Origin of the sequence: Collimonas sp. OK307 (assembly GCF_900113705.1) — a bacterium.
In the GTDB taxonomy this organism is placed as follows: domain Bacteria; phylum Pseudomonadota; class Gammaproteobacteria; order Burkholderiales; family Burkholderiaceae_D; genus Collimonas.
In genome coordinates this window covers 1-55050 of record NZ_FOQI01000024.1, presented here as the reverse complement: position 1 = coordinate 55050, position 55050 = coordinate 1, and the positions used below count along the sequence as shown (strand labels likewise).

The window sequence follows — 55050 nt, the reverse complement described above, 5'->3', positions numbered from 1 at the left end:
ACCATGGTTGCTGGACCAGATGCTGAGCAAGTTGGCCAATGCTGCGGGTAAGGCTGATAAGGCTTAGTTGTTTTTCCGCCATGTAGGGTTGGTCATGCCGGGGATAAATCGCCTATAGATTATTTGGCAAGCCAAGCAACCCTTGGCGGGACTTGTATAATGTAAGTCTGCCAAATAAGTTTGCCACCATGACCAACACCACGCATTTCGGTTACAAAACCGTCTCCGAGGACGACAAAGTCCACAAAGTTGCCGAAGTTTTCCACTCGGTCGCTCCCAAATACGATGTCATGAACGATTTGATGTCGGCTGGTCTGCATCGGGTCTGGAAAATTTTCACCATTGCCCAGGCGGCGATCCGTCCCGGCTTCAAAGTGCTGGATATTGCCGGCGGCACCGGCGATCTGGCCAAGGCTTTTGCCAAGCGCGCGGGACCTACCGGCGAAGTCTGGCTGACCGATATCAACGAGTCCATGCTGCGCGTTGGCCGCGACCGCCTCTTGAATACCGGCCTGTCCACCCCCACCTTACTCTGCGATGCCGAGAAGTTGCCGTTTCCGGATAACTATTTCGACCGGGTATCGGTGGCGTTCGGTTTGCGCAACATGACGCACAAGGATGCAGCGCTGGCAGAAATGCGGCGCGTATTGAAGCCGGGCGGCAAGTTGCTGGTGTTGGAGTTCTCGAAAGTCTGGGAACCGTTGAAAAAACCTTACGACGTCTACTCGTTCTCCGTATTACCGTGGCTGGGCAAGAAAATTGCCAATGATTCTGAAAGCTACCGTTACCTGGCCGAGTCGATCCGCATGCATCCCGATCAGGACACCCTGAAGCAGATGATGACGGATGCCGGTCTGGCGCGAGTTGAGTATTTCAATTTAACTGCCGGTGTGGCGGCATTGCACACTGGCATAAAACTGTAGGAGCTCGCATGAAGAGATTTTTACTAGTGTTGCTGATGGTTGCAAGCACTTTGGCGTTGACAATATCGGATGCCGATGCGCGTCGCCTGGGTGGCGGCGGTTCGTTCGGCAAGCAGTCGTCCGGAATTTCCCGCCAGGCGCCAAGCCAGCCGACGCAGAATTTCGGCAATACCAATCAGGCCAAGCCGGCAGCACCTGCCGCTACGCCGCAATCGATCCCGCCTAAACCAGCCAGCCCCTGGAAGGGCATTCTGGGCGGCGCATTGCTGGGTCTGGGCCTGGGCGCGTTGATGTCGCACTTTGGCATGGGCGGCGCATTCGGTTCTTTCCTGATAATGGCTTTGCTGGCGGTTGCGGTAATTTTTGTTGTGCGACTGGTAATGCGGAGAGCCGGCAATACACCAGCGCCTGCCGCGTATTCTGGCGCAAGCTCCGGTGCAAATTCACCTGCCGCCAGTTTCGACAGCAACTCTTCCGGCTTCACACCTGAAATCGGCTCGCGCATCAATTCCGGCCCATCATTCCAGCCTTCAGCATTGCAGGCGGATTCGGCCGCGACTGCGGCTGCGGCCGGCCACGGCGAGCCTTGGGGCATCCCTGCCGATTTCGATGTGCCGGGCTTCGTGCGCAGCGCCAAGACTTATTTCATTCGCCTGCAAGCCGCCTGGGACAAGGCAGATATCAACGACATCCGTGAATTCACCACGCCGGAAATGTTCGGCGAACTACGCCTGCAATTGCAAGAGCGCGGCGCCTCGCCCAACAATACCGATGTGGTGCAGCTGGATGGCGAGTTGATGGGTATCGAAACCGTCGGTAGCGACTATCTGGCTAGCGTCAAATTCACCGGCTTGATCAAGGAAGTGCCGGAAGCATCGGCGGAACCGTTCACCGAAGTCTGGAACCTGTCCAAGCCGCAATCGGGGCAGGGCGGCTGGGTTTTGGCGGGGATTCAGCAAATCAATGCATAAATGCTAAGGCTGTAAGCAGGCTTTAAGCCTGACAAACTGATAAACTTGGGACCGCCCGTGAATAGTCACGGGCGGTTTTGCTTTCTGACGATGACTCCTCCAATCAATTTCACGCCGATCACCGCCGCCATCAATCATTTGCTGGCGCAAGAACCGTGGGCGCAGCGCATCCTGGCCTCGCACGCGGACAAAGTCGCCTGTTTCGATGGCGGCGCGGTCAAACTGAGCTGGCAGGTCAGCGCCGACGGCCTGCTGCAAGCGCCGCCGCCGGACGCGGCCGTGAACGTCACGATCCGTGTCAACCTGGCTGATCTGCCGCTGATTGCGCAGAACCGGGAACGTGCATTTTCCTACGTGAAGATCGATGGCGATGCCGATTTTGCCAACGCCATTTCGCAAGTCAGCCAAGGTTTGCGCTGGGATGCAGAACATGACCTGAGCAAACTGGTCGGCGATATCGCCGCCGTGCGCATCGTGGCCGGTGGCAATGCGCTGGTTGCCGGCGCCATGGCTACCCATAAGAAGCTGGCAGAAAACGTCGCCGAATATTTTCTGGAAGAACAACCAATGCTGGTGCGGCCACAGGCGGTATCCGATTTTACGAATGATGTCACCAGGTTGCGCGACGATATCGAGCGACTAGCCAAACGCATCAACAAACTGAAGACTCCATGATTCTGAAACTTCTGCGACTGTTAAAGATTGCCCGTGTTGCTGTGCGTTACGGTCTGGACGATATCGCGATGTCAGGTTTCGATACGCCACGCATCTCCAAGCTGATCGATACCCTGATTTTCTGGCGCGACATTTCGGCACCGCGGGGTGAACGTTTGCGCATGGCACTGGAAGAGTTGGGGCCGATTTTCGTCAAGTTCGGACAAGTGCTGTCGACTCGGCGCGATTTGGTGCCGGGTGACATGGTCGACGAGTTGGCGCGCCTGCAGGATCGGGTGCCGCCGTTTAGCTCGGACCTGGCGATTGCGCAGATCGAAAAATCGTTGAAGGCCCATCCGGATGAATTGTTCGCCAGCTTCGAACGTGTGCCGGTGGCCTCGGCTTCGATTGCGCAGGTACACTTTGCAACGCTGAAAAACGGCAAGGAAGTCGCGGTCAAGGTGCTGCGTCCCGGCATGAAGAAGTCTATCGACGAAGACGTGGAGCTGATGCATCTTGCCGCCGGTCTGGTCGAAAAATTGTGGGCCGACGGCCGCCGCCTGAAGGCGCGCGAGGTGGTCGGAGAATTTGATAAGTACCTGCATGACGAGCTGGACCTGATGCGCGAGGCCGCTAACGGCAGCCAGCTGCGCCGGAATTTTGCCGACTCCGATTTGTTGGTAGTGCCGGAAATGTATTGGGACTATTGCTCATCGTCGGTGATCGTGATGGAGCGCATGCACGGCATTCCGATTTCGCAACTGGATCGCCTGCGCGATGCCGGTGTCGATCTCGGCAAGCTATCGCGTGACGGTGTCGAGATTTTTTTCACCCAGGTATTTCGCGACGGTTTTTTCCATGCCGACATGCATCCCGGAAATATTCTGGTGTCGGTTGCGCCGGCCACCTTCGGCCGTTACATCGCACTTGATTTCGGCATCGTCGGTACGCTCAACGATTTCGACAAAGATTACCTGTCGCAAAACTTCCTGGCTTTTTTCCAGCGCGATTACAAACGCGTGGCGGAAGCCCATATCGAATCCGGCTGGGCACCGAAGGAAACCCGGGTTGATGAACTGGAGTCAGCGGTGCGCGCCTGTTGCGAACCTATCTTCGACCGGCCGTTGAAGGATATCTCCTTCGGCCAGGTGCTGTTGCGGCTGTTCCAGACTTCGCGCCGCTTTAATGTCGAGGTGCAGCCGCAACTGGTGCTGCTGCAAAAAACCTTGCTCAACGTTGAAGGCCTGGGTCGCCAGCTTGATCCCGAGCTCGATCTATGGAAAACCGCAAAGCCGCATCTGGAACGCTGGATGAGCGAGCAAATGGGCTGGCGTGGCCTGATCCAGCAGTTGAAGATCGAAATGCCACGCTACAGCAAGCTGTTGCCGCAACTGCCGCGCCTGGCGCATCAGGCGCTGACGCAGGTGGTGGAGCCGAAGACCGAGCAAAACAATGAACTGATGTGGCGGCTGATTGCAGAACAGCGCCACACCAATCATCTGCTTGGCGTGCTGGTGTATGCCGGCGGTGGCCTGGCGGCAGGTGTGCTGTTGACACTGCTGTATTTCCGTTTCGGACACATGATTTGGTGGTGAGCATGACTAAATCCGACCCTAAGCCCGACGCCATCCCCAAGTTTGCCCATCGCGATCCCTCCCATCCGGATTTCTGGAGCGAGCGTTTCAAGCAGGATTTCATTCCTTGGGATAACGGCGGCGTGCCGCAGGCGCTGCAGCAATACCTGGCCCGCAGCAAGCCGGTAGCGACTCTGATCCCCGGTTGCGGTAGCGGCTATGAAGTCGCATTGCTGTCGGAAGCCGGCTGGGACGTGATCGCAATCGATTTTTCCGACGCTGCCGTGAGCGCAGCGCGCACGGTGCTGGGAAAATGGTCGGAACGCGTGTTGCAAGCCGATTTTTTTACCTATCAGCCGCCGCAACCGCTGGGGCTGATCTACGAACGCGCTTTCCTGTGCGCTTTGCCGCCGGCTAAACGCACCGCTATTGTCAGCCGCTGGGTCGAATTGTTGCCGGCAGGCGGCACTCTGGCTGGCTTCTTCTTTTTCGACGAGAATCCCAAAGGCCCGCCGTTTGGCATCAGCCGGACTGAACTGGAACGCTTATTGCGTGCCGATTTCGAGCTGGTCGATGAGCGTGAAGTGAGCGATTCCATCGCCGTGTTTGTTGGAAAAGAACGCTGGATGGAGTGGCGACGGCGCGCGTGACCGTGATAACCGGAGTACAAGACTGCGCAGCACGGAAATAAGCATGTACGCGCTGTAAGTTAACGCGTGGGCACAATGTGCCCACCCTACGAGGTTCGCCGGTAGAGGCCAGAGTCAGCTGGCTTTTTTCACATAAATTGCAGTCACCTTGCTACAATTAGCGGTTTTTTGCCCTCTGGACCTGAAGACATATGGCGCTGCTCGAAATCCGTAATGTCAGTCGTCGTTTTGGCGACTTTGCCGCAGTCGACAATATCAGCCTGTCGATTGAAGCCGGCGAATTCTTTACTTTGCTAGGCCCTTCGGGCTGCGGTAAAACCACTTTGCTACGCATGATTGCCGGTTTCGACCTGCCGGATTCCGGCCAGATCCTGCTGGATGGCGTCGACCTGGTGGGCAGTCCGCCGGAGCATCGGCCGGTGTGTACCGTATTCCAGAACTATGCGCTGTTTCCGCACATGACGGTCTCGGCCAATATCGCATTTCCCCTGAAAATGGCCAAAGTGCCGGCCGACCAGATCCGCACCCGCGTCGAAGAGGCGCTGGAAGACGTGCGCCTGACCGGTTTCGCCGCGCGTTTCCCGCATGAATTGTCAGGCGGGCAACGGCAGCGGGTTGCGGTCGCCCGGGCGCTGGTGTCGCGCCCCAAGCTGCTGTTGCTGGATGAGCCATTGTCAGCGCTGGACGCCAAATTACGCGAGCAGATGCAGATCGAGTTGATCAATTTGCAAAAAGAAGTCGACATCACTTTCGTCTATGTCACCCACGATCAAGGCGAAGCGCTGGCGCTGTCGCACCGGATCGCGGTCATGAACCGCGGCAATGTCGAGCAGCTGGACGAGCCTTCACGCATCTATAGTTATCCGCGCACCCGTTTTGTGGCCGACTTCATCGGCACCTGTAATTTGCTGGACGGCGCGATTGCCAGTGTCGACGGCGCTTCCATGAAGCTTGACGTACCCGGCCTCGGCCTGGTCAAGAGCGCGGTTCCGCCAGAGGCCGCGGTCGGCCGTAAAGGCACCTTGGCTTTGCGACCGGAAAAAATCCACATCAGCGCCGAGATCGGCACCGACACCGCCGAAAACCACTTCAAGGGTTTCGTCAAAGAGTTGTTGTATCTGGGCGACGTCACCGTCTACATCGTACAGACCGAGGGCGGCACCACGATCGAGGCCTTGCTGGCGAACTCGGCGGCCGGCCGCGCCAAATTCTTTGAAGTCGGCGATACGGTGGATATCGCCTGGCAATTCGATGCGGGGCATTTCCTGTATGAGTAAGGTTGCCAACGAGGCAGCGAAGAAGCTGTCTGACGCCGCAGCGAAACGCAGTCGCATGGCGCGCTGGCTGATCAGCGGCCCGCCGCTGTTCTATCTGCTGCTGTTCTTTGCCATCCCCAGCCTGATCATGGTGTTCGCGTCGATCCGTTATGCCGGCGACTACGGCGGCCTGGCGCCGGTCTTCGACGAGGCCGGCAAGCTGAACCTGACGCTGGAGAATTTTCAACGCTTTACTTCCGATTTCATCTACACGGCGATCTTCCTGAAGTCGCTGATGTACGCAGTGATCACCACTTTCTGCTGCCTGCTGATGGCTTATCCGCTGGCATTGCTGATTGCGCGCAGTCCCAAGAAATACCGCGACTTGCTGATCCTGCTGGTGATCCTGCCGTTCTGGAGCAACTTCCTGATCCGCGTCTATGCCTGGATGATTATCCTCGGCCCGCAATCCGGCCTGACCCAGGCCGTCAACTATGTGTTGGGACTAGCCGGGATCGAGCCGGTGCGCCTCTTGTTTACGGCGTTCTCGGTGATCGTCGGCCTGGTCTATGTGCACCTGCCGTTCATGGTCTTGCCGCTGTACGCCAATCTGGAAAAGCACGATCCGGCCCTGGTCGACGCGGCACAGGATCTGGGAGCTTCGGCCTGGCAGCGTTTCTGGCGCATCACTTTCCCGCTATCCTTACCCGGCGTCTACGCCGGTGCGGCACTGGTCTTCATCCCGGCGCTGGGGATTTTTGCGGTGTCTGACATCCTGGGTGGTACCGGTAGCGACATGATAGGTAACGTAATCAAACAGCAATTCCTCGAAACCCGCGACTGGCCGTTCGGCAGCGTGTTGTCCATCGTCCTCACGGTGGCGGCCCTGGTCGCCGCCGGCATTGCGGTGCTGGTAGCCAAACCGAGGAGAACCGCATGACTAAAGTAATCCGACGTCCGCTGGGTTTGTGGCTGGTAGCGCTGGCCGTGTACGCTTTCCTGTACGTGCCGTTGATCATCGTCGTGGTGTACTCCTTCAACGACTCGCAACTCAATGCCGAGTGGGTCGGCTTCACGCTGGATTGGTATCGCAAGCTGTTTCATAACGACGAGATGCTGAAAGCCGCCGGTAATTCCTTGATGATCGCGCTGGTCGCCAGCGCCGCGTCTACATTGCTGGGCACCATGGCTGGTTTTGCCATGCATCGCTACAAGCTGAAATTGCTGCCTTTGCTGGTGCTGACACCGATTGCGATCCCGGAAATCCTGGTCGGCGTGTCGCTGCTGATTTTCTTTGTGATGCTCAATATCACCTTGGGACTGGTCTCGATCGCCCTGGCACATATCGCGTTCTGCATAGGTTTTGTGGCGATTGTGGTGCGCTCGCGCCTGTCTGGCATGGATGAAAGCCTGACCGAAGCGGCGCGCGATTGCGGCGCGACGCCGATGCAGGCGTTCCGCCTGGTCACGCTGCCGCTGATCATGCCGGGCGTGGTAGCGGGGGCTCTGATGGCGTTCACCTTATCGATCGACGATTTCGTGATTACCTTCTTTACCGCCGGCGCCAACGCCTCGACTTTGCCGCTGCAGATCTATTCCATGATCAAGATTGCCGTCACGCCGGAAGTAAATGCAGTCTCTACCTTATTGATGGGTCTGACCCTGCTGCTTATAATCATCGCTTCCAAGCTGGCGCCAAACGCCATCCGTTCCTCGTAATTTCGTCCGCCTATCAGGATTGCCATGAAAAAACTGCTCACCGTCGCGACTCTCTTGTTTGCCAGCATCTCGGCCCAGGCTGCCGATGAATTACGCTTGTATAACTGGAATAATTACATTGCGCCGGAAACCGTGCAGCGTTTCGAAGCCTTCTGCAAATGCAAGGTGGTGCAGACATATTATGGTGATAACGAAGAAATGCTGGCCAAACTGGCCGCCGGCGCCAAGGGTTACGACATCATCGTGCCGACCGGCAATGCGCTGGATGCATTGATCAAGCAACAAGCCCTGCTGCCGCTCGACAAAAGCCAGTTGCCGAACCTGAAAAACGTCAATCCGGCTTACCTGAACACCGATTTCGACAAGGGTAACAAGTATTCCGTACCTTATGCTTACACCGTGACGCTGATGGGTTACAACGATCAAAAGATGAAGGAACTGGGAATTCCGGTCGATAGCTGGGCGGCGATTTTCGATCCCAAGATCCTGGTCAAGATCAAAGGCAAGGTAACCGTGCTGGATTCCGCCAATGAACTGATGGCGGCGGCCCTCAAATACCTGGGCTATTCCGCCAACGATACCGACGAGGCGCACTGGCAGCAAGCCAAGGATGTGATCCTCAAGGCTAAACCCTACTGGGCGGCGTTCAACGGCAGCAGTTATATCAAGGAATTAACGGTCGGCAATATCTGGCTGGCGCACGGTTATTCGAATGATATCTTCCAGGCCGATGTCGATGCCCAGAAAGCCGGCCGCAAATTCCATATCCGCCACGCCATGCCGAAAGAGGGCGCGGTACTGGCGCTGGATAGCATGGTGATCCACAAAGCGGCGCCGCGGCCAGACCTGGCGCTCAAGTTCATCAATTTCATGCTGGATGGCAAGAATGCCGCCGAGCTCAGCAATCTGATCGGTTCCGGCAATCCGAACGCCGATGCCGCCAGGTACATCAAGCCTGAAATCGCCAACAACCCGGCGATTTTCCCGGACAAGGCAGGTTTCTCCAAGCTGGAGATGCTGAAAGACTTGAACAGCAAGCAACGACGCGCCATCAACCGCATCTGGACTGAGATCCGCGCACGTTAATTCGACGACACTGTTTGTCTGATATAAAAATGACAATGGTGACGCCAATTCATGGCGCCACCGCCACAAGCCCGCACTAAGCCCGTATATACTCGAAAAAACCTTTATAATTCAGGGTTTTGTAAGATATTTGCGGAGTTTCACCATGCCGATTTATGCGTATCGCTGCGAAGCCTGTGGTTTTGCCAAAGATGTACTGCAAAAGATGTCCGATGAGCCGCTGACGGTCTGCCCGACGTGCAGCAAAGCCGAGTTCAAGAAGCAAGTGACTGCAGCTGGTTTCCAGCTCAAAGGCACTGGCTGGTACGTGACCGATTTCCGTGGTGGCGCAGGTGCGACAGTGCCGCCGGTAAGCGCGGCTGAGCCGGCAGCGGCCGGTAGCACACCTGCAGCAACAGCTACAGCCGCTCCGGCCGCTGCAGTGGCGCCGGCAGCAACGCCATCAGCAGCAGCTAGCAGCACGCCAGCTGCCGCGACGTAAGGTCGTTCAGGGTCACCGAAGTAATTTCAGCAAGTTGAAAACCAGGCGCGCGTACATGGTACGCGTTGTCCCACAAAGAAAGCCATGCGTAAATATTTCATCACCGGTCTACTGGTTTTAGTCCCCCTGGCTATCACGCTATGGGTGCTGAATCTGATCATTGGCACGATGGATCAGTCGCTGCTGCTGCTGCCGGAACAATGGCGGCCGAAAGCGCTGCTGGGGCATGATATTCCCGGGCTCGGTACGATCCTGACCTTGCTGGTGATTTTCCTGACCGGCCTGGCGACACGCAATTTCATCGGCCGCCAGATTGTGTCGGTGTGGGAAGCGGTGCTGACGCGCATTCCGGTAGTCAGCTCGATCTATTCCAGCGTCAAGCAAGTGTCGGATACCTTGTTTTCATCGTCCGGCAATGCCTTCCGCAAAGCCTTGCTGGTGCAATACCCGCGCGAAGGATCGTGGACGATTGCTTTCCTGACCGGGATTCCGGGCGGTGACGTAAAAAACCATCTGGCCGGCGATTATGTCAGCGTGTATGTGCCGACTACGCCGAATCCGACTTCCGGATTCTTCCTGATGCTGCCGCGCGCAGACACCATTGAACTCGACATGAGCGTGGATGAAGCCTTGAAGTACATTGTTTCAATGGGTGTGGTCGCGCCTGAGCAGCAGCCCGACAGGAAGCTGGTCGTCGACTCGCCGCCAGGCAGTGGCCCGGCCTGAGCCACATTTATATCTAATTAATATCTACAACATCTGAACTGCGAAAAACTGAATATGTCCATGCGAACCCAATACTGCGGCCTCACCACTGAGGTACTTCTCGGCCAAACCGTCAGCCTGTGCGGCTGGGTGCACCGTCGTCGCGATCATGGCGGCGTCATTTTCATCGACCTGCGCGACCGCGAAGGCCTGGTGCAGGTGGTGTGCGATCCGGACCGTGCCGAAGTATTCAAGAACGCGGAAGCAGTGCGTAACGAGTTTTGCCTGCGTATCACTGGCGTGGTGCGCTTGCGCCCTGACGGCACCGGCAACAGCAACCTGAAATCCGGCAAGATCGAAGTACTGGCACATGAACTGGAAGTGCTGAACCCGTCGGTCACGCCGCCGTTCCAGCTGGACGACGAAAACCTGTCCGAAACCACTCGCCTGACGCACCGCGTGCTGGACCTGCGCCGTCCGCAAATGCAAAACAACCTGCGCCTGCGTTACAAGGTGACGATGGAGGTGCGCAAGTTCCTCGATGCTAACGGCTTCATCGATATCGAAACACCGATGCTGACCAAGTCGACCCCGGAAGGCGCCCGTGATTACCTGGTGCCTTCGCGCGTCAACGCCGGCCAGTTCTTTGCGCTGCCGCAGTCGCCGCAATTGTTCAAGCAGTTGCTGATGGTGGCCAACTTCGACCGTTACTACCAGATCGTCAAATGCTTCCGCGACGAAGATCTGCGCGCCGACCGTCAACCTGAATTCACCCAGATCGACTGCGAAACTTCCTTCATGTCGGAACAGGAAATCCGCGACATGTTCGAAGGCATGATCCGCCTGGTGTTCAAGAACGCGCTGGATATCGACTTGCCTAACCCGTTCCCGGTGATGGATTTCGCTACGGCGATGGCACTGTACGGTTCGGACAAGCCGGACATGCGCGTGAAGCTTGCCTTCACCGATCTGACCGCAGTGATGAAAGATGTCGATTTCAAGGTGTTTTCCGGTGCGGCGAATATGGAAAACGGTCGTGTGGTTGGCCTGCGCGTGCCAGGCGGCGCCGCCATGCCGCGTTCCGAGATCGATGCCTACACCCAGTTCGTGGCGATCTACGGCGCCAAGGGGCTGGCTTACATCAAGGTCAATGAAAAAGCCAAGGGCCGCGACGGTTTGCAATCGCCTATCGTCAAGAACCTGCACGACGCAGCGCTGGCGCAGATCCTCGAACAAACCGGTGCGGAAGACGGCGACCTGATTTTCTTCGGCGCCGACAAGGCCAAGGTAGTCAACGACGCCATCGGCGCGTTGCGCGTGAAGATCGGCCACAGCGATTTCGGCAAGAAAGTCGGTTTGTTCGACGATACATGGCGCCCATTGTGGGTGGTTGATTTCCCGATGTTCGAATACGATGAAGACGGCGATCGCTGGAACGCCTTGCACCATCCGTTCACTTCGCCGAAAGACGGCCACGAAGATTTCATCGAAACCGATCCGGGCAAGGCTATCGCCAAGGCCTACGATATGGTCTTGAACGGCTGGGAACTGGGTGGCGGTTCGATCCGTATCCACCGTGCCGATGTGCAGAGCAAGGTGTTCCGCGCCTTGAAGATCGATGCCGAAGAAGCACAACTCAAATTCGGCTTCCTGCTCGACGCTTTGCAATACGGTGCGCCACCGCATGGCGGCCTGGCGTTCGGTCTGGATCGTATCGTGACCATGATGTGCGGCGCCGAATCGATTCGCGACGTCATCGCCTTCCCGAAAACCCAGCGCGCGCAATGTCTGTTGACGCATGCGCCATCGGCTGTGGACGAAAAGCAATTGAAAGAATTACATATCCGTTTGCGCGCACCTGAAGCCAAAGTGGTTTAATTTTCAGGTAAAAGCAACATAAAAAAAGCGCGGATTTCCGCGCTTTTTTTATGTCCGGCCAAAACCGGTTTATAGTGGTGTTTTCTGAAATGAAGCAGGGTGGGCAAGTTGTTTTTTTCACCCTGCACGCAATATTAAAAGAAGCGCATGTATAAAATTCCCGAATCGGTTTTGGTTGTTATTTATACAGAAGATCTTCAGGTCTTGTTGATGGAACGGGCCGATAAGCTGGATTACTGGCAATCGGTAACCGGCTCCAAGGATTTTCCGGAAGAAGCTCTGGACGCGACGGCAATGCGTGAAGTGCAGGAAGAAACCGGCATCGTGGTGGCCGCCGAAGCAGGCGCAGTGCCGGTGTCGAATCTGCACGACTGGGGTGTTGCCAACGTGTATGAGATTTATCCGGTCTGGCGCCATCGCTATGCGCCTGGAGTGACAAAAAATACTGAGCATGTGTTTGGCTTGCTGGTGCCGAACGGTATTCCGATTACCCTCGCGCCGCGCGAACATTTGCAGTACAAGTGGCTACCGTATCGCGCAGCGGCTGACGCGTGTTTTTCACCATCGAACGCCGAAGCGATCCTGCAGCTGCCGCGCCAGATCTGCAAGTAGTTTGCATCACCGAAGAGATCCATGAAACTGCGCATTGCAACCTACAACATCCATAAAGGCGTGTCCTCGCTGGGCAGCCGGCCGCGCGTGCATGCATTGAAACAGGCGCTGGCGCAGATGGAAGCCGATGTGTTTTTCCTGCAGGAGGTGCAGGGCCGGCATGATCTGATGGCGGCACGCCATGCGGCGCACTGGCCGGATCAGGCCCAGCATGATTTCCTCGCCGGTGATTCGCATCACGCCGCCTACGGCATGAACGCCGTGTACGATCATGGCCATCATGGCAATGCCTTGTTGAGTCGTTTTGAGATCGGCTCGCAAAGCAACCAGGATGTATCGGATCATGCCTATGAAGCACGGGGCATTTTGCATTGCGTGCTGAAAACCGAAGTCCAGGATATTCACTGCTATGTGGTGCACCTGGGATTGTTCGGCGGCGGCAGGCGTCGTCAGACTGCCGCCTTGATCGAAGCGGTGCGTAGCTCATCGCCGCCGGGCGCGCCGCTGATTATTGCCGGCGATTTCAACGACTGGGGCAATCGCCTGAGTGAATTGCTGAGAGCGCGGCTTGATGTCGCCGAAATATTCGATGAGCGGATCGCCACCGGTAGCCTGATACAAGGCGTCGGTTCCTATTTGCAGCAACTGGTGGGGCGCACGCCAAAATTGAAGCCGGCCCGTACTTTTCCGGCGGCTTTTCCCTGGTTGCGTCTGGACCGGATTTATTTGCGTGGCTTTACGGTAGAATCAGCTGAAGTCCTGCATGGCGCGGAATGGGCAAAATTGTCGGATCACGCACCTATCGTGGCGACGCTCAAGCTGCGATAATCGTGGCAATGCCAGCTTCAACCATGACCTCAGAAAGACAGGCCGGATGTCGTCACCCCCTTTGTTCTTTTCTTTATCTCTCCCTTTATTCGTTATATGCGCGCGGTAATTTTTAGCGCAGATAACCACATCACGCTGTTGCACAACGGCGCTGCTTTTTTTCCTGCGCTGATTGCCGCCATCGATGCCGCTCGCGTCGAAATCTACCTGGAAACCTATATCTTCGCCGCCGATGAAACAGCGCTGCTGGTGCAGCAGGCGCTAACGAATGCGGCACGGCGCGGTGTCGCAGTCCGGGTGATTGCCGATTGGCTGGGCACTGGCCGCAGGCGTTCCATGTCGCTGCAGCAGGAATTCCTGACCAGCGGCGTGATGTACCGCGCCTTCAATCCCTGGTTTCGGCGTGGCGTGGCGCGGATGCATCGCAAGATGTGCGTGGTGGACCGGCAGATCAGTTTTATCGGCGGCTTGAATATCATCGACGATATGGTTTCCGACGATGACCAGCGCGCGCCATTGCCCGCGCCGCGCTGGGATTTTGCGGTGAGTATCAGCGGCTCGCTAGTGCAGGTGATCCATGATGAGCTGGAGGCGCAATGGATGCGTCTGGGCGAGATGAAGTTGTTGGCGCGCCTCAAGCAATTCAAGCGAACCCGCGTCATCACCAACGGCGCGGCGCATGGGCCGGCGGCAGCAGGACTGGTGTTGCGCGACAATCTGCGCAATCGCCGCACTATCCAGCGCGCTTATTTGCAGGCACTGGGGCATGCCCGGCAAAGCGCCTTGCTGACTAGCCCGTATTTTGCCCCGAGCCGGAAATTACGACGCGGCCTGGAAGCAGCGGCACGACGCGGCGTCGACGTCACCTTGTTGCTGGGAGTCGGCCAATTCCGTTTGCAGGATGCAGTCAGCCATTCCTATTATCCCAAGCTGCTGAAGGCTGGCGTCAAGATTGTCGAGTACCGCAAAACCGCCTTGCATGCAAAAGTAGCGGTGATCGATGACGACTGGGCCACCGTCGGCTCCAGTAATTTTGATGGCTTGAGCCTGTTTGTAAATCAAGAGGCAAACGTGGTGATCCGGGATGCCGATTTTTCGCGCGCCTTGCGGCAACAGATTGAAAGTGGGATCGCCGATGGCACGCCGATGGCGGCCAGTGCATTCGCCAATCAGTCCTGGCGGGCACGGGCCTGGCATGGCACGGCTTTCTTCCTGTATCGCTCCCTGATGCGGATTATCACCATCGGCAATAGCGAGCGATGACAGATGACTGAAGGCGATGGGCGATGGGCGATTGTCGATTACCGCATCGTCTTCTCTCTATCCGCACCAGCCGTTATATCTGAACCCAGGCGCCCTTGAACACGATAGGACCGGTAGGGCCGTCAGGATTCGGCGATCCGCCTTTCGGTTCCAGTGTCACGGCCAGCAACGGAATCGTTTGCGGCGTGGCGTTGGCCGGCAACGCCAGGGTGACGCTGCCATCTGCTGCCAGCAAGCCTAGCGAGCGTGGCGGCCCGTCTTTCGGCACCGCCCACAATTCAAGGCTCTTGTCGGCGGCAATCACCTGCGGCGTCACCAGCTTGACCACCAACTTGCCGCCTGGCGCATCGCCGGTAACGACTGCGATCGGCTGCGCCTGGTCGTTGCTCAACATGGCGATATAGGAGGTGGCAGGCGCTGCCGGTACCGGCAGTTCTTGCCGGGACAATAGCAGCGAGGTCAATATGATGGCGGCGGTGGTCGAGACCAGGCCCAGGCCACGCCAGAAACTCAGGTCTTCGCGCAACTCGAACCAGATCGATTGCTTGCGCTGAGGCTTGCCATGCAAGCCGAGCTTGGCTTCGATGGCGGGCCAGACCGCGGCAGACGGTTGGGCAACCGGCGCCAGTTCAGCCATCGGGTGCAGGCGATCTTGCCATTCGGCGACGGCCAAGCGTAGCTCGACGTGATGGCGCAGCAAGCTTTCAAAGCGACGGCGCGCGCCGCCCTGCAGCGTACCGAGTACATATTCAGACGCCAGTTTATCCACCAGAACGGGATTGCGCTCGATATCCATCAGGCGCTCCCGAGTTTGCCAAGGCAGGTTTTCAGGCGCTCCAGTCCGCGCCGGATCCAGGTCTTTACGGTGCCGATCGGCAACTGCATTTGCGCCGCGACTTCGCTATGCGAAAGATCGTGATAAAACGACAGGGCGATGGCCTGCCGATGCATGGCATCCAGGCGGGCCATGCATGTCGCCAGCGCCTTTGCATCATCGGTCAGTTGCAGCGCTTCCAACGGTGTCGGGCCGGCGCTTTCCATTGCGTTCATGACTTCCTTGTCGAATGTGTCTGCGTCGATCTCGACGGTGCTGTCCGTGCGCCGTAAAAAATCGAATGCCTTGTTGCGTACGATGGTGGTCATCCAGGTCATTGGCGCCGCCAGGCTGGCCTGGTAGCTGTCGGCGTTGTTCCAGATGTTGACGAAGCTTTCCTGCAGAACTTCTTCCGACCACTCGCGCTTAACTAGTATACGCAGCGCGAAGCCGAACAGTTTCGGTGAGGTCGCGTCGTAGAGCGCGCGGAAGGCGGCAGCGTCCTTGCGCACGACTGCAGCAAGCCAGATTTTCAGTTGTTCCGGTTGCAAGTCTGTAGAAGGCAATTCGGCTTCCTTTTTAGGCGCCTCGGGCACCGCCGGCGGATAGGGACTACGTTGTTACTGAACCAAGTTGGTGATTCCACAGATTAACGCATGGTAACTGCCGCTGCAACAGCCTGGCATCGTCTGCATCGGCGTTGCTCAAATAAAAAGCCCGCTATGACGAGCGGGCTTTCGAGGAAACGGCCGGCTGCTGTTATTTCTTCAGCGAGTCGCGGATTTCACGCAGCAGCACAATATTTTCCGGATCGGCAGCTGGCGGCGGTGGAGTTGCATTTCGCAGCTTGTTGATGATGCGGACCATCTGGAAAATCACGAACGCCAGGATGACAAAGTTCAGTGCGATCGTGATGAAATTGCCGTATGCCAACACAGCGCCGGCTTTTTTCGCTTCCGCCAGCGTCAGCCCTGCTACCTGGCCATTCAAGGGGAAGTAGTAATTGGCAAAATCAAGACCGCCAAAAATCTTGCCGACGACCGGCATGATGATGTCCTGCACCAAAGAATCGACAATTTTGCCGAATGCGCCGCCGATAATCACACCGACCGCTAAATCCATCACGTTGCCTTTGAGTGCAAAGGTCTTGAATTCTTCCATCATGCTCATAGCGCTAATTCTCCAAATCAATGTTGATAGTCGGGAAGATACTGCGATCACGTGTCGATTAAAAGGATAAATTTGTCAAATCTTGTTATTTTTCGCCTTTTTTGAAACTTGCTGCAGTGCAAGAGCGTGTGTATTAAGGAAATTGTGCCAGATTTAGCGGCAGTTTCAGCGGATTTAGTTGATTTTGTGCATCGCTGCATGTATTTCCTTTAAAACAGGCTTTAGCTTCGATATAATCTAGGGTTGCTAGAAGTTCCGTGCAAGTTTCGTATTTTGACTGATTGGGGTTGGTATGAGTATCGAAAAGCAGGTCGATTCCGGTCGACGTGGTTTGCTCGTGGCTACATGTGCGGCGGGGGGCGTGGCTGGTTTAGCTACGGCAGGGGCCTTTGTGTCCACCTTCCAGCCGTCCGAGCGCGCAAAAGCCGCAGGAGCACCAGTAGAAGTGGATATTTCCGGCATCAAGCCGGGCGAAATGCAAGTCTTCGAATGGCGCGGTAAGCCAGTCTGGATCATGAAGCGCACGCCGGAACAAATGAAGGGGCTGGAACATACCGCCTCTGAAGTTGCCGACCCCGAGTCACTCAAGCCCTACACCATGGACTTGCCTGACTATTGCAAGAACAAGGCGAATAATCGCGGCCGCGCAGGCCACGAAGAAACCTTGGTGCTGGTTGGCATCTGCCCGCATCTGGGTTGCTCGCCATCGTCAAAATTCGCCCCTGGCGCACAGGCTTCATTGCCGGATGACTGGCAAGGCGGTTTCCTCTGTCCTTGCCACGGTTCGACATTCGACCTGGCAGGCCGTGTTTTCAAAAACAAGCCGGCGCCAAACAATCTCGACGTGCCACGCTATATGTACCTGTCCGATACCAAGATCGTCATTGGTAAAGACGAGAAAGGTGAGGCTTAATCATGGCATTCCACGAAAAACAGTTGCCGGCCGATGCTCCCATCGCCGACAAGGCCTTGAACTGGGTTGATGCGCGTTTTCCGCTGACATCCACCTGGAAAGCCCACCTGTCCGAGTACTACGCACCGAAGAACTTCAACTTCTGGTACGCCTTCGGTTCGCTGGCGCTGTTGGTGCTGGTGATACAGATTGTCACCGGGATTTTCCTGGTCATGCATTACAAGCCTGATGCTGCCCTGGCGTTTGCCTCGGTCGAATACATCATGCGCGATGTGCCTTGGGGCTGGCTGGTGCGCTACATGCACTCGACCGGTGCTTCGGCCTTCTTCATCGTGGTCTACCTGCACATGGTGCGCGGCCTGCTGTACGGCTCGTACCGCAAACCGCGTGAACTGGTATGGCTGTTCGGCGTCGGCATTTTCCTGTGCCTGATGGGCGAAGCGTTCATGGGCTATCTGCTGCCATGGGGCCAGATGTCGTATTGGGGCGCGCAGGTTATCGTCAACCTGTTCGGTGCGATTCCTTTCATCGGCCCTGATCTGTCGCTGTGGATTCGCGGCGACTACGTGGTCTCCGATGCAACCCTGAACCGCTTCTTCTCGTTCCACGTGATCGCGATTCCGCTGGTCCTGATCGGCCTGGTGGTAGCGCACATCATCGCCTTGCACGAAGTCGGCTCCAACAATCCTGACGGCATTGAAATCAAGGACAACCTTGATTCCAAAGGCGTACCGCTGGATGGCGTACCGTTCCACCCTTACTACTCGGTGCATGACGTGATGGCAGTTGCCGTGTTCCTGATCGTGTTCAGCGCCGTGGTGTTCTTCGGTCCTGAAATGGGCGGCTACTTCCTCGAGTACAACAACTTCGTCCCGGCCGATTCGCTGAAGACTCCACCGCATATCGCTCCGGTCTGGTATTTCACGCCTTACTATTCGATCTTGCGCGCGGTTACTTCGGACTTCATCGTCTACCTGCAAGCCGGTGTTGCTGCCTTTGTTGCGCTGCTGTGGCTCAAGTCCAGCCTGAGCGGCATGATCAAGGTCGCTGCCACGGTCATCGGCCTGGCCATCATCGGCGCCATGTTTGTATTCGACGCCAAGTTCTTCGGCGTCGTGCTGATGGGCGTTTCGGTCATGATCCTGGCTGGTCTGCCTTGGCTGGATCACTCCAAGGTCAAGTCGATCCGTTATCGTCCGAGCTGGCACAAATATATCTACATCCTGTTTGCGATTACCTTCGTGGTGCTCGGCTACCTTGGCGTGCAACCGCCATCGGCAATCGGCGGCTACGTGTCGAAGGTCTGCACCTTTATCTACTTCGGCTTCTTCCTGTTGATGCCATGGTGGAGCGCCGCAGGTACATTCAAGCCGGTGCCGGACCGTGTTGTATATCATCCGCACTAAGCACCCGCACAAAGCCTGAGGATAAGAGACATGACATTGCTAAAAAGATTGATAGCGACCCTGGTGCTGCTTCCCGCGCTTGCGTTTGCCGAAGAGGGTGGCTACCCGCTGGATACCGCGCCAGAGCAGGGCAACAACCTGTCGGCGCTGCAAAGCGGCGCCAAGCTGTTTGTGAACTACTGCCTGAACTGCCACTCCGCTTCGTCCATGCGTTACAACCGCTTGCGCGATATCGGCCTGACTGAAGACCAGATCAAGAACAACTTGTTGTTCACCACCGATAAAGTGGGTGGCCTGATGACTATCGCCATGTCGCCGAAAGACGGCAAAGAGTGGTTCGGAGCGACACCGCCGGACCTGTCCGTGATTGCCCGCGCCAAGGCATCCGGCGCCGGTAGTGGTCCGGACTGGTTGTACACCTATCTGCGTACTTTCTACAAAGATGACAGCCGTCCAAGCGGCTGGAACAACATGGTCTTCCCTAACGTCGGCATGCCGCACGTATTGTGGGAACTTGAAGGGATTCGTACTGCCAAATACGAAGACGTGAAAGATCCGCACGAAGAGGGCAAGACCGAACACAAGTTTGTCGGTTTCGAGCAAGTCAAGCCGGGCAAGATGAACAAGGTCCAATACGATGTTGCCGTTGCCGACCTGGTGTCCTATCTTGCATGGATGGGCGAGCCTGCTCAGAATACCCGCAAGCGCCTCGGCGTCTGGGTTCTGCTGTTCCTCGGCATGTTCTTCGTTCTGGCATGGCGTCTCAACGCGTCATACTGGAAAGACGTCAAGTAATTTTCATACCCGCGATTTTGCGGGTATGCGTTTTGGGGTGAGCCGTATCGGGTCTCACCCTTTTGTTTCTAAGGAACTATAAAAATGATGGTTCTCTATTCGGGTACAACCTGCCCATTTTCACAACGCTGCCGCCTCGTTCTGTTCGAGAAGGGCATGGACTTTGAAATTCGCGATGTCGACTTGTTCAACAAGCCGGAAGACATCTCGACCATGAATCCTTATGGTCAAGTGCCGATCCTGGTCGAGCGCGACCTGATTCTGTACGAATCCAATATCATCAACGAATACATCGACGAACGTTTCCCGCATCCGCAACTGATGCCGGCCGATCCGCTGATGCGCGCCCGTGCGCGGCTGATGCTGTTCAACTTTGAGAAAGAATTGTTCATCCACGTGCACACGCTGGAAAACGAGAAAGCCAAAGCCGCAGAAAAGAGCCACGAAAAGGCACGCAATGAAATCCGCGATCGCCTGACTACCCTGGCGCCTTTGTTCCTCAAGAACAAATACATGCTGGGCGACGAGTTCTCGATGCTGGACGTGGCCATCGCGCCATTGCTGTGGCGCCTGGATCACTACGGTATCGAGCTGTCGAAGACGGCTGCGCCGCTGATGAAGTATGCTGAGCGTATATTCTCGCGCCCGGCTTACATCGAAGCGCTGACGCCGTCCGAAAAGGTCATGCGTCGTTAAGATCGTGTAGATAACCGGTGTGCTCCCGCCTTGGCTTAGGCGGTGCGCGCCGGTCCATGCTTAAATTTTGTACCTTTTGTACCATTGCTTCCCATGTCAGAAACCTCTACCAAACCGTATTTGTTGCGTGCCATTTATGAATGGTGCACCGACAATGGCTACACCCCGTATCTGGCGGCCAGGGTAGATGCGCACACGCGGGTGCCGATGCAATTCGTGAAGAATGGCGAAATCGTATTGAACGTCAGTTTCGAAGCCACCAGCGGTTTGAAAATGGACAACGAATTCGTTAATTTCAATGCACGTTTTGGCGGTGTCTCGCGCGAAATTTCCGTGCCGGTAGAAAACGTCATCGCGATTTATGCGCGTGAAAACGGCCAGGGCATGGCATTCGAAGCATCGGCTCCGGCTGCTGAGTCGGATATCGAGGTAACCGCCGAGCAAGAGCCCGACACCGAGCAAACTGCCACGATTACACCGATTTTGTCCTCAGTACCATCATCAACCGCCGATGCAAAACAGGGTTTGTCCGATACGGATCCAGAAAAAGATCCGGAACCACCAAAAAAAGGCGGAAGACCTACCCTAACTCGAATTAAATAGGTATAATTGCGGACTTCGCAGTTTAGCTGGCTTAGCTCATCTGGTAGAGCACCTGACTTGTAATCAGGGGGTGGCGGGTTCAAGTCCTGCAGCCAGCACCAATATCTAAAAGGCCCACCGAACGGTGGGCCTTTTCTTTTTTGTTCCGCAAACCCATTTTTTGCGGAACAAGTTCTAAAGCGTATATGCAACCAATGACAACCGCGCTGCTTTTGATCGCGCCCGCCAAGATCCGCCCTTGGCTGGCCTCTCAGGCTCTACATTGGCGCAAGCGCCATCCAGAAAGCCCGACGCGGACTTCTTTCAAGCAAATCTAAGTGATATATTCATCAATGCGCTCGCGCATAAGAATGCTAATCAGCAGCCGGTTTGTTATCAAAGTAAATTGTGCGATAAAACTTAAACTATCATGCAAACAAGAAACGAAACAGGAAGCGCCATCTATGCCAAAAATATCGGTAGTTATACCAACCTTCAACGCCGGCCTTCACATTCAGGCGACGTTGAGTTCAATTCTCGCGCAAGAAGATGCCGATTTCGAGGTGTTGATACTAGATGATGCAAGTACCGATAACACCCTTGATTTGATTCGGGATATTGGGGACAAACGAGTCAAAATTTATCGTCATGAAAATAATCAGGGTCGCATAGTCAATGCCAATCGCGCTTTCAGCTTAGCTAGCGGTGAGTATGTCGCACGTCTCGATCACGACGATATTGCGGATCCGAGACGCTTGTTCCAGCAGGCAAGGTTTCTTGACGAGCATCCTCAAATCACTGTTGTAGGTAGTCAGATCCAACATTTCGGACTCCAGCAGGGAAACAGCGACTTTCCGCTTGAAGATGGGCGTATCAAGGCGCGCTTCGTCAGTGGCGATGCCTACCTTGCCAATCCCAGTGTCATGTTTCGCCATGATTTCATACAAAGGAATGTGCTCAGGTATGACCCGAACCTTTATATAACGGACGATCTGGGCTTTTGGTTCGATTGCCTGCTACTCGGGGCGCGATTTGCCAATTTGCCGAATGCATTGACTTCATACCGCATTCATGAGGGCATGACATCAATGAACCTGGATGCTGACCTTTTGTATCGAGGTAAAGAACGACTGTATGCACGCCTGTTACCCGCTTTCTTCCCAAGGTTAAGCGGGCATGACATCCGTAATCTGATGCCGCTGTATAAGTACAAAGTCGATGCCCCTCTCGAACCGGAATCGCTACGCGCTTTACATCGATCTGTGGCAGTTGCCTTGCGCGAAGTTAATCTAGGCTGGGGATTAGATATTGAAGAAACCAAAGCTTGCCTTGTATCGTTACTGAACCGACTGCGTGCTGAATGGGTGCAGGCAGACCATTTGGATGCCAAGGATATAGCAGCCCTCGACCGTGAGTTTTATCTGGCGTTGCAGTGACGCGTCTGAATCGTTCGTTCAAAATATTTTCGATCGTTTCTGATTTGGATGGCGCGTGACGTCGCCAAACTCGCGGATATTGGGCATTGAAAACGGTTCCGCAAATAAAAATCGCACCGCACAAACAGTGGCTCACCGGTCATTAATACCACCGCATTTGCGGAACTAAAATCTTAATAAATGCTTGATTTCCATTACTTATGCTGGAGACTTGTAATCAGGGGGTGGCGGGTTCAAGTCCTGCAGCCAGCACCAATATTTAAAAGGCCCACCGTTCGGTGGGCCTTTTCTTTTTTGTTCCGCAATCACATTTTTTGCGGAACAAGTTCTAAAGCGCATACGCACCCAATAACAGCTTCCAACCCAAACCGGCCTGTCGAGCTTCGCAAAAGCGGACTCTCAACTGCGTTGAACATCTGGCCTCGGTGTAGTTAGATTCGATTACACTTGATCTTTGGACGGAGGTCGCGCGCCGCTATCAATTCTGCATGTTGATTAGCCGACGTTTGGTCCGGTGAGCAAGAAATCGATAACGATCTGCGGAAGAGTAACGATCGTCTTCGAGTTGAAATAGAACTTGTTGAACGTCGCCATGTCTGGTATTCCCTGCTTTTGATTATTGGTAATCAAATACACCGTAGCAGAACTTCCTTTGGCCAATATGGCACCTGTAGTCAGTGTGGGACCGTGAGGAATGTTGTTTATCAGATAGTCACTAACGACGACGCCGTTCCACGATACGAATAAATTGTTATACGTAGTCGGATCGGGAATCCACTGAAGTTGGCCATTTTTGACCAGATAAATCGCACCGCCGTTGCTGGCGATGACACGTTCACCATCGTACTGCGCCCAGTTGACCTCCAAAGCGTCTTTCACCTGGTTTTCCGAAGCGATTACTCGCGATTCGCCGGAATGAATCGGAGACAAATTTGACGTCATGATAGTTTCCTTTGGTGTAGTGGTTAAGTCAGTGCCTTGGCGCTCAAGTAAGTGCCATGTCCGACCAAGTCAGTGTAGGTCGCTGAAAATTAGTTGCAACCTATCAACTTTGACAGTATCTCAGTTGGAGTTTTTACAAATAATTCAGTTTCCTTGTGGAAATTTCATGAGGGCACCCAAAGCGGATGTTGATTGTATTGAGCGTCATTCGTTTGTTCCGCAATTTGAAATGCCCCCGCGTTGTTATTGGGCTTTCTAGGTATTGAAATGATTGGATTGCGGAACCAAGAATTCAATAAGTGATTGAAATTAATGATTTTCGCGCTGGACTTGTAATCAGGGGGTGGCGGGTTCAAGTCCTGCAGCCAGCACCAATATTTAAAAGGCCCACCGCTTGGTGGGCCTTTTCTTTTTTGTTCCGCAAAAATCATTTTGTAGGTTTGACTAGCTTCCCCTGCTATGTCGAACATGGTGCGCAGTCATTGTCGCGGTTGCATGTCTCAGCTGGTTCTGTGCCGCAGAAATACCATCAATTTCCTCTTTGTCGGTCCCTGCTTTTACCCGTAAATCACGACTTCAAGCTAAAGCGCTCCACCACGAAATCAACGAAGCTGCGCAGCTTGGGCGACATACGGTGATCACGTAGGTAGATGAGGTTCAACGGTCGGATCGGCGGCGTGTATCCAGGGAGTAGGCGGACGAGATGGCCGTCCTCGATATCCTTTGACAGCATTATCTCAGGCAACATGACAATGCCCATGCCAGCGAGCGCAGCCTGGCGTAACCCTTGAGCGCTGTCGACCTGCATCCGGCCCGAAATCGGCACGCTGATTTCGCCCTCTGGACCGCTCATGCGCCAGGATGCTTGTGCCGATCGCCACTCGGACCGCGAGGAATAGGTATAGGCTAAACAATCGTGCTGCGCAAGATCCTGCGGTCGTCGCGGTTCGCCGCGCTTCGCCAGATAACTCGGTGCGGCGCAAATCATCAATCTATACGGTGCAAGCGGGCGGGCAATCAGGTCGGAACCCTGAAGGTTGCCAAGGCGGATCGCCGCCTCGAATCCGTCCTCAGCCAAATCCACGACAGTGTCGGTGATGACCACGTCGAGATCCACTTTGGGATAACGCGCCGTATAGTCGGCGAGCGCAGGTACCAATCGTTCCGTGCCGAAAGTCGCAGACGCGGTAACACGAAGCCGCCCTTTGGGACTGGTCTGCGTTTCAAGTGCGAGGGCATCGGCATCCCCAACGAGACCGAGGATCTCAATGCATCGTTCGTAATAGGCCTTGCCGAATTCGGTCAGATTTTGCCGCCGTGTGGTCCGATTGATGAGGCGTGTACCGAGACGATCCTCTAGCGCCTGCAAATGGTTGCCAACCATGGTTGGCGAAAGGTCGCATTCCGCAGCTGCCGCCGTCAGACTCCCCGTATCAACTACACGGATGAAGATAGCCATGGCCTTGAAGATGTCCATTACCAATATTTCCTAGGTAGTCATCAAACAAAATGTCAGTTTATATAATTTTTCAAGGCAATACAATGAGATTGGAATTAGTCAGCGGTTTTCGTGACGGCCATTTTTCAACAAGAAAACAATCTCCGGGACTCTCCTCTCATGTCTTATCTGAAATCGAATCAATCATCTTCGCCACGCCTGACCTTGATAGCCACCAGTCTAGGCTTCGTCCTCGTCATTCTCGACGTCACAGTCGTGAACGTTGCGCTGGAAAGGATCCAAGCATCGCTCAGCACCGACGTGACCGGTTTGCAATGGATCATTAACGCTTACACGCTGGTCTTTGCGAGTCTGCTGCTAACGGCAGGTGCCATTGGTGACCGCTTCGGTGCCAAACGAATCTTCGTCATAGGCTTTGCGTTGTTTATCATTGCGTCACTGGCCTGCGGCATGGCGGGCAGCATCAGTACTCTTATTGCCGGCCGCGTCGTCCAGGGAGTGGGTGCGGCACTTTGCGTACCAGCCTCGTTGGCGTTGCTTAGCGCCAGCTTCCCGGAGCCGGCATCTCGTGCGCGAGCCGTGAGCATATGGGCTGGCGTTGGCGGCTTGGCACTTGCGGCCGGGCCGGTCGTTGGCGGCATCATGGTGGATCGCTTCGGTTGGCCGAGCATCTTCTTCCTCAACCTGCCACTTGGGCTCTTAGGCATCTGGTTGACTTTATCCTATGCGCCGTCGGGTTCAAAGACACCCAACCGTGGATTGGACCTCGCCGGGCAAGTGTTGGCGATTCTCGCGCTAGGTGGGCTCACCCTCGGCTTCGTCGAGGCCGGCGCACTCGGCTGGACGCATCCGCTAGTCCTGTCAGGTTTTACCTGTTTCCTGGTGGCCGGCGCGTTGTTCCTATTGGCAGAAGCCCGTGGCGCGGATCCTATGCTGCCGCTTTCATTGTTTCACTCGTCAGTGGTGAGTGCCTCCTGCGTCGTTGGACTCCTCACCAACTTCGCCTACTACGGGCTGATGTTTGTGCTTAGTCTATTCTTCCAGACGACGAAGGGGTATTCACCGTTGATGACTGGACTAGCTTTTCTGCCGATGACGGCGCTGGTAACCGTCGCCAATTTGATTTCTGGTCGGCTGACCGCGCGGTTCGGGCCGCGGCTACCCATGGTGATGGGGCAGGCGCTAGCCGCCTGCGGTTACCTAGCGCTGGCTGGCATCGACGGCAGAACCTCCTATAGCGTCATCGTTGGCCCACTACTAGCGGCGGGCATCGGTGTGGCGCTGACGGTCCCCGCAATGACGGCCGCCGTTCTCGCCAGCGCCGATAGGCAACGCACAGGTATTACCTCTGGAGCGTTAAACGCGGCGCGCCAGACGGGGGGCGTCATCGGGGTCGGGGTATTCGGATCGTTGGTCGCAGGAGGGTCGGAAAAACTCCTTGCGGGAATGCATGTCGCGCTAATCCTGGCAGGTCTCGCACTCGGCATTGGCGCCATCATCAGTTTTGTAAGCATCAAGGTACGATTGATTACGAAATCAAATTCACTCCCCGTTGAAATGATTACCAAGGGCGAAACCAATTGAAGGTTTGAGTTCGAATGCCTGTTCCGAGGGCATGCTGCGATGGTTTCTGGCCGATGTGATTCGCGCAGCATCTAAAATATAAAAAAATAGGTGACCTCATGGTTTCGCAATTTCATATGAACCCGCGCCGACATTGCGTTCGCAGACAACGGGAGATGCTAAATTGCGGAACTGAAAACTCAGTAAGTTATTGAAAGTATTGATTTTGTCGCTGGACTTGTAATCAGGGGATGGCGGGTTCAAGTCCTGCGGCCAGCGCCAATATCTAAAAGGCCCACAGCAATGTGGGCCTTCTGATTAGTAGACTCATAGTAGGCTCTAGGTGCAATTTCATGCCTGTGTAACGTCGCGTTTGCTTCGGGATCGATTTGCGTTTGATTCTGGACTTACAAAACTCCGAAAACGACCCGGATGCCGGGATTTTGGTAGCTGGGTATATTCCGGCAATGTTGACTGCCCGCGCCGGTAGTCGTTGACCGGTTCAACTCCACCAAACCTACCAAGAGCCTGTTGCTGTCATATACTGTTATCCTCCACATTCCGTCGATGCAACTCTGCATCATCCGGTCCGTTTTGCCTTCAGGCCGGCGCTGCTTGACTAACTTCACTGCACCGTCCTTACCCTGATCTTGGCATCCATACCCATCATCGGAAGTCTCATTACCACAGACTACCCCGGCGCCCGGATCACCTTTGGAGCCATAACAGACGCGGTGGGAAAACGTCATTTTTTTTTACAGGTCCGATCTTCGCGATACGATTTCTGACAAATGGCGCTTCATCCGCTACGTGTTCGACGATTTTACGATGATGTGCTGGATATCAAATGCAGTATTGGCAGTACATATGGACAGCCAGGTGTCAGCCGCGAACTAGTGATTACAAACTGGGAGGCGGACGCGATGACGCAGCTCTTCTAAAAAATGCCTGGATATAACGCTACAAAAATTAATGCGTTTTTTTTGAATTGCCAATTTCGGTGCGGCATTATGCACGCTCGCGGGGTCAAGCGATGTCGCTAGAGAATTGACGAGCATTGCCGGATGGTATTTATAAATTTTGCTAGAGCCGATCAGAACCATGGACAAATTTCATTCTGATTACTAAGATGAATTAATGTCATTTTATCTATTGTTTCGGCTTTGGGAGTTCGCTATGGACGCGCATATCGAAGAAGAAATGATTAGCGAATACGTCAATAAAGTTCAAGCACTGGCAGTCCTTGCCCTGTACGGACAAAATGTTGACTCACCCATTAAATCTGTCATTAGCGAAGCATGCTATTTCCTCCTTCGTCAGCGATCCGATGCGACGGCGAATCTCTTGGCATTCAAAAGCCGACTAACAAAAATGGGCAATGACGCGCATTACAGCCTGCCGGAATACAAAAAGCCTTTGGAATATGCCGCTTCACTGGTTGCCATTCATTAAGTTGGCGAAGTAAAACATTGGTTATACGCCCAGGAGTTCAATACCTACAAGTCAATGACAATATGGCGTAACAAAGCATCACGAATCAATGCTTGATCCGTGGTGTTGAAGTTGAGTAAGGGACGAGCCGGATAGCTGCGCCCAGTGGAGGTATTCAATGAAGATCGACCCGATAGCCAATCTGGCTCAAGAGTCAGCAAGAGTTTGTCTACAACAAAAAGAAAAAGAGTCCGCTGACATTACAACGTTTTTGCCATTCATACTTATGGATGGTAATTGCACGGCGTTAGTCTTGTTCGCCCCTGATTTTGAAGCTAAAGCGCCCATATTTAAGGAACGAGCGAAGGAAGGTTGGATCGGTAACGGTCGCGACTGGAACTCAGTTGCGCAAGCAATCGTTAAGGAACAATTTCATCAATTAGCGGACGAATTCACGTTCGATTCCGACGCCGCTCATTTTGCAACGTTCGGAACAAAAATGAATTTGACGGTGCTAGGCTATGCGTTAAAAATCGCCTTCGACGATGACCACATTCTTAGAGATATTCTGTTTCGTGCTAAGTTGCAGCACTAGCCAGGGGGGGGCGGGTTCAAGTCCTGCAGCCAGCACCAATATTCAAAAGAAAAGGCCCACATTTATGTGGGCCTTTTCTTTTGTTCCGCGATTCGCTATTCAGCATCAAGGTTGCCTCCAAACGCTACGTCGACCATTTCTTGCCCAGTTCTTCAAGCCCGGCTCTTTGTAAATCCTCCGGCGTCATGACTATTCTTAATTCCACGTTGGCATTAAAGGTCAGAAACCATGGTTCGGCAAGCATAGGAATTTTCGCCGGGTCATCGATGTCGACGATCAAGAGGCCTGATCGCTGTCCGTCCTGTTCGGTGAAGTAAGCCGCCACCGGTTTTATCTCCTCCATGATCTCAGCCATTTTCTTGCCGACAGAGCCGTCCCTGACAGCAGCGTTGAACTCGGCGTTAGGAAGTTTGACATTCAATAGCATCCGCATGATTTCTCCTTAGAAATTTTAGTAACATCTCCACCAAAGATTTTGATCAGCTGCCATAAAGGCAATTTCCATTGTAGGTTTTCTGGTCAATTTAGCTACCTGTCATTTGGCATTAATTTAATTGTTATCTTGAACTACCTGATTTGGGGCAAGGTCAATAATCACGCCCACCTTCTTCTTTTATCCCGAGATTTGCCGCCAGGCATTAGAATTCCCCCGACTTGACGTAATTTCATAAAAAAGGGGAGTAATTTTGAGGAAAATTGCACTGCTGTTTGTCATTCTGGGAACACTGGCTGTGACGGGATGTACCACTTTGTCAGACGCCAGGTCTGCAAAAGGGACTGGCGCTGCGCGGGTGTACGACGTGAAGCAGGGCGCGGTTTGGGCAGTCCTGCCAAGAGCGGTCAAAGAGGTTGGTCTTGATTACGTGGGGGACAACAGAAATGATGGTTACGCTCTTGCGCAACGGGGAATTTCTGCATTCAGCTACGGTGAAAACGTTGCCATGTTTATTGAGCCAGCCGGGGCCGGCGACAAGACGAAAGTGGAGGTAGTGTCGAAGAGGGCGTTGGCAACGACAGTGTTCGCCACCAATTGGGAGAATGTGATTCTTGACAGATTAAGTGAGATATTTTCGGCGGGGAATCCCGGAACATCTCCAGCTTCTCAAAAGGGCGTAAGCACCTCTGGTTCATCAGGCTCTACACCGCAATCGGACTTTGTTCCTGCACCGTCGTCGTTTGCAGATATCCACGATCCCGATGCTATTCCGTTTGTCGGACCACGAGCGCGCGCAAGATATATGGTCTATTTGTCGGCACTGCCACCCAAGGCATTTGCCGTTAGTTCAAATGGCGGCTGGAGCTGGTTAAGCAATGATCCAATGGCTATGCGCAAGGCGCTCTCTGAGTGCCACTCGCAGGCCAAGGCGCCATGCTGGCTATATGCCGTGGATGGCAACGTCGTGTGGCAATCGGACGAAAACAAGCGCGTATCGCTGGAACAACTTGACATGCCGATAGCCGGGCACCAGTAGCCCCATGGCGACTTGACGCAGTAGCTAAAACTGGTTTTGATTTGATAGAGAATGGATATGTCGCTAAACCAACACACCAGAAATGACAGGGTCGATTTTCTCCGAGGCATCGCAATTTCCTGTGTGTTGATTTTGCACTTTACGTTGGCTTACGGCTTGAAGAACAGCCCGCTTGATACGTTATTGCCTTCGGCGTTATTGAAGGCGGCGTACAACGGCAACTTCGGCGTCACTATCTTCTTCGTCATTTCGGGATTCTTGATTACGTCCAATTCGCTGGCACGATGGGGCGCTTTGAAAGATATCGATGCGCGCACGTTCTATTTATTCCGATTTGCACGCATCATGCCGTGCCTGTTACTGGCGCTTGCCATCATTGTCATCCTGGGAAGCCTGGATATTCCATTCTTTAATAATACCGACGGCAATCATGATCTGCCGGCTTCGTATTTTTTGATTGCCGCGGGATCGGTGCTGACGTTCTGGCACAACGTGCTCATGCAATCGGCCGGTTATTTCAACTATTGCCTCAACATTTACTGGTCGCTGTCGGTCGAGGAAGTGTTCTATCTTGCCCTGCCGCTGGTATGCATGCTGTTACGACGCACCTGGCTGATTGTCGGCGTCTGTATCGCAGCCATAGTCATTGGCCCGATTTACCGGAGTCAGCACACCGACAACGAAATTTTCTTCATGTACGGTTATCTTGCCTGCTTTGATGCCATTGCATTTGGTTGCCTGACTGCATTGCTGGCGCGGCATATGAAGTTCACTTCAAATTACGGGCGTGTATTGCGGTTGATTGCAGGTATGGCGCTTGTCGCGGTCTACCTGCGTGGCATAGAAGGACATGAGATATTCGGCTTCTCGTTAATCGCTTTTGCCAGCGCGGTGTTTTTACTCGGTGCGGCAAACGATCGTACTTCAGGTTGGACCACAGGACGAGGCAGTCGCGCGGTGCGCTGGCTGGGACGGTACAGTTATGAAATCTATCTGTTCCATATCGTGGTGTTGGGCTTGATGCGGAATGTCCTGACCAAGGAGCAGCTGAGTTATGGCGCCAGATTGCCTTGGTTGCTGTTGTTTCTCGGATTGACGGCGCTGGTGTCATCGTTGGTGTCGCGCCATGTTTCGGAGCCAGCCAATGCCGCCGTTCGTCACCGCTATCTGGCAAGGCGCGACAGGAAGGAAGCACCTTCCGCGTCGGTTATTGCCGGCGTATCCAATTCGAAGGAGTCGTCTCCAGTCGAATGATCGGTCGATTCGGGATTCACTGTTACGTAAGCGGGAGTGCTTTTGAGAATCAGATCCTGCCGCAGCTCGTAGTGAATCCCTTGCCGGTGATGTCTATCTAGCGGAACGAAGCGACCAGTCGTTGTCCGCCGACCAGGCTGCCGTCTGCAAGTTGCTTGCGCGGAACGACCATGATCAGCTCTCCGCTCGCATCGGTATCCCCGCGAAGATTGATTGTCATCCTCAACTGCTGGTCCAGTGCGACGAAAACATTTGGTGCTGCGGCGACAATTTCGTGCCGTCCCAGATCTCCCACTTCTGCATACATCTGCCGCCCTCGGTAGAACACGGCAAGTGTCCCGCCGTTTGAAAGACTGTATGACCGCATATAGTCATAGAATTCATCCGGGTGCATCCGATGGTACTGGCTGGGAAGATCAATTCGAAGTGTCGGACCAGTGACATTCACAGTCTGGTTGTCAGTCGCTGTTTGTGCCGAGGCGGCCAATGCGAACAGGCTTGCAACCGAAATCAAGATAAGATTTTTCATGATGGAGATCCTTTCTGTTTTCGCCAAATATAAAATTCATCACATACGTCATGAGCGCGGTTCCCTTGGTGCCGAACCGAGAGAACATTGGATATTTTCTTCCTCAAGAATTTTTATTTCTCAAGAGTGATGGCCAGGCTTCGGCCAAAGTCGTTTTTGGAATGTCATTCTGACGGCGTCTGCCAGACAGCGCGAGGAGGTTGGTACATTCTTCCTTGTGAGTAAGAAGGCCAATGCCTCAATGCAGGGAAATGATTTTCCGGACGCCAATTTATGCCGGCCCACTGGATGACTGCGTGACAGTTGAAGGGATTTTTTTCGAGGCTGGAAGAATGCTGATCTGCTTGAATTATTTACCGTTCACTATAGGGTCCGTGCCAGCCAGGTTCCGGAGTGATGAGCGAAAATAAAAGTGAAAGGTCATCGATACATCCGTTGGCATCCATCACTATTTCACTTCGTGTTTTCTCGCAGATTTGCGATGTTTAATCGTTGTACCGCCAAGCCACAATAGGATATGTTCGCGCCATATTCAAGTTGAACTTCCTGTTGCGGTCGCGTTTGAATCCGGCAATATGAAGTGTGCCGAATCGCAATCGAATATCTATTTCTGCGATGCATTACTGACGCTGGTGAATCATCACCGATGCGTCAGTGTGAGCAACGGCATTTCACGGGAAGCGCGCAAATTAACCACACAGATTGTGGTTAATTTGGCGCATCGCATCCGTGACTACAAAATGATAGAGACGACAACAAATTGAAGGATTACAATAAATAGTAAGGGGGTCGTGCGCAGCATAGGGTAGTGCCCCGTGCAGTTGCACTCGCGTTATGGCACGCATCAAATATAAAAAAGTGACCGGGATGGGCGGCATCGTCGCCCTCGGGTGGCTGATTTTTACCACCGCAGTCGCGGTTAGCCAGCGCAAACTGATTTTCAAGCCGGTCCGCACCAAGGAAGTCGAGCATCCGCATAGCATCGGGCACAGGTCTCGGCTTGTCGTGTTGCGTAGCACCGACGGCACTCGTCTCTCAGGATGGTTGTTGACGCCGCGCGTACCCGGTCCGCATCCCGCCGTTGTGTATTTCGGCGGCCGCTCAGAGGAAGTGTCCTGGGTGGCGCGTGACGCGTGGCGCATGTTCCCCAATATGACGGTGCTTGCCATCAATTATCGTGGCTACGGGGATTCGGAAGGTATTCCCGGTGAGTTGAAAATGATCGAAGACGCCGAGATGCTGTTTGACTGGTTTGCCGAACATCGCCATATCAACGCCGGGCAAATCGCCGTGGTCGGGCGCAGTCTTGGCTCGGGTGTGGCGGTACAGGTAGCGACGCGCCGGCCGGTCGCCGCGGTGGTGTTGATTACGCCTTATGACTCGCTGTTGGCCCTGGCAAAACGCCGTTTCCCGTCAGTGCCGGCTTTTGTCCTCAAGCATCGCTTCGATTCAATCAAGCATGCGCCTTTGTTATCCGCGCCGACGTTTATCATTCGTGCTGCATCTGACGACATAGTGCCGGCCTCGCATACCGACATGCTGGTGACCAAATTGGCCAACGCGCCGCAGGACGAAACCATCCCTGACTCGGATCACCACAACATCCCCTATCTCGAAGCAACGCAGAATCGCATTGCCGATTTCCTGACCGCGAAATTCAACAGGGGCGTCGAGAGTCTCAATGTCAATAAACGCTAGAGAGCCGCCGGAAGTCGCTGGAAGCCCAGTATGGCGCGTTTATCTGTTGCATTTAACAGTCATGGTGCAATCGAATGGGAAACCATCAGGCATTCTCCGGCGTTGAGCTTTGCTGCGGCTTCTTGCGTGGCGCGCACGTCGTCGGCATCGAGGTCGGCACCATTTAGCCTATAGGTGATCGCGTAGTCATGGGCATCAAATACCTCCCCGGCTTTTACGTAGTATTGGAACGCTACGAAAGAGTCGGGATCGCTCACTACCGTGTAAATCAGATTGATTGTACTCATCATATTGCCCCATTTTAATGCGTCGAGATCCACGCAAGTTAATTGTAGGCTTTATATGGGGCGCGTTTTACTTGAACACAGGACGGAAGAAACTGCGCTCGTAGCTGAGGATGCAACGGGTTTCCTCTGCATACTTGAATGCGGCCTGGCAGGCCGGGTCCTGCATTGATTTTATCCGGTACTCTTCATACGACGCGAGCGATGGAAACGTGAACATCGCGAGCGCGACGTTGTTGATTCCCTCTGATGGGAGAAAGTATCCATGGTGCTGTCCACCGAACTTCTCCACCAGCGGAATCCAGATCCTGCCGTAGTGTTCGAATTCGTTGAGTTTATAGGGATCGATGATGTAGCGCAGATAGCAGGTGACCATGGAAATCCTTCATGACAGACGTTGAGGGTGGTGACGATGACGACACGGAAAAACCACCGTCACATGATGCCACAACTGGATAACAGGACGACTGCGTCATGCCGTGGCGTTGAATGTGTCGTGGCAATTCACGTTGCCAGTTATTTTTCATCCGGCACGAAACAATTGGTATGTGCATGTGTATAGTCTCCCCTAGTGAAGATTGGATTCCTGGCCGAAATTTGCAACGGATTTTCCTGGTTGTTTTGAAGGATGATCTACATAACTCAATAGGTGCTTCCTTGTCATACCCACTTGAAGTCAATGCCGCATTGGGAATTTTGAAAACTACGGGCATCTGGCGCAGCAACTACGCACCGTTTTTTCATCGGATGTTCTGGCGGGCGGGCGTTTCAATTCCACCGCCGCATTTCGCGAGCTTTGGATTTAATTTCGTGTTCGCGGGAATATGGTTCGGTGTCGTTTGGGGATTGCTGATGTGGTTTCTTGTTTGGCCGCAGCGAGGAACGCCAGGCGTTCAGGCCGTTTTTGCATGGATCCTGAGCGGCGTATCTTTCGGACTGCTCATGGCGCTCTACTATTACATCAGGGCTCGCAAATATAACCTGCCTTTGTGGTCGCAAATCAAAGCCGCATCGTGAACCAGAAAACTGTCAAAAGGGCCCACGATAATGTGGGCCTTTTTCATTTTCTGCGATTCTCATTTTGAGGCGGCAACGCTAACAATCTTTTGCTGGCAGTCCCGCTTGCTAATTTTTCTTGGTACGTGCAATCGATCCACTGTTTGCATCTTCCCTGTACGCATAAGTCACCTTGCCGTTACGAATTTCACCCATGACGATCATGTTCAGCGCGATTGCTTCATGGTCGTTGGGCGAGAATGGTTTGAAGTAACGCGAGACGATGGTAGACGTGGTGTGCACCTGCAGATTTTCCAGCGCGTCCTTGATCTTTACGCCATCCACCGAATTGGCCTGGAATATCGCCAGCGTAATCAGGCGCAGTGCGTCATAGGTTTGAGCCGCAGCCACCGCAGACGGAATGTGATTGGTCTTGTTCACATTGCGGTAGGTCAGCGAGAACTGGTTGCTGACTGAACTCAATTCGTTTTCGATGAACGTCACCGAACTGCGTACGCCTTCCGCTCCCTGACCGGCCTTGTCAATGAAGGTTTGCTGCGACATGCCCCACGGCCCGACTATCGGTAATTTCAGTTTCAGTTTTTCTGCGCTCCTCACAACCATCGCGCCTTCGGGTGCAAGGCAATACATCACGATGGCTTGAGCACCATCATCTTTGGCATGCTGCAGTTGCGTCGTCATGTCTTGATCGCCAACCTTGAAACTTTCCACCAGCACCGGTTTGATCTTGCGCCGCTCCAGCTCCGTCATCATGCTTTGCTTGCCGAACTGGCCGTAGGGACTGTCATCATGCAGCACTGCGATCTTGTCGATCTTGCGGCGATCAATTACATCGTTGAGAATCACGATCGGCTGCAGCGCATCGCTGGCGGACGTGCGGAATATATAGTTCACGGGATAGGCCGGCGGCATGAACGATTTGGTAATCGTGGCGCCGGTGGCGCCGGTAACGATCAACGGGATCTTCGCTTCCTGGAACAGTTTCGCCGCAGGCAGGGCGACACCGGTATTGCCAAAGCCGACCACGGCGACGACATGTTCCTTCTCGATCATTTCCTTGGCCATGGCCGCGCCGACGTCAGGCTTGGCAAGATCGTCGCGCTCGACCAGTTCGATCTTGCGGCCGAGGACACCGCCGACCTGGTTGATGTCGGCCAGGAAGACCCGGGCGCCGCCGATCATGCTCAGCCCCATGTCTGACGAAGGCCCGGTGATGGGGCCGATGACACCGATTTTAATAGGCGGTAATTCCGCTGATGCGCTTGCGCTGAATCCTGGTGCACCTAATGCGGTAAGACAAAAAATGACGCTACACGTACTACGTTTTTGCATTGCTATCTCCTTGATGAATCGATGTTATAAGTTTCTGTCAGGAAATATACATCAGGGTGATGATGCGTATGGGTTTTTGATGCTCCAAAATCAAAATACAACGTGATGGTGCGAAATTGACAGGGATAGCCGGGCGGCGAACAAAGGACGCGAGATCTGATTGCGAAAATGGCATGGACGGTAAATGCCTTGGCATCGCGCGATGCCTGCGCTCGCAGCCTTTTTTTGTTGATTGAGGGGTGTTTTGTAAGGTAACATTCGCACCAGTTTGAGCAGTGAAGCGGGCTTGCGGTCAGAGAAAAGCAGGTTCAAATCGCAGCCGGCATCAGGTTTCATAAGGCCCTCCATCAGGAGGGCCTTTTTATTTTGCCCCGAAAATATTGCCATTTCCGCAAAATTCACGTTGTTGCTTGCAAACTCTTCTGTATGCGCCGCTGATCTTGATCGGCGCATGTCGACATAAAACAACATGAACTGCGCAACATGCCTGCGCGACATGGATTTCACAAGGTGCTCAGGTTTAAGGATATTTTTAGATCGACGGTTTTGTATTTTTTGTATTTTTGTATGGTTGTATTGTTAATAACGGCAGGATACGCAAATGAGAAAAATTAAGGCAACGACTTGGATTCTGGTCGGCATGGTTCTAGGGATACTGGTCGGTTATATTTGCCACAATCTGGCACCGGACGAAGCGGCAGCGAAGGAAATCGCCGCTTACTTCTCCATCATCACCGATGTGTTTTTGCGCTTGATCAAAATGATCATCGCGCCTTTGGTGTTCGGCACGCTGGTATCCGGTATTGCCGGCATGAAGGACAGCAGTTCGGTCGGCCGCATCGGCATCCGGGCCCTGGGCTGGTTTGTCATCGCTTCCTTGCTCTCTTTGGCGTTGGGCATGTTGTTTGTCAACGTGCTCCAGGTTGGCCACGCGCTCAACCTGCCGCTGCCGGCGCTGGGTGCTGATACCAAGCTGAATACCAGCGGCTTCAATCTGAAAGACTTTGTCTCGCACGTGTTCCCGAGCAGTTTCGTCGACGCCATGGCGAAAAACGAAATCTTGCAGATCCTGGTGTTCTCGCTGTTTTTCGGGTTCGGCCTGGCTTCCGTCAAAGGTGAATCCGCAAAAGTAATTACTGCGGCCGTGGACGGCCTGGTGCACGTCATGTTGAAGGTCACGGATTATGTGATGCGTTTTGCTCCGATCGGCGTGTTTGCTTCCATAGCCGCGGTGATTACGGTGCAAGGTTTTGGCGTGCTGGCGACCTATGCCAAGTTCCTCGGCGGTTTCTATGCCGGGCTGGCCACGCTGTGGGCGCTGTTGATCGCGATCGGCTATATATTCCTGCGCGATTCGATCTTCACCCTGTTGCGCCTCTTGAAAGAGCCGATCATGCTGGCATTTTCCACCGCCAGCAGCGAAGCTGCTTATCCGAAGACGATGGAGCAGCTGGAAAAATTCGGCGTGAATGACAAGATCACCGGCTTCGTGCTGCCGCTCGGTTATTCATTCAATCTCGACGGCTCGATGATGTACCAGGCATTTGCCGCCTTGTTCGTGGCTCAGGCTTACAACATTGAAATGTCGTTTGCCCAGCAACTCACGATGTTGCTGGTGTTGATGGTAAGCAGCAAGGGCATGGCTGGCGTGCCGCGTGGTTCGCTGGTGGTGGTTGCCGCCATCCTGCCGATGTTCCACTTGCCTGAAGCAGGCATCCTGCTGATCATCGGTATCGACCAGTTCCTCGATATGGGACGTACCGCTACCAACGTGATTGGTAACGGTATTGCGACGTCGGTGATTGCGAAGTGGGAGGGCGAGCTGGATGAAGAGGTTGCCCGATTGGCTATCGAGAGCAAGACCTGAAATATGTGACTTAGATACAGCGCCGACAAGGCGCTGTTTTTCATTCGGGAGTATGCTAATTTAGTAGCACGTATTTCTCCGCAATTAAACAGAAAGTAAGTAGAAAGAATCGCCCGATGGAAAAACTGCGTATTGCTACCGAACCAGCCGAATTGGATGTGCCGTTGATTCATCGTTTCCTGTCCGAAGAATCAACATGGGCGCGCGGAATCCCGCTCGCCACGGTCGAAGAATCTATCCGTCACTCCTTGAATTTCGGCCTGTTTTCCGGCCCTGCGCAAGTAGCTTACGCACGCGTCGTCACTGATTACGCGACGTTTGCCTACCTGGTCGATGTCTTCGTACTGGCCGAGCATCGCGGCAAGGGTTACAGCGCCGAGCTGATGGCCGCGATCATGGAGCATCCCCGGCTGCAGGGATTGCGGCGCTTTATGCTGGCGACCAGCACCGCCCACGGCCTGTACGCCAAATTCGGCTTCACTGCGCCGCTCAAGCCACAGGCGCTGATGGAACGTTTTGCGCCCAATGTATACGCGAACGGGAGCTGATTCGTTCACCGCAGCAAGCTGCAGACCTTTGCATGGTTTATAGTCGCATAGCTGATAGTCAATTCGCTAATCCATCACTTCACACCGGCGCGCCGCACCATACCATCATGTACATACCCAAACAGTTTGACGAACCGAGAATCGAAGTCCTGCATGAACTGATTCGTGCGCGGCCGTTGTCGACACTGGTGACGCTTTCCTCGGGTGGCCTCAATGCCAACCACATTCCGTTGCTGTTGTCAGCGGAAGCGGGGCCCTTTGGTACCTTGCACGGACACGTGGCGCGCGCTAACCCGGTCTGGCAGGACTTCCGGAAAGAAGTGGAAGTGCTGGCGATATTCCATGGTCCGGAGGCTTATATCACGCCGAACTGGTATGCGACCAAGGCTGAAACCGGCAAAGTGGTGCCGACCTGGAATTACGCCGTCGCGCATGCCTACGGTACGTTGCGCATCATCGACGACGCCAGCTGGCTGCCGGCGCACCTGGCGGCGCTTACCGCGCACAATGAAGCGGCTTTCCCGGCGCCCTGGCAATTTTCCGACGCGCCGCATGACTACACGGAAAAACTGATTGGCGCGCTTGTCGGCATCGAGATTGTGATTACGCGCTTGTCCGGCAAGTGGAAGGTTAGCCAGAACCAGCCTGCGCAGAATCAGGCAACGGTGATTGAGGGCCTGCGTGCGCAAGGTGACGAAGAGTCGCTAGCCATGGCGGCGCTGGTCGAGGCAGGCAAGACTGCACGTTAGGACGCGCTTCCAGCGTGACCTTCGGCGAGGCTTTCAGCGAGGCCTTTGGCGACGCTGTGTTGTACTATCGTAGCCTTTCCGTGAAACCCGCTTGCACAGCATTCCACCCGTATTCAAAATTTATGTCACGCAAACAATTAGTGCATGCATTTGCTCCCCATTTCACGTTCAGGTCCAATAGCCGGCTTTGGCTTGGCCTGATGCTGATGGCCGCGACAGCTGTGCCGATCGTTGCGCATGCCGACGATGTCGAGGAAGAGACCTGGGGCGTCAAAGGACAGGCCACCTATATCTGGCAAAAAAAGCCTTCTTTCGATGCGGCTTATTCGGGGCCAAACAGCTTGGGCACGCAGGCTGAAAAAGGTTATTCCTTTTCCGGCACGCTGTTTCTGGGCGTGCGGCCATGGCGCGGCGGCGAGTTGTACTTCAATCCGGAAGTGGTGCAGGCTGTGCCGATGTCTGGTCTGACCGGCCTGGGCGGGATGATGAATTCGGAGCAGCAAAAGGGCAGCAGCCCGAATCCTACCTTTTACCGTGCAAGATTGTTCTTGCGCCAAACCTGGGGTTTCGGCGGCGACAGGCAGGCGCTTGAATCGGCGCCAAACCAACTGGCCGGCATGGTGGACAAACGGCGCCTGGTGCTCACCGTGGGCAACTTCAGCATCATCGATATCTTCGACAGCAATGCTTATGCCCATGATGGCCGCACCCAGTTTCTGAACTGGGCATTGTCGACGTACGGCGCCTACGATTATGCCGGCGACACGCGTGGCTATACCTGGGGCGCTGCGGCGGAATATTATTATGACGACTGGGTTTTGCGTGGCGGCCGTTTCATGGTGCCGCTGGAATCCAACGGCCAGCGCCTGGATACCCGTCTGACCAAATATCATGGCGACCAGATCGAGCTGGAACATGATCATACGATCGGCGCTCAGCCTGGGAAAGTGCGTGTGCTGTTTTTCCGTAACAAGGAAATCATGGGTAGTTTTTCCGATGCCTTGGCTTACGCCGCGCTCAACGGTGGAACGCCTGATGTGGCTTCGGTGCGCACGGGCCAGATCAAGTATGGCTATGGCGTTAACCTGGAACAAAGCCTGAGTGACGACATCGGCGTTTTTGCCAGGGCCAGCCGTAACGACGGCAAAACGGAAACCTACTCGTTTTCTGAAATCGAGCGCTCCTTGAGCACCGGGATCTCGGTCAAGGGCAGCAGTTGGCATCGTGAAAATGACACGGTCGGGCTGGCGTTGATACAAAACGGATTAAGCAAAGCGCATCAAGAGTATCTGGCAGCCGGCGGTCTTGGCGTATTTATCGGCGACGGCCGGTTGAACTACAGGCCGGAGCGCATCCTGGAAGCCTATTACAGTTTCAGCGTGTCGAAAGGCATTTCATTAACGGCCGATCTGCAGCGCTTTTATAATCCCGCTTATAACGCCGACCGCGGACCGGTAACGGTAGGCTCGCTGCGACTGCACGCGGAATTCTAGCCCGGCTTTTGGTATTTTGGTAATCAGTTGCCAAGTGTACTGGCACGCTGGACCAGTTCCGCTGGCAACACCACCTGGGGTTGTGCCGGAGCATCTTCCAGCAATAACTTGATACCCATCCTGCCCATCGCTTCTTTGTCTACCGCCAGCGTGGTAAGCGGCGGGGTGGAGCTGGTGGCGGCGTCGATATTGTCGAAGCCGACAATCGCAATATCTTCAGGAATTCTCAGGCCACGCGCCTGGCAAACATTCATGACGGCTAGTGCGGTGACATCGTTATAGCAAAACACGGCATCGGGCGGCGTATCGGATTGCAGCAAGCGCTGCATCGCGGCGGCCGCATGCAGATGAAATTCCGGGTCTGAAGGCAGGGTGATCTCCAGGCGCGGGTCGAACAAGCGGCCTGCTTCGAATAACGCCTGACGATAGCCTAGCGCGCGTTGCGAAACGCTGTAGTGAGACAACGGCCCGCTGATGAAGGCCAGTCGTTGGCGGCCAAGTTCTATCAGATGGCGGGTGGCGGCCAGTGCGCCGCCCAGATTGTCTGAAATGACCGAGCGGAAGCCGGGCGCGCTCAAATCGATCAATACCACCGGCTTGCCGGTCCTGGTCAGTAATGCCAATACTTCCGGTTCCATGAATCCGGCTACCGCCAGCGCGTCTGGTTCATGCAGGCGGATCTGTTCCATCACATTGTCGGCGGGGCCGATGGACAGCACGGTTGGCACGATGCCGCGTTCGCGGCAGGCGCTTTCCACGCCATGCAACACATGCGAAAAAAACGGGCTGGCGACGAAATTGCTGTGCTGGCGATGTAGCAGGAAGGTCAGCCGTCGGATTCTTCCGTGGCGCAGATTAGATTCGTTGTAACCAAGTTGTGCCGCAATTTTCTGTACGTGCAGGCGTGTTTCTTCGGTCAAGCCAGGTTGCTTTTTCAGGGCACGCGATACGGTGCCGATGGATACTTTTGCTACCGCTGCGATATCCCGAATTGTTGGTCTCATGATTCCCTTCCCCGGGTTGACGCATGCATTTTCCTGAGTTGGCGTCGCTACTTCCCAGGATTGTTTTCATTCGGTAGCACTGTATAGTAAAAAAAATAAATTTTCAATTCGATTGGGAAGAAAATTCTCGTAACGCATTGTTATATAAGGATTTATTCTATATTCATTAAATTCGCCGTTTTAATAAACATGCTAAATCCCTATTTGTCGACAAGACCGGAATAGCGATTCTCCGGGTAACAACATTGGAAACAAGAATGGCGGACGTCCGTTTCCAGTCATCCGCCATTTTCATGGTCAGCTATTCGGCGTTACTTAGCGCCGGATCTTTATTGCGGCTTCAGATGTTTGGCTAAAAATCCTTCCATCGCGGTATAAAACTCAAAGCGATTTTCCTCGTTGTGAAAACCGTGGCCTTCGTTATCCTTCACCATGTATTCGACCGGCACGCCGCGCTTGCGCAGGCTTTCGACGATCTGGTCGGATTCAGCCTTGTTGACGCGCGGATCGTTGGCGCCTTGGGCAACGAACAACGGTGTCTTGATGCGGTCAGTGTGCAAGGCGGGTGAGACTGCCGTCAGCAAGTCCTTGTCCTTGACCGGATCGCCGACCATTTCATACATCTGGTCGAGGAACGGTTTCCAGTACGGCGGGATGGTTTTCATGAAGGTGAACATATTCGAGACACCGACATAGTCGACTGCCGCCGCGTACAGATCCGGGGTGAAGGTGACTCCGGCCAGCGTCGCATATCCGCCGTACGAACCGCCGTAGATCGCTACCCGCCTGGGATCGGCGATGCCTTGTTGAACCAGCCATTGCACGCCATCGGTGATGTCATCCTGCATGGTTTTGCCCCATTGCTTGAACGACGCTTCCCAGAACTCGCGGCCGTATCCGGTCGAGCCGCGGTAGTTCATCTGCAGCACGGCGTAGCCACGGTTCGCCAATAGTTGCACTTCGGGGTTGTAGCCCCACACATCGCGCACCCACGGGCCGCCATGCGGGTTGATGATCACCGGCAGGTTTTTCGGATCTTTGCCGAGCGGCAGCGTCAGGTAGCCGTTGATGAGCAAGCCGTCGCGCGCCTTGTATTGCACCGGCTTCATCACCGCCATATCGTGTTCGGCGATGGCCGGATTGATATCGGCCAGCTTGGTCAGCGTGCCGGCCTTGCTGTCGAACAGGTAGCGGCTGCCTTGGGTACGGTCATTGTAGGCCGCCACTATCCACTTCGATTCGTCCTTGGTGTGCGACTGCGTGATGACTTCATAGCCTGGCAGTTTTTCTTGCAGGATTTTGTGCAAGGCTTCGCTTTGCGGATCGAGGAATTTGTATTGGGTTTTCCAGGTGGTGTAGCTGATATCGGTCAACACCTTGCGTTTCTTCGAGTAGGAAAGTCCGTCGACGTCGACTTCATGATTTTCGTACAGCACCTGTTCTTCCTTGGCCGTTTCCGGATCGAGGATGACGATCGCCTGCTTGTCGCGACCGAGGTTGGACGATGCGTAGAGCTTCTTGTTGTCGAAGGTGAAGAACAGCGGGCTGACCGAATCCTTGAAGGAAGTCGTCAGCACGGTTTTGAACGGCTCGCTTTCCGTCGCGCGATACAACAGGCTGGTGTTGACGCCGTCGGAAGTGGTCGCGGCGCGCACCTTGCCGTCGTGATCGGTAATCCACGATTGGATGGTGCCAGGGTTTTGCGCCACCAATTTTTCAGCGCCGGTCCTGACGTTGACGCGATAGACATCGAACACTTCTGCGTCGCGTTTGTTGTGGCTGACCAGTATTTCTTCTTTATTGTCCTCCAGGTCATCGACAATCTGGGCCCGCACCTTCGGATACGGCGTCAAGTCTTTGAGGCCATCACCGTCGCGGCCCACGGATACCACGTGAAAATTTTCATCGCCGCCGAAATCCTTGGCAAACAGGAGGTGGTCGTCGCCTTTCCAGAAATAACCGCTGATGTCGCGTGCTTTCTCCGAGGTGATGCGCTGCGGCGCGGCATCAGAATCGACAGTTTTGACGAAGATGTTCATGCGTCCTTCCCAAGGCTGCATGAAGCTGATGTATTTACCGTTGGGGGAGATCTGGAATCCGCTTTGCTCGGGATTGCGGAAGAAGTCGCGCACTGAATACTGCTTTTGCTGGCTAGCCGCCAACGTATCTCCGCCAAGTATGGAAAAACTGAAACATGTTGCGGTAACCACTTGATAAATCGAACGCATCAAAAACCTCCAAAAATACTTCGGTCATGGGTGTTGTCGTGTTGTTTTCGAGCCGGTTTCATTGCATTTCCATTATATGGATAAATTGGAAATGACTCTCGGTCAGTCAACATCTGAAGCATATGTCTAGGACATATCGACATGCGAAATCGTTCGTTAGCAATTGTCGAAGCCTGTGTGAAGATTGTGTTTTATTGTCAGCATCTCATCCACGGAGAAAAAATGCGTCGCCTCATCCTCAAGACATTACCGCTACTGTTGCTGGCGGCCAGCGTCACTGTTACCCACGCGCAGGACAAGACCCGGATCAAGGTGGGTGTCTCGGTCGGCAATGCCGAGCAGACTTTTGAAGTGGTAAAGAAAGTGGCTGCGCGCGACGGCCTGGATATCCAGATCATCACCTTCAGCGACTATCTGCAGCCGAATGAAGCACTGGCCGCCGGCGATCTGGATGCCAATGCTTTCCAGCATAAACCTTTCCTCGATAGCCAGATCAAAGCCAGGGGTTACAAGATCGTGCCGGTGGCCCTGACCATCACGGCGCCGCTGGGAATCTATTCGAAGAAATACAGGAACGTCGATCAGTTGCCGCAAGGCGCGAGCATAGGCATCCAGAACGATCCATCCAATGGCAATCGGGCCCTGCTATTGTTGCAGAAAGCGGGTTTGATCAAATTGAAGGCGGGAGTTGGCGAGAACGGAATCAATGCGACGTCGCTGGATGTGATATCGAATCCGAAGAAACTGAAACTGGTGGAACTGGATGCCGCGCAATTGCCGCGCTCGCTGGATGACCTGGCAGCGGCGTCGGTGAATAACGACTACGCGGTGAAAGCGGGTTTGTCATTGCAGCGCGATGCGATTGCGGTTGAGGATGCCAAAGGACCGTATGCCAATCTGATTGCTACGCGGGCGGAAGATAAAGACAAGCCTTGGGTGAAGAAACTGGTCAAAGCTTATCAGTCGGAGCAGGTGCGGCAGTTTATCGAAGCGGAATTCAAGGGTTCCCTGATTCCCGCATTCTGATCCGAATTCTGATCAATTGTCGAACAGGCGGCCCAATTCGACACCCGGCTGCGGCGCGCGCATGAATGCTTCGCCCACCAGGAATGCGTTGACGTTGGCGTCGCGCATGAGTTTGACGTCGTCCCGGGTGTGAATCCCGGATTCAGTCACTACCAGCTTGTCCGCCGGTATCTGCGGCAACAAGCCCAGCGTGTTTTGCAGCGAAGTGTCGAAAGTACGCAGATTACGGTTATTGATGCCGAGCAGGGCGGTTTTCAGTTTCAGCGCCGCTTGCAGTTCTTCCGCGTTGTGCACTTCCACCAGCACGCTCATGCCAAGCTCATGGGCAACAGCTTCCATTTCCGCCATCAAGCCATGATCCAGGGCGGCGACGATCAGCAAGATAGCATCGGCGCCCCATGAGCGGGCTTGATAGACCTGATACGGATCGATCATGAAATCTTTGCGCAGGACAGGCAGGGCGCATGCGGCGCGCGCTTGTTGCAGGTATTCGGGTGCGCCTTGGAAAAACTGGATATCGGTAAGCACCGACAAGCAAGCCGCGCCGTGCGCTGCGTAGTCGGCAGCAATCTCGGCTGGCCGGAAATCTGCTCGAATCACGCCTTTGGACGGCGATGCCTTCTTGACTTCGGCAATCACGCCGGCATGGCCCGCTGCAATTTTTGCGCGCAGGGCAGCTTCGTAAGCCCGCAAACCGGCGCGCGCCTCTGCATCGGACTCGACGTCACGGCGCAGGCTGGCAAAATCTTGCTGTTTTTTTGCCGCGGCAACTTCATCCGCTTTGACGGCGAGGATCTTATTCAAAATATCTGACATGGTACTTATCCTTTACGGCGTTTTCTCTAACCGCGGTTATGATCGGCCGGTGGCGGCGATGGCTTGCGTGGCTTGCACGAACTGATCGAGTTTTGCTTTGGCGGCACCCGAAGCGAGAACAGCGCGCGCCTTATCCAATCCATCGGCAATCGAACTGGCGACACCGGCTGCGTACAAAGCGGCGCCGGCGTTGATGGCGACGATATCGCGTGCCGGGCCAGGCTGGTCTTCAAGTGCTTCCAGCACTCTTTGTTTCGACTCTGTCGAGTTGGATACTTTCAGATTGCGGCTGGCAATCATTTGCATGCCAAAATCTTCAGGATGGATTTCGTATTCGCGAATTTCACCGTTCACCAGTTCGCCCACCATGGTGCCGGCGCCCAGTGAGACTTCGTCCATATTATCGCGCCCCCACACCACGATGGCATGTTGCGCGCCCAGGCGTTGCAGCACGCGCACCTGGATCCCGACCAGATCGGGGTGGAACACGCCCATCAGGATATTCGGCGCGCCGGCCGGATTGGTCAAAGGCCCAAGGATATTGAAAATGGTACGCACACCCAATTCTTTGCGCACCGGCGCGGCATGTTTCATTGCCGCGTGGTGATTCGGCGCGAACATGAAACCGATGCCGGTCTGCTCTATCGATTCTGCCACCTGGGCCGGCGTCAGGTTGATATTGGCGCCGAACGATTCCAGCACATCGGCACTGCCGGACGACGACGATACGCTACGGCCGCCATGCTTGGCCACACGGGCGCCGGCAGCAGCAGCAACAAACATCGAGGCGGTTGAAATATTGAAGGTTTGCGCACCATCGCCGCCGGTGCCGACGATATCGACCAGGTTGGCGGTGTCGCGGCAGGGCACGGGTGTGGCGAATTCGCGCATGACTTGCGCGGCCGCGGCGATCTCGCCGATGGTTTCTTTTTTGACGCGCAGGCCCATGGTCAGCGCCGCAATCATGAGCGGCGACATTTCGCCCTTCATGATGCGACGGAACAGCGACAGCATTTCATCGTGAAAGATTTCACGATGCTCGATGCAGCGCAACAGAGCTTCTTGATCGGAGATTGACATGACTTCCTTGCTACGAAATACGATTTACGGATTAGCGTGGCGGCACCGGTTCAGTTACCGGTACGCCGGCGCTAAAGGCTCAGGCAGTTCTTTGAACGAAATTACGCAGCAGGGCGTGTCCGTGTTCCGACAAGATCGATTCCGGATGAAATTGCACGCCCTCGATATCGTATTCCTTGTGCCGAACGCCCATGATTTCGCCGTCTTCGGTCCATGCCGTGATTTCCAGGCAAGCCGGGATCGAACTGCGCTCGATGGCCAGCGAGTGGTAGCGAATCACCGTAAACGGATTGGGCAAATCCTTGAATACGCCGACGCCGGTATGGGTAATCGGCGAGGTCTTGCCATGCATGACCTTTTGAGCGCGGATCACCTTGCCGCCGAATGCCTCACCGATCGCCTGATGGCCAAGGCAAACGCCGAGGATCGGCAGCTTGCCGGCAAATTGCTGCAGCAGGTCGACGCAAATCCCGGCTTCCTTCGGGCTGCACGGACCTGGCGACAGGCAGATGCGGTCCGGCTTCAGTGCATTGATTTCATCGAGCGTGATTTCGTCATTACGGAACGTCCGCACATCCTCACCCAGTTCACCGAAGTATTGCACCAGGTTGTAGGTGAAGGAATCGTAGTTGTCGATCATTAGCAGCATAGTAGTTCTAACCCATTGATTTTGTTTGGGAGTCTGCCCGCAGCATGCTTGTTTGCACGGTATGTTGTTCTGTTGTTACAACACCAATGCAAAAATCCCGCGGGCAACACTAAATCAGCTCTTAATTATAGAGCGTAGCGTGGTTTTGGCTTTCCACCAACCGTGATTTAGGGCCGCCATCGCAGCTGCGGAGTCGCAATAATCATGATCACAAATAGAAATATCGAGAAATATCGGAAACAGTTTAATTCTACTCAAATGGTGCATCTGCAAGCGCGGGTCACAGTGGTTGGCCTTCGCCAATATTGCCGATAGATAACCTGATTTCAATCCATTGCGTTGCGTTGACAAATGCGTCTTTGATTCCTAAGCTTTATTCTCAAGCGAGCTCGCAGCAGGCCGTTTGTGTACATAGGTTTTGCGCAATCACATTGCTGCAATGAAGGAGTTCACCATGTCACGTAAATACATCGATTGCCGCGAATATCCAAGCGATAGCAACTGCTCAGTAGCGATCGCCGCAGATAACGATGAAGAGTTGCTGGCAGCGGCAGTCCAGCACGCAGTCAGCGTTCACGGCCACAAGGACACCCCGGAATTGCGTAGCCAGCTCGGGCAGTTATTCAAGGAAGGCACTCCACCACTGAATATCTGACGAAGAGGGCAGTATTGCTCCGGATTAAATTTCCCCGTCCAGACCGTCTTGTACCTGTTCCGCCGCGCGCAATACTGCGCGCGCCTTGTTCTCGGTTTCCTGCCATTCCATCTCAGGCACCGAATCGGCGACGATGCCGGCTGCCGCTTGGACATACAGCATGCCGTCCTTGATGACGCCGGTGCGGATCGCGATGGCGACATCCATTTCACCGCCGAACGACAGGTACCCGCAAGCGCCGCCGTAAATGCCGCGCTTGGTCAGTTCCAGTTCGTCGATGATTTCCATCGCCCGTACCTTGGGCGCGCCGGACAGAGTACCGGCCGGGAAAGTGGCTTTCAGTACATCCAGATTCGACAAGCCGGATTTGAGCTCGCCTTCAACGTTGGAAACGATGTGTTGCACGTGTGAATATTTTTCGATCACCATCTGGTCGGTGACCTTGACGCTGCCTGTCTCGGCGATACGGCCGATATCGTTACGCGCCAGATCGATCAGCATCACGTGTTCGGCGATTTCTTTCGGGTCGGCCAGCAGTTCGGTGGCTAGTTGCGCATCTTGCTCAGGCGTAGCGCCGCGTGGGCGGGTACCGGCCAGCGGACGGATGGTGACTTTGCGTTTGGCTTCGCCGTCTGCCTTGGGCGCTGAGGTTTGCTCATTGCGCACCAGGATTTCTGGCGATGCGCCGACAATCTGCATGTCGCCGAAATTGTAGAAATACATATACGGCGACGGATTCAGCGAGCGCAAGGCGCGATACAGCATCAGCGGCGAATCGACATAAGGTTTCTTGATGCGCTGGCCGATCTGGACCTGCATCAAGTCACCGGCCATCACATATTCCTGAGCCTTGGCGACTGCCTTCAGATAATCTTCTTTTTTGAATTCGCGGATGGTTTCGGTGCGTACCGAAGCCGAGGTAACCGGGGCATCGGCCGGACGGCGCAGCATGTTGCGCAAGTCTTTCAGGCGTTGCCGGCCTTTGGAGAAGGCTTCCGGCTGGGTCGGATCGGCATACACGATCAGATACAGTTTGCCGGACAGGTTGTCGATTACCGCCAGTTCTTCGGTCAGCAGCAATTGAATGTCGGGTAGGCCTAGATCATCCTTGGGTGTCGAGTTTGCCAGGCGCTTTTCGATATGGCGCACCGTGTCGTAACCGAAATAACCGGCCAGGCCACCACAGAAACGCGGCAAACCAGGGCGCAGCGCCACTTTATAGCGCGACTGGAATTCAGCGATGAAATCGAGCGGATTGCCTTCGCGGCTTTCGATGATCTTATCGTCCTTGAGCACTTCGATGCGCGTACCGTAGCTGCGCAACAGCGTCGATGCCGGCAGGCCGATGAAGGAGTAGCGGCCGAAGCGTTCGCCGCCGACTACGGATTCAAGCAGGAAAGTGTTTTTGCCCGTGTGCTGGGTTTGCGCCAGTTTCAGGTACAGCGTCAACGGTGTCTCAAGATCGGCAAAAGCTTCTGCGATCAGTGGAATACGGTTGTAGCCTTGCGTGGCCAGCGATTTGAATTCGAGTTCGGTCATGGTTCTCTCCAGGTCGCTATTGTAAAACAGCGGTGGTGCACTACAAAAAACGTTGCTTGCGATTAATTTTTATTGAATAGCAGGCAGCAGCGATCGGCGGACTTACTTAGTTAGTCCAGGATTGCCAGCGTCGCCATAGCCAGGCCTCAGGGGCGGCTAGTGGGACTTGATGTTTTTTGTCGAGAAACATGAGAGATAGAGGGGCTTTAAATAAGTCGATTCAGTGGCTTATATTTTGTGCTGCAACAAGCAGCGAAGCGACTATACCATCGGAATCGACGTCTTGTATAGACTCGCCGTGATTGTAGCCATACGGCACGTTAAACACCGGGCAACCGGCGGCGCGCGCGGCCTGGGCGTCGTTGCTGGAGTCGCCGATGGCGACCACTTGCGCCGGTTGCAGCTTGAAATCGGCGCACACTGCCAGCAGCGGCATCGGGTCCGGCTTTTTCAGCGGGAACGAATCGCCACCGTAGACCACTTCGAAATAGTTGCGTAAACCGGTTTTTTCCAACAGCGCCACGGCGAATGCCAGTGGCTTGTTGGTGACGCATGCCAGTCGCAAACCTTTATCCTGCATTGCTTGCAAGCCATCCACCACGCCTGGATAGAGCGTGGCATAGCTGCCGTTGACGACGGCATAATGGGTTTGATAGGAATCCAGCGCCGCGTCGAAACGTTGCTCCACTTCCGCCGGCGGATAATCGACGCCGAGCACGCGCCGGATCAGGTTTTCGCTACCTTTGCCGACAAAATCGATAATCGTTTTTTGCGCCAGCGGCGCCAGATCCAGCTCGGCCCGCATGCGATTGACGGCGACGTGGAAATCCGGGGCGGTATCCAGCATGGTGCCGTCCAGGTCGATGATGGCGGCGGCGATACCCTTCAGGGCAACGATTTCTGGCGCGGCTGCTGTATTCATATTGTTGCCAATTGGGTGCGCATGGCGTCGATTACAGCTTTATAGTCCGGTTTGCCGAAGATGGCCGAGCCGGCGACAAAGGTGTCGGCGCCGGCTTTTGCCGCTGCCGCGATGTTGTCGATTTTGATACCGCCGTCGACTTCCAGCATGATCTCGCGGCCCGAAGCGTCAATCCGCTGGCGTGCTTCGGCGATTTTCTTGAGCGCTTCCGGGATGAACGACTGGCCGCCGAAGCCTGGATTGACCGACATGATCAGGATAATGTCTATCTTATCCATGACGTAATCCAGATAGCTCAACGGCGTGGCCGGGTTGAACACCAGGCCGGCCTTGCAGCCGTTGTCGCGGATCAGTTGCAGGGAGCGGTCGACGTGGTCCGATGCTTCCGGATGGAAAGTAATGATGTTGGCGCCGGCTTTGGCAAAGTCGGGAATGATGCGGTCTACCGGTTTTACCATCAGGTGGACGTCGATCGGCACTTGCACATGCGGCCGGATTGCTTCGCATACCAGCGGCCCGATGGTCAGGTTCGGAACATAATGGTTGTCCATCACGTCGAAGTGAATAATGTCGGCGCCGTCGCGAACGACATTGCGTACTTCCTCACCAAGGCGGGCGAAGTCGGCGGAAAGAATGCTGGGAGCGATACGATAGGTTGGCATGGCGTGCAAATCCAGGAAAGGGCGCTAAAAGAGCGCTATTTTACCCTTTAGCCCTGCATCTGGCTTCTGGCGGCTTGCGTCCCCGGGTAAATTCGTGTGCAATGACCTACTAGTCACAACTACGCCTGTCCAAAACGGGCTAGGTCAATCGAGGAAACCAGCATGGCCGCCTATGAATTTACCATTACTGTCAGAACCCAGTATCTGGAAGAACAATCTGAACCTGACAGTTCAAACTATGTATTCGCCTATGCGATCACGATCAAGAACACCGGGCAAGTCGCTGCCCAATTGATTTCACGCCATTGGGTGATTACCGATGGCAACAACCATGTCGAGGAAGTGCGCGGGCTGGGAGTAGTCGGCCACCAGCCTTTGCTGCAGCCGGGTGAGAAATTTGAATACACCAGCGGTACATCGATGGCGACGCCGCAAGGTTCGATGGTGGGCGAATATTTCTGCGTAGCCGAGGACGGCGAGCAATTCGAGGCACGGATCCCGGAATTCATCCTGTCCCTGCCGCGCACGCTGCATTGACGTACTCGGATTGACTGTATTTAGATTGACCGCATTTGGATTGAATCTATTGGTTCTTGCCCTTGTCTTCTGGTGGCAATGGCTTTGCCGGCGGTTTCCGATCCGGCTTGCGGCCGGAAAACATGGTCCACCAGACAATGAATGCGAAGACAAAGAAGGCGAAGCACGCTTCGAGAGCCACTAACCACATAAAGAATCCTAAATGCTATTTAAACGTATCAGTCTACCTGTTTCTGCTTTAACTGCCTTAATCATCGGACTCGGTTTAGCTGCCTGCACCACCACCCCGATTACACCACCGGCGCCGCAAACAGCGCAACCGGCACCCCAACCCGGCACGCCGACTGTGCCGTCTGTTCCGCCCGGCGCCAATTTGCGCGCCACCACTTTTGCCGCTTTGCCAGGTTGGAACAGCGACGATTTGCGCCAGGCATTACCGGCTTTCCTGACTTCATGTTCGACCTTGGCGCGCAAAAGCGACTGGAAAGAGCCATGTGCCGTTGCCGCCGGCCTCGATGGCAACAATGGCGATGCAATACGACTATTTTTCCAGTCCTTCTTTACTCCTTACCAGGTGATCAACGCCGATGGCACCGATAATGGCCTGGTGACCGGTTACTACGAGCCTTTATTAAAAGGCGCCCGCAAGCGCGGCGGCCCTTACCAAACGCCTATTTACCGGGCGCCGGACGATTTGATCACAGTCGATCTGGTGAGCATTTATCCCGAATTGAAGGGTTTGCGCCTGCGCGGCCGCCTGGTGGGTAATAAAGTGCTGCCGTATCCGAGCCGGGCAGAGCTGGACAAGTCCGGGGTGCTGGCCGGCAAGGAAATCTTATGGGTGGACGACCCGATCGATGCATTCTTCCTGCAGGTGCAGGGGTCTGGCCGGGTCCAGCTGAATGACGGCAGCAGCATAGTACGCGTCGCTTATGCCGATCAAAACGGCTATCCCTACAAGTCGATTGGCCGTTACCTGGTCGACAAGGGCGAGCTGACTCTGGCCCAGGCCTCGGCGCAAGGGATCAAAGCCTGGTTGGCGGCCAATCCGGGTCGGCAGCAGGAGTTGTTGAATGCGAATCCTAGTTATGTCTTCTTTAAAGAAGAGAAAGTACTCGATCCGAACGTCGGCCCCAAGGGGGCGCAAGGTGTGCCGCTGACGCCGTTGCGCTCGATCGCGGTGGATCCGCAGTTCGTGCCTCTCGGCACGCCGGTGTTCCTGGCGACCACTCAACCGAATAACAATGCCCCGTTGCAGCAACTGATGGTGGCGCAGGATACCGGCGGCGCTATCAAGGGGGCGGTAAGAGCTGACTTCTTCTGGGGTTTTGGCAACGAGGCGGGTGATAAAGCCGGCAAGATGAAGCAACGCGGCATGATGTGGCTGTTATTGCCAAAACTGGCAGCTGCGCGTTAGCGAATTAGAAAGTGGAGCAACGGTTCGACGCCGTTTGGCGTCGAACCGTTGTGCCGACGAAAAACTCAGCGCAGAACCAGCACCGGAATAGTCGAGTGCGCCAGTACCCGCTGGGTTTTGCTGCCCAGGAACAGCCGGCTCAGGCCGCTGCGCCCGTGCGAAGCCATGAAAATCGCATCGCAATGATACTTTTCTGCCGCGCTGATGATTTCTTCGTCTGGATTGAAGGCTTGGGCCGTCAGCATTTCGCAGGGGACGCCCGCGTTACTGGCGGCATCGGCGACTTTTTGGACGTTGAGCTTTGCCAGCGCCAACATGTTTTCTTCATAAGTACCGGGATCGGTCGCCATGGTGCTCTCTGCCATCGGCGAGAACGGGTAAGGTTCAGCAACTGAGAGGGCGATTATCTTACCGCTGCTGAATTTGGCAAATTCAATCGCTGTATTGATGGCCTTGTCCGACAAATGTGAGCCGTCGGTAGGTACAAGAATGGTTTTGAACATGGCTTGCCTCCTTCTGGTGAAAAAGGGATGTCGGTCAAAATCGGGCGATCTTGTCGGTAATCGATTATCGGTAATATATAACCTTACATATATATAGACAGTCTGAAAACAGGAAGATTCCTTGGAAAACAGTTAAGTATCTGGCTTACAGTCATCCTATCCCTTATCTAGCGGCGCTACAATTAAGTTTATTCGACTCACGTAAATGGGATCTGCAATGACATACGAAAATATTCTGGTTGAAACACAGGGAAAAGTTGGTCTGGTCCATCTGAATCGTCCTAAGGCGCTGAATGCCTTGAACGATCCGCTGATGAGCGAATTGGGCGACGCTTTAATGAAATTCGACGCAGATCCTGAGATCGGTTGCATCATCATTACCGGTAGCGACAAGGCATTTGCGGCCGGCGCCGACATCGGTGGCATGGCCCAGTTGAGCTATATGGATGCATTCAAGGGGGGCTTCATCTCCCGTAACTGGGAGACGATTCGCAACGTGCGCAAGCCGGTGATTGCTGCTGTCGCAGGGTTTGCCTTAGGTGGCGGTTGTGAGCTGGCGATGATGTGCGACTTCATTATTGCCGCCGACAATGCCAAATTCGGCCAGCCGGAAATCAAACTGGGCATCATTCCCGGCGCCGGCGGCACCCAGCGTTTGCCGCGCGCAGTATCAAAGTCCAAGGCGATGGACATGTGTCTGACTGCCCGCATGATGGACGCCGCCGAAGCCGAGCGCGCCGGCTTGGTGTCGCGTGTGGTTCCGCTGGAGCGGCTGTTGCAAGAGGCAATGGAAGCGGCGATCGTGATTTCCTCCATGTCGTTGCCGGCAGTCATGATGATCAAGGAATCGGTCAACCGCGCCTATGAAACCACTCTGGCAGAGGGCATTAACTATGAGCGCCGGCTGTTCCACAGCACCTTCGCCACAGAGGATCAAAAAGAGGGCATGCAGGCCTTCCTGGGGAAACGTTTACCTGTTTTTAAGAATCTTTAACAAATCACTTGCCATAGGGCGAAGGGGTTTGCTATAGTTCGCCTCCCGTTGAGAACGACGCGAAATAAACGAAGCAGCCGAGAGGTAAAAAGGCTGTTTTAGGGTGCGGAGTTTGAGGGAAATAAAGCGGGTTGAAGTTGGTGTGGGCGGTAAGAAGTTTTTCGGAAATGAATAAAAAAGTAGTTGACGAAAAACTGGAAACGCCACATAATCTCATCTCTCTGCTGCTGACAAACAAAACGATTTGACGGCGACGCGAACCGGGGTTCTGGTGACGCGAAGTAGAAGGTTCTTTAACAATTAACAGTCGATAAGTGTGGGCGTTTGATGGAAGTGCAGCGTTGTTCATGTAAATGGATGGCGTATAACTTAA

61 protein-coding genes and 1 tRNA gene (1 of these 62 only partly in view) are annotated in these 55050 nt (G+C 54.5%); 39 read left to right on the top strand and 23 right to left on the bottom strand.

Going from position 1 to position 55050, the window contains the following annotated elements; translation table 11 throughout:
- The 16 genes from BM205_RS22450 to BM205_RS22375 all read left to right on the top strand — a co-directional run.
- Positions 1-67 carry the final stretch of an FAD-dependent oxidoreductase gene (locus tag BM205_RS22450; protein ID WP_092417089.1) on the top strand. The gene continues 1322 nt to the left of window position 1, outside the view, so the window shows 67 of its 1389 coding nt (coding positions 1323-1389); its start codon lies beyond the left edge, outside the window; it ends in the stop codon at positions 65-67.
- Positions 68-188: 121 nt separating this feature from the next.
- On the top strand, positions 189-923 hold the full coding sequence (gene ubiE, locus BM205_RS22445) for a bifunctional demethylmenaquinone methyltransferase/2-methoxy-6-polyprenyl-1,4-benzoquinol methylase UbiE (protein WP_092355829.1): 735 nt from the start codon (positions 189-191) through the stop codon (positions 921-923).
- 8 nt (positions 924-931) lie between these two features.
- Positions 932-1894, top strand: a complete 963-nt coding sequence (locus BM205_RS22440) for a Tim44 domain-containing protein (protein ID WP_092417088.1) — start codon at positions 932-934, stop codon at positions 1892-1894.
- 90 nt (positions 1895-1984) lie between these two features.
- Positions 1985-2569: a ubiquinone biosynthesis accessory factor UbiJ gene (locus tag BM205_RS22435; RefSeq protein WP_092417087.1), complete on the top strand. Its 585-nt coding sequence runs from the start codon at positions 1985-1987 to the stop codon at positions 2567-2569.
- Complete coding sequence (gene ubiB, locus BM205_RS22430) at positions 2566-4143, top strand: ubiquinone biosynthesis regulatory protein kinase UbiB (protein WP_092417086.1); 1578 nt, start codon at positions 2566-2568, stop codon at positions 4141-4143. Before BM205_RS22435 ends, ubiB begins: the two co-directional genes overlap by 4 nt.
- A 2-nt stretch (positions 4144-4145) precedes the next feature.
- Complete coding sequence (locus BM205_RS22425; protein WP_092417085.1) at positions 4146-4772, top strand: methyltransferase; 627 nt, start codon at positions 4146-4148, stop codon at positions 4770-4772.
- 191 nt (positions 4773-4963) lie between these two features.
- Complete coding sequence (locus tag BM205_RS22420; protein WP_092417084.1) at positions 4964-6049, top strand: ABC transporter ATP-binding protein; 1086 nt, start codon at positions 4964-4966, stop codon at positions 6047-6049.
- A complete protein-coding gene (locus BM205_RS22415) occupies positions 6042-6968 on the top strand; it encodes an ABC transporter permease (RefSeq protein WP_092417083.1) in 927 nt (308 codons plus the stop codon). Before BM205_RS22420 ends, BM205_RS22415 begins: the two co-directional genes overlap by 8 nt.
- Entirely contained in the window at positions 6965-7747 is a 783-nt protein-coding gene (locus BM205_RS22410; RefSeq protein ID WP_092417082.1) for an ABC transporter permease, read from the top strand. The genes BM205_RS22415 and BM205_RS22410 overlap by 4 nt, the downstream gene beginning before the upstream one ends.
- 24 nt (positions 7748-7771) lie before the next feature.
- Positions 7772-8833, top strand: coding sequence for an ABC transporter substrate-binding protein (locus BM205_RS22405; RefSeq protein ID WP_092417081.1), 1062 nt, complete (start codon positions 7772-7774; stop codon positions 8831-8833).
- A gap of 145 nt (positions 8834-8978) precedes the next feature.
- Positions 8979-9314, top strand: coding sequence for an FmdB family zinc ribbon protein (locus tag BM205_RS22400; protein ID WP_092417080.1), 336 nt, complete (start codon positions 8979-8981; stop codon positions 9312-9314).
- Positions 9315-9398: 84 nt separating this feature from the next.
- Complete coding sequence (locus BM205_RS22395; RefSeq protein WP_092417079.1) at positions 9399-10040, top strand: DUF502 domain-containing protein; 642 nt, start codon at positions 9399-9401, stop codon at positions 10038-10040.
- Positions 10041-10094: 54 nt separating this feature from the next.
- A complete protein-coding gene (aspS, locus tag BM205_RS22390; RefSeq protein ID WP_092417078.1) occupies positions 10095-11897 on the top strand; it encodes an aspartate--tRNA ligase in 1803 nt (600 codons plus the stop codon).
- A gap of 147 nt (positions 11898-12044) precedes the next feature.
- Positions 12045-12509, top strand: coding sequence for a dihydroneopterin triphosphate diphosphatase (gene nudB, locus BM205_RS22385; protein WP_092417077.1), 465 nt, complete (start codon positions 12045-12047; stop codon positions 12507-12509).
- A 21-nt stretch (positions 12510-12530) separates the two neighbouring features.
- Complete coding sequence (locus tag BM205_RS22380; RefSeq protein ID WP_092417076.1) at positions 12531-13337, top strand: endonuclease/exonuclease/phosphatase family protein; 807 nt, start codon at positions 12531-12533, stop codon at positions 13335-13337.
- 96 nt (positions 13338-13433) lie between these two features.
- Positions 13434-14600 (top strand): phospholipase D-like domain-containing protein, encoded by a 1167-nt coding sequence (locus BM205_RS22375; protein ID WP_092417075.1) that lies wholly within the window; start codon positions 13434-13436, stop codon positions 14598-14600.
- A gap of 73 nt (positions 14601-14673) precedes the next feature.
- On the opposite strand, the gene BM205_RS22370 is transcribed toward BM205_RS22375, so the two are convergent.
- The 3 genes from BM205_RS22370 to mscL form a co-directional block, all read right to left on the bottom strand.
- Positions 14674-15396: an anti-sigma factor gene (locus BM205_RS22370; protein ID WP_092417074.1), complete on the bottom strand. Its 723-nt coding sequence runs from the start codon at positions 15394-15396 to the stop codon at positions 14674-14676.
- Positions 15396-15980, bottom strand: a complete 585-nt coding sequence (locus tag BM205_RS22365; RefSeq protein ID WP_092417094.1) for an RNA polymerase sigma factor — start codon at positions 15978-15980, stop codon at positions 15396-15398. Before BM205_RS22365 ends, BM205_RS22370 begins: the two co-directional genes overlap by 1 nt.
- Before the next feature lie 193 nt (positions 15981-16173).
- Positions 16174-16584, bottom strand: coding sequence for a large conductance mechanosensitive channel protein MscL (mscL, locus tag BM205_RS22360; protein WP_092417073.1), 411 nt, complete (start codon positions 16582-16584; stop codon positions 16174-16176).
- 292 nt (positions 16585-16876) lie between these two features.
- Here mscL and petA point away from each other — a divergent pair, with 292 nt between their 5' ends.
- The 7 genes from petA to BM205_RS22325 all read left to right on the top strand — a co-directional run bounded on the left by petA (position 16877) and on the right by BM205_RS22325 (position 22412).
- Complete coding sequence (petA, locus tag BM205_RS22355) at positions 16877-17497, top strand: ubiquinol-cytochrome c reductase iron-sulfur subunit (RefSeq protein WP_092417072.1); 621 nt, start codon at positions 16877-16879, stop codon at positions 17495-17497.
- Positions 17497-18903, top strand: coding sequence for a cytochrome b (locus BM205_RS22350; RefSeq protein ID WP_175511360.1), 1407 nt, complete (start codon positions 17497-17499; stop codon positions 18901-18903). Before petA ends, BM205_RS22350 begins: the two co-directional genes overlap by 1 nt.
- Positions 18904-18933: 30 nt before the next feature.
- The gene (locus BM205_RS22345) at positions 18934-19698 is read left to right on the top strand and encodes a cytochrome c1 (RefSeq protein WP_092417070.1); all 765 of its coding nucleotides are present in this window, start codon (positions 18934-18936) and stop codon (positions 19696-19698) included.
- Positions 19699-19782: 84 nt separating this feature from the next.
- The gene (locus tag BM205_RS22340) at positions 19783-20394 is read left to right on the top strand and encodes a glutathione S-transferase N-terminal domain-containing protein (RefSeq protein WP_092417069.1); all 612 of its coding nucleotides are present in this window, start codon (positions 19783-19785) and stop codon (positions 20392-20394) included.
- A gap of 93 nt (positions 20395-20487) precedes the next feature.
- Positions 20488-20997 (top strand): ClpXP protease specificity-enhancing factor, encoded by a 510-nt coding sequence (locus tag BM205_RS22335; RefSeq protein WP_092417068.1) that lies wholly within the window; start codon positions 20488-20490, stop codon positions 20995-20997.
- A 25-nt stretch (positions 20998-21022) separates the two neighbouring features.
- Positions 21023-21098: transfer RNA gene (locus BM205_RS22330), tRNA-Thr, on the top strand.
- Positions 21099-21440: 342 nt separating this feature from the next.
- On the top strand, positions 21441-22412 hold the full coding sequence (locus tag BM205_RS22325) for a glycosyltransferase family 2 protein (RefSeq protein WP_175511358.1): 972 nt from the start codon (positions 21441-21443) through the stop codon (positions 22410-22412).
- A 495-nt stretch (positions 22413-22907) separates the two neighbouring features.
- Here the strand turns inward: BM205_RS22325 and BM205_RS22320 are convergent, their stop codons facing one another.
- The 3 genes from BM205_RS22320 to BM205_RS22315 form a co-directional block, all read right to left on the bottom strand.
- Positions 22908-23354 (bottom strand): hypothetical protein, encoded by a 447-nt coding sequence (locus BM205_RS22320; protein ID WP_092417066.1) that lies wholly within the window; start codon positions 23352-23354, stop codon positions 22908-22910.
- A gap of 164 nt (positions 23355-23518) precedes the next feature.
- The gene (locus tag BM205_RS24150; RefSeq protein ID WP_139227365.1) at positions 23519-23824 is read right to left on the bottom strand and encodes a hypothetical protein; all 306 of its coding nucleotides are present in this window, start codon (positions 23822-23824) and stop codon (positions 23519-23521) included.
- Between the two features lie 98 nt (positions 23825-23922).
- Entirely contained in the window at positions 23923-24831 is a 909-nt protein-coding gene (locus tag BM205_RS22315) for a LysR family transcriptional regulator (RefSeq protein WP_092417065.1), read from the bottom strand.
- A 141-nt stretch (positions 24832-24972) separates the two neighbouring features.
- Here BM205_RS22315 and BM205_RS22310 point away from each other — a divergent pair, with 141 nt between their 5' ends.
- The 3 genes from BM205_RS22310 to BM205_RS22300 all read left to right on the top strand — a co-directional run bounded on the left by BM205_RS22310 (position 24973) and on the right by BM205_RS22300 (position 28402).
- The gene (locus BM205_RS22310; protein WP_254784013.1) at positions 24973-26397 is read left to right on the top strand and encodes an MFS transporter; all 1425 of its coding nucleotides are present in this window, start codon (positions 24973-24975) and stop codon (positions 26395-26397) included.
- A 1155-nt stretch (positions 26398-27552) separates the two neighbouring features.
- Complete coding sequence (locus BM205_RS22305) at positions 27553-27828, top strand: hypothetical protein (protein WP_092417063.1); 276 nt, start codon at positions 27553-27555, stop codon at positions 27826-27828.
- Between the two features lie 157 nt (positions 27829-27985).
- On the top strand, positions 27986-28402 hold the full coding sequence (locus tag BM205_RS22300; RefSeq protein WP_092417062.1) for an Imm51 family immunity protein: 417 nt from the start codon (positions 27986-27988) through the stop codon (positions 28400-28402).
- 124 nt (positions 28403-28526) lie between these two features.
- On the opposite strand, the gene BM205_RS22295 is transcribed toward BM205_RS22300, so the two are convergent.
- Entirely contained in the window at positions 28527-28835 is a 309-nt protein-coding gene (locus BM205_RS22295; RefSeq protein WP_092417061.1) for a panthothenate synthetase, read from the bottom strand.
- A gap of 253 nt (positions 28836-29088) precedes the next feature.
- On the opposite strand from BM205_RS22295, the gene BM205_RS22290 reads away from it, so the two are divergent.
- Both BM205_RS22290 and BM205_RS22285 read left to right on the top strand, forming a co-directional pair.
- Positions 29089-29874 carry a hypothetical protein gene (locus BM205_RS22290; RefSeq protein WP_092417060.1) on the top strand — a complete coding sequence of 262 codons (786 nt, stop codon included), beginning with the start codon at positions 29089-29091 and terminating at the stop codon, positions 29872-29874.
- Positions 29875-29931: 57 nt separating this feature from the next.
- Positions 29932-31128, top strand: a complete 1197-nt coding sequence (locus tag BM205_RS22285; RefSeq protein WP_092417093.1) for an acyltransferase family protein — start codon at positions 29932-29934, stop codon at positions 31126-31128.
- Between the two features lie 97 nt (positions 31129-31225).
- On the opposite strand, the gene BM205_RS22280 is transcribed toward BM205_RS22285, so the two are convergent.
- Complete coding sequence (locus BM205_RS22280) at positions 31226-31657, bottom strand: hypothetical protein (RefSeq protein ID WP_139227363.1); 432 nt, start codon at positions 31655-31657, stop codon at positions 31226-31228.
- Between the two features lie 834 nt (positions 31658-32491).
- Here BM205_RS22280 and BM205_RS22270 point away from each other — a divergent pair.
- A complete protein-coding gene (locus BM205_RS22270; RefSeq protein WP_092417057.1) occupies positions 32492-33355 on the top strand; it encodes an alpha/beta hydrolase in 864 nt (287 codons plus the stop codon).
- A 59-nt stretch (positions 33356-33414) separates the two neighbouring features.
- On the opposite strand, the gene BM205_RS22265 is transcribed toward BM205_RS22270, so the two are convergent.
- A complete protein-coding gene (locus BM205_RS22265; protein WP_092417056.1) occupies positions 33415-33642 on the bottom strand; it encodes a hypothetical protein in 228 nt (75 codons plus the stop codon).
- A gap of 67 nt (positions 33643-33709) precedes the next feature.
- A complete protein-coding gene (locus tag BM205_RS22260) occupies positions 33710-34015 on the bottom strand; it encodes an NIPSNAP family protein (protein WP_092417055.1) in 306 nt (101 codons plus the stop codon).
- 176 nt (positions 34016-34191) lie between these two features.
- Between BM205_RS22260 and BM205_RS22255 the strand changes: the two genes are divergently transcribed.
- Positions 34192-34656, top strand: coding sequence for a DUF6404 family protein (locus BM205_RS22255; RefSeq protein WP_139227361.1), 465 nt, complete (start codon positions 34192-34194; stop codon positions 34654-34656).
- 108 nt (positions 34657-34764) lie between these two features.
- Here BM205_RS22255 and BM205_RS22250 read toward each other — a convergent pair whose 3' ends face one another.
- Positions 34765-35988, bottom strand: a complete 1224-nt coding sequence (locus BM205_RS22250) for an ABC transporter substrate-binding protein (RefSeq protein WP_254784012.1) — start codon at positions 35986-35988, stop codon at positions 34765-34767.
- 90 nt (positions 35989-36078) lie between these two features.
- Positions 36079-36495 (bottom strand): hypothetical protein, encoded by a 417-nt coding sequence (locus BM205_RS22245; protein WP_139227359.1) that lies wholly within the window; start codon positions 36493-36495, stop codon positions 36079-36081.
- 94 nt (positions 36496-36589) lie between these two features.
- On the opposite strand from BM205_RS22245, the gene BM205_RS22240 reads away from it, so the two are divergent.
- The 4 genes from BM205_RS22240 to BM205_RS22225 all read left to right on the top strand — a co-directional run bounded on the left by BM205_RS22240 (position 36590) and on the right by BM205_RS22225 (position 40645).
- Complete coding sequence (locus BM205_RS22240) at positions 36590-37855, top strand: dicarboxylate/amino acid:cation symporter (protein WP_092417051.1); 1266 nt, start codon at positions 36590-36592, stop codon at positions 37853-37855.
- A gap of 116 nt (positions 37856-37971) precedes the next feature.
- Positions 37972-38403, top strand: coding sequence for a GNAT family N-acetyltransferase (locus tag BM205_RS22235; RefSeq protein ID WP_092417050.1), 432 nt, complete (start codon positions 37972-37974; stop codon positions 38401-38403).
- Positions 38404-38510: 107 nt separating this feature from the next.
- Positions 38511-39152, top strand: coding sequence for an FMN-binding negative transcriptional regulator (locus tag BM205_RS22230; protein WP_092417092.1), 642 nt, complete (start codon positions 38511-38513; stop codon positions 39150-39152).
- 206 nt (positions 39153-39358) lie between these two features.
- Entirely contained in the window at positions 39359-40645 is a 1287-nt protein-coding gene (locus BM205_RS22225; RefSeq protein ID WP_254784011.1) for a carbohydrate porin, read from the top strand.
- 23 nt (positions 40646-40668) lie between these two features.
- Here the strand turns inward: BM205_RS22225 and BM205_RS22220 are convergent, their stop codons facing one another.
- Both BM205_RS22220 and BM205_RS22215 read right to left on the bottom strand, forming a co-directional pair.
- Positions 40669-41649, bottom strand: a complete 981-nt coding sequence (locus tag BM205_RS22220) for a LacI family DNA-binding transcriptional regulator (RefSeq protein WP_092417049.1) — start codon at positions 41647-41649, stop codon at positions 40669-40671.
- A 329-nt stretch (positions 41650-41978) separates the two neighbouring features.
- Positions 41979-43868 carry a S9 family peptidase gene (locus tag BM205_RS22215; protein ID WP_371326523.1) on the bottom strand — a complete coding sequence of 630 codons (1890 nt, stop codon included), beginning with the start codon at positions 43866-43868 and terminating at the stop codon, positions 41979-41981.
- A gap of 231 nt (positions 43869-44099) precedes the next feature.
- Between BM205_RS22215 and BM205_RS22210 the strand changes: the two genes are divergently transcribed.
- Positions 44100-44903, top strand: coding sequence for a MetQ/NlpA family ABC transporter substrate-binding protein (locus BM205_RS22210; protein WP_092417047.1), 804 nt, complete (start codon positions 44100-44102; stop codon positions 44901-44903).
- 12 nt (positions 44904-44915) lie between these two features.
- On the opposite strand, the gene trpC is transcribed toward BM205_RS22210, so the two are convergent.
- The 3 genes from trpC to BM205_RS22195 all read right to left on the bottom strand — a co-directional run bounded on the left by trpC (position 44916) and on the right by BM205_RS22195 (position 47448).
- Positions 44916-45719 carry an indole-3-glycerol phosphate synthase TrpC gene (gene trpC / locus BM205_RS22205; RefSeq protein WP_092417046.1) on the bottom strand — a complete coding sequence of 268 codons (804 nt, stop codon included), beginning with the start codon at positions 45717-45719 and terminating at the stop codon, positions 44916-44918.
- 36 nt (positions 45720-45755) lie between these two features.
- Complete coding sequence (trpD, locus tag BM205_RS22200; RefSeq protein ID WP_092417045.1) at positions 45756-46799, bottom strand: anthranilate phosphoribosyltransferase; 1044 nt, start codon at positions 46797-46799, stop codon at positions 45756-45758.
- A 79-nt stretch (positions 46800-46878) separates the two neighbouring features.
- Positions 46879-47448 (bottom strand): anthranilate synthase component II, encoded by a 570-nt coding sequence (locus BM205_RS22195; protein ID WP_092417044.1) that lies wholly within the window; start codon positions 47446-47448, stop codon positions 46879-46881.
- A gap of 454 nt (positions 47449-47902) precedes the next feature.
- Here BM205_RS22195 and BM205_RS22190 point away from each other — a divergent pair, with 454 nt between their 5' ends.
- Positions 47903-48103 carry a DUF1059 domain-containing protein gene (locus BM205_RS22190; RefSeq protein WP_092417043.1) on the top strand — a complete coding sequence of 67 codons (201 nt, stop codon included), beginning with the start codon at positions 47903-47905 and terminating at the stop codon, positions 48101-48103.
- Positions 48104-48127: 24 nt separating this feature from the next.
- On the opposite strand, the gene trpE is transcribed toward BM205_RS22190, so the two are convergent.
- The 3 genes from trpE to rpe form a co-directional block, all read right to left on the bottom strand.
- Positions 48128-49642, bottom strand: coding sequence for an anthranilate synthase component I (gene trpE / locus BM205_RS22185; RefSeq protein WP_092417042.1), 1515 nt, complete (start codon positions 49640-49642; stop codon positions 48128-48130).
- Positions 49643-49862: 220 nt separating this feature from the next.
- Entirely contained in the window at positions 49863-50564 is a 702-nt protein-coding gene (locus tag BM205_RS22180; RefSeq protein WP_092417041.1) for a phosphoglycolate phosphatase, read from the bottom strand.
- Complete coding sequence (gene rpe / locus BM205_RS22175) at positions 50561-51226, bottom strand: ribulose-phosphate 3-epimerase (protein WP_092417040.1); 666 nt, start codon at positions 51224-51226, stop codon at positions 50561-50563. The genes BM205_RS22180 and rpe overlap by 4 nt, the downstream gene beginning before the upstream one ends.
- A gap of 162 nt (positions 51227-51388) precedes the next feature.
- Between rpe and apaG the strand changes: the two genes are divergently transcribed.
- Positions 51389-51763 carry a Co2+/Mg2+ efflux protein ApaG gene (apaG, locus tag BM205_RS22170; RefSeq protein ID WP_092417039.1) on the top strand — a complete coding sequence of 125 codons (375 nt, stop codon included), beginning with the start codon at positions 51389-51391 and terminating at the stop codon, positions 51761-51763.
- Between the two features lie 46 nt (positions 51764-51809).
- Here apaG and BM205_RS24380 read toward each other — a convergent pair whose 3' ends face one another.
- Positions 51810-51953, bottom strand: a complete 144-nt coding sequence (locus tag BM205_RS24380) for a hypothetical protein (RefSeq protein ID WP_175511357.1) — start codon at positions 51951-51953, stop codon at positions 51810-51812.
- A gap of 12 nt (positions 51954-51965) precedes the next feature.
- Here BM205_RS24380 and BM205_RS22165 point away from each other — a divergent pair, with 12 nt between their 5' ends.
- Positions 51966-53180: a murein transglycosylase A gene (locus BM205_RS22165; protein ID WP_092417038.1), complete on the top strand. Its 1215-nt coding sequence runs from the start codon at positions 51966-51968 to the stop codon at positions 53178-53180.
- Between the two features lie 65 nt (positions 53181-53245).
- Here BM205_RS22165 and BM205_RS22160 read toward each other — a convergent pair whose 3' ends face one another.
- Positions 53246-53683, bottom strand: coding sequence for a universal stress protein (locus tag BM205_RS22160; RefSeq protein WP_092417037.1), 438 nt, complete (start codon positions 53681-53683; stop codon positions 53246-53248).
- Between the two features lie 217 nt (positions 53684-53900).
- Between BM205_RS22160 and BM205_RS22155 the strand changes: the two genes are divergently transcribed.
- Complete coding sequence (locus tag BM205_RS22155; RefSeq protein ID WP_092417036.1) at positions 53901-54677, top strand: enoyl-CoA hydratase; 777 nt, start codon at positions 53901-53903, stop codon at positions 54675-54677.
- 31 nt (positions 54678-54708) lie between these two features.
- Here BM205_RS22155 and BM205_RS24460 read toward each other — a convergent pair.
- The coding region (locus BM205_RS24460; RefSeq protein ID WP_217646080.1) for a hypothetical protein at positions 54709-55050 on the bottom strand (342 nt) is incomplete at its 5' end.

What these genes read in the sequence shown, in the direction of transcription:
- ubiE (WP_092355829.1), top strand. Translation starts at nt 189, where the DNA reads ATGACCAACACCACGCATTTCGGTTACAAAACCGTCTCCGAGGACGAC.
- BM205_RS22440 (WP_092417088.1), top strand. Translation starts at nt 932, where the DNA reads ATGAAGAGATTTTTACTAGTGTTGCTGATGGTTGCAAGCACTTTGGCG.
- BM205_RS22435 (WP_092417087.1), top strand. Translation starts at nt 1,985, where the DNA reads ATGACTCCTCCAATCAATTTCACGCCGATCACCGCCGCCATCAATCAT.
- ubiB (WP_092417086.1), top strand. Translation starts at nt 2,566, where the DNA reads ATGATTCTGAAACTTCTGCGACTGTTAAAGATTGCCCGTGTTGCTGTG.
- BM205_RS22425 (WP_092417085.1), top strand. Translation starts at nt 4,146, where the DNA reads ATGACTAAATCCGACCCTAAGCCCGACGCCATCCCCAAGTTTGCCCAT.
- BM205_RS22420 (WP_092417084.1), top strand. Translation starts at nt 4,964, where the DNA reads ATGGCGCTGCTCGAAATCCGTAATGTCAGTCGTCGTTTTGGCGACTTT.
- BM205_RS22415 (WP_092417083.1), top strand. Translation starts at nt 6,042, where the DNA reads ATGAGTAAGGTTGCCAACGAGGCAGCGAAGAAGCTGTCTGACGCCGCA.
- BM205_RS22410 (WP_092417082.1), top strand. Translation starts at nt 6,965, where the DNA reads ATGACTAAAGTAATCCGACGTCCGCTGGGTTTGTGGCTGGTAGCGCTG.
- BM205_RS22405 (WP_092417081.1), top strand. Translation starts at nt 7,772, where the DNA reads ATGAAAAAACTGCTCACCGTCGCGACTCTCTTGTTTGCCAGCATCTCG.
- BM205_RS22400 (WP_092417080.1), top strand. Translation starts at nt 8,979, where the DNA reads ATGCCGATTTATGCGTATCGCTGCGAAGCCTGTGGTTTTGCCAAAGAT.
- BM205_RS22395 (WP_092417079.1), top strand. Translation starts at nt 9,399, where the DNA reads ATGCGTAAATATTTCATCACCGGTCTACTGGTTTTAGTCCCCCTGGCT.
- aspS (WP_092417078.1), top strand. Translation starts at nt 10,095, where the DNA reads ATGTCCATGCGAACCCAATACTGCGGCCTCACCACTGAGGTACTTCTC.
- nudB (WP_092417077.1), top strand. Translation starts at nt 12,045, where the DNA reads ATGTATAAAATTCCCGAATCGGTTTTGGTTGTTATTTATACAGAAGAT.
- BM205_RS22380 (WP_092417076.1), top strand. Translation starts at nt 12,531, where the DNA reads ATGAAACTGCGCATTGCAACCTACAACATCCATAAAGGCGTGTCCTCG.
- BM205_RS22375 (WP_092417075.1), top strand. Translation starts at nt 13,434, where the DNA reads ATGCGCGCGGTAATTTTTAGCGCAGATAACCACATCACGCTGTTGCAC.
- BM205_RS22370 (WP_092417074.1), bottom strand. Translation starts at nt 15,396, where the DNA reads ATGGATATCGAGCGCAATCCCGTTCTGGTGGATAAACTGGCGTCTGAA.
- mscL (WP_092417073.1), bottom strand. Translation starts at nt 16,584, where the DNA reads ATGAGCATGATGGAAGAATTCAAGACCTTTGCACTCAAAGGCAACGTG.
- petA (WP_092417072.1), top strand. Translation starts at nt 16,877, where the DNA reads ATGAGTATCGAAAAGCAGGTCGATTCCGGTCGACGTGGTTTGCTCGTG.
- BM205_RS22345 (WP_092417070.1), top strand. Translation starts at nt 18,934, where the DNA reads ATGACATTGCTAAAAAGATTGATAGCGACCCTGGTGCTGCTTCCCGCG.
- BM205_RS22340 (WP_092417069.1), top strand. Translation starts at nt 19,783, where the DNA reads ATGATGGTTCTCTATTCGGGTACAACCTGCCCATTTTCACAACGCTGC.
- BM205_RS22335 (WP_092417068.1), top strand. Translation starts at nt 20,488, where the DNA reads ATGTCAGAAACCTCTACCAAACCGTATTTGTTGCGTGCCATTTATGAA.
- BM205_RS22325 (WP_175511358.1), top strand. Translation starts at nt 21,441, where the DNA reads ATGCCAAAAATATCGGTAGTTATACCAACCTTCAACGCCGGCCTTCAC.
- BM205_RS22320 (WP_092417066.1), bottom strand. Translation starts at nt 23,354, where the DNA reads ATGACGTCAAATTTGTCTCCGATTCATTCCGGCGAATCGCGAGTAATC.
- BM205_RS24150 (WP_139227365.1), bottom strand. Translation starts at nt 23,824, where the DNA reads ATGTTCGACATAGCAGGGGAAGCTAGTCAAACCTACAAAATGATTTTT.
- BM205_RS22315 (WP_092417065.1), bottom strand. Translation starts at nt 24,831, where the DNA reads ATGGACATCTTCAAGGCCATGGCTATCTTCATCCGTGTAGTTGATACG.
- BM205_RS22310 (WP_254784013.1), top strand. Translation starts at nt 24,973, where the DNA reads ATGTCTTATCTGAAATCGAATCAATCATCTTCGCCACGCCTGACCTTG.
- BM205_RS22305 (WP_092417063.1), top strand. Translation starts at nt 27,553, where the DNA reads ATGGACGCGCATATCGAAGAAGAAATGATTAGCGAATACGTCAATAAA.
- BM205_RS22300 (WP_092417062.1), top strand. Translation starts at nt 27,986, where the DNA reads ATGAAGATCGACCCGATAGCCAATCTGGCTCAAGAGTCAGCAAGAGTT.
- BM205_RS22295 (WP_092417061.1), bottom strand. Translation starts at nt 28,835, where the DNA reads ATGCGGATGCTATTGAATGTCAAACTTCCTAACGCCGAGTTCAACGCT.
- BM205_RS22285 (WP_092417093.1), top strand. Translation starts at nt 29,932, where the DNA reads ATGTCGCTAAACCAACACACCAGAAATGACAGGGTCGATTTTCTCCGA.
- BM205_RS22280 (WP_139227363.1), bottom strand. Translation starts at nt 31,657, where the DNA reads ATGAAAAATCTTATCTTGATTTCGGTTGCAAGCCTGTTCGCATTGGCC.
- BM205_RS22270 (WP_092417057.1), top strand. Translation starts at nt 32,492, where the DNA reads ATGGCACGCATCAAATATAAAAAAGTGACCGGGATGGGCGGCATCGTC.
- BM205_RS22265 (WP_092417056.1), bottom strand. Translation starts at nt 33,642, where the DNA reads ATGAGTACAATCAATCTGATTTACACGGTAGTGAGCGATCCCGACTCT.
- BM205_RS22260 (WP_092417055.1), bottom strand. Translation starts at nt 34,015, where the DNA reads ATGGTCACCTGCTATCTGCGCTACATCATCGATCCCTATAAACTCAAC.
- BM205_RS22255 (WP_139227361.1), top strand. Translation starts at nt 34,192, where the DNA reads ATGTGTATAGTCTCCCCTAGTGAAGATTGGATTCCTGGCCGAAATTTG.
- BM205_RS22250 (WP_254784012.1), bottom strand. Translation starts at nt 35,988, where the DNA reads ATGCAAAAACGTAGTACGTGTAGCGTCATTTTTTGTCTTACCGCATTA.
- BM205_RS22240 (WP_092417051.1), top strand. Translation starts at nt 36,590, where the DNA reads ATGAGAAAAATTAAGGCAACGACTTGGATTCTGGTCGGCATGGTTCTA.
- BM205_RS22235 (WP_092417050.1), top strand. Translation starts at nt 37,972, where the DNA reads ATGGAAAAACTGCGTATTGCTACCGAACCAGCCGAATTGGATGTGCCG.
- BM205_RS22230 (WP_092417092.1), top strand. Translation starts at nt 38,511, where the DNA reads ATGTACATACCCAAACAGTTTGACGAACCGAGAATCGAAGTCCTGCAT.
- BM205_RS22225 (WP_254784011.1), top strand. Translation starts at nt 39,359, where the DNA reads ATGGCCGCGACAGCTGTGCCGATCGTTGCGCATGCCGACGATGTCGAG.
- BM205_RS22220 (WP_092417049.1), bottom strand. Translation starts at nt 41,649, where the DNA reads ATGAGACCAACAATTCGGGATATCGCAGCGGTAGCAAAAGTATCCATC.
- BM205_RS22210 (WP_092417047.1), top strand. Translation starts at nt 44,100, where the DNA reads ATGCGTCGCCTCATCCTCAAGACATTACCGCTACTGTTGCTGGCGGCC.
- trpC (WP_092417046.1), bottom strand. Translation starts at nt 45,719, where the DNA reads ATGTCAGATATTTTGAATAAGATCCTCGCCGTCAAAGCGGATGAAGTT.
- trpD (WP_092417045.1), bottom strand. Translation starts at nt 46,799, where the DNA reads ATGTCAATCTCCGATCAAGAAGCTCTGTTGCGCTGCATCGAGCATCGT.
- BM205_RS22195 (WP_092417044.1), bottom strand. Translation starts at nt 47,448, where the DNA reads ATGCTGCTAATGATCGACAACTACGATTCCTTCACCTACAACCTGGTG.
- BM205_RS22190 (WP_092417043.1), top strand. Translation starts at nt 47,903, where the DNA reads ATGTCACGTAAATACATCGATTGCCGCGAATATCCAAGCGATAGCAAC.
- trpE (WP_092417042.1), bottom strand. Translation starts at nt 49,642, where the DNA reads ATGACCGAACTCGAATTCAAATCGCTGGCCACGCAAGGCTACAACCGT.
- BM205_RS22180 (WP_092417041.1), bottom strand. Translation starts at nt 50,564, where the DNA reads ATGAATACAGCAGCCGCGCCAGAAATCGTTGCCCTGAAGGGTATCGCC.
- rpe (WP_092417040.1), bottom strand. Translation starts at nt 51,226, where the DNA reads ATGCCAACCTATCGTATCGCTCCCAGCATTCTTTCCGCCGACTTCGCC.
- apaG (WP_092417039.1), top strand. Translation starts at nt 51,389, where the DNA reads ATGGCCGCCTATGAATTTACCATTACTGTCAGAACCCAGTATCTGGAA.
- BM205_RS24380 (WP_175511357.1), bottom strand. Translation starts at nt 51,953, where the DNA reads ATGTGGTTAGTGGCTCTCGAAGCGTGCTTCGCCTTCTTTGTCTTCGCA.
- BM205_RS22165 (WP_092417038.1), top strand. Translation starts at nt 51,966, where the DNA reads ATGCTATTTAAACGTATCAGTCTACCTGTTTCTGCTTTAACTGCCTTA.
- BM205_RS22160 (WP_092417037.1), bottom strand. Translation starts at nt 53,683, where the DNA reads ATGTTCAAAACCATTCTTGTACCTACCGACGGCTCACATTTGTCGGAC.
- BM205_RS22155 (WP_092417036.1), top strand. Translation starts at nt 53,901, where the DNA reads ATGACATACGAAAATATTCTGGTTGAAACACAGGGAAAAGTTGGTCTG.